Origin of the sequence: Streptomyces viridifaciens, from assembly GCF_001888885.2 — a bacterium.
GTDB lineage: Bacteria > Actinomycetota > Actinomycetes > Streptomycetales > Streptomycetaceae > Kitasatospora > Kitasatospora aureofaciens.
On the sequence record NZ_CP090841.1, the window covers coordinates 736384 to 793144 of the forward strand.

At 73.2% G+C, this 56761-nt stretch carries 53 protein-coding genes, 1 pseudogene and 1 riboswitch (2 of these 55 running past the window's edge); of the genes and pseudogenes, 31 read left to right on the plus strand and 23 right to left on the minus strand.

All coding sequences use genetic code 11. The features are described from left to right. Positions 1-1567: the 5' portion of an FAD-dependent oxidoreductase gene (locus BOQ63_RS10715; protein ID WP_030287681.1), read on the minus strand. 59 nt of this gene lie to the left of the window's left edge; only the first 1567 of its 1626 coding nucleotides appear in the window; the start codon lies at positions 1565-1567; its stop codon lies beyond the left edge, outside the window. Between the two features lie 306 nt (positions 1568-1873). On the opposite strand from BOQ63_RS10715, the gene BOQ63_RS10720 reads away from it, so the two are divergent. From BOQ63_RS10720 to BOQ63_RS10760, 9 genes are all read left to right on the plus strand, one after another. Beyond that, complete coding sequence (locus BOQ63_RS10720; RefSeq protein WP_030287683.1) at positions 1874-3040, plus strand: SchA/CurD-like domain-containing protein; 1167 nt, start codon at positions 1874-1876, stop codon at positions 3038-3040. A gap of 31 nt (positions 3041-3071) precedes the next feature. Continuing rightward, complete coding sequence (locus tag BOQ63_RS10725; RefSeq protein ID WP_030287686.1) at positions 3072-3497, plus strand: cupin domain-containing protein; 426 nt, start codon at positions 3072-3074, stop codon at positions 3495-3497. Next, the gene (locus tag BOQ63_RS10730) at positions 3494-4750 is read left to right on the plus strand and encodes a beta-ketoacyl-[acyl-carrier-protein] synthase family protein (protein WP_030287692.1); all 1257 of its coding nucleotides are present in this window, start codon (positions 3494-3496) and stop codon (positions 4748-4750) included. The genes BOQ63_RS10725 and BOQ63_RS10730 overlap by 4 nt, the downstream gene beginning before the upstream one ends. 5 nt (positions 4751-4755) lie before the next feature. Continuing rightward, the gene (locus BOQ63_RS10735; RefSeq protein ID WP_030287694.1) at positions 4756-5997 is read left to right on the plus strand and encodes a beta-ketoacyl synthase N-terminal-like domain-containing protein; all 1242 of its coding nucleotides are present in this window, start codon (positions 4756-4758) and stop codon (positions 5995-5997) included. A gap of 43 nt (positions 5998-6040) precedes the next feature. Beyond that, positions 6041-6301, plus strand: coding sequence for an acyl carrier protein (locus BOQ63_RS10740; protein ID WP_030287696.1), 261 nt, complete (start codon positions 6041-6043; stop codon positions 6299-6301). A 1-nt stretch (position 6302) separates the two neighbouring features. Next, complete coding sequence (locus BOQ63_RS10745) at positions 6303-6758, plus strand: SRPBCC family protein (RefSeq protein ID WP_030287699.1); 456 nt, start codon at positions 6303-6305, stop codon at positions 6756-6758. Then, a complete protein-coding gene (locus tag BOQ63_RS10750) occupies positions 6755-7084 on the plus strand; it encodes a TcmI family type II polyketide cyclase (RefSeq protein ID WP_223885896.1) in 330 nt (109 codons plus the stop codon). The genes BOQ63_RS10745 and BOQ63_RS10750 overlap by 4 nt, the downstream gene beginning before the upstream one ends. A 366-nt stretch (positions 7085-7450) precedes the next feature. After that, positions 7451-7933: a hypothetical protein gene (locus BOQ63_RS10755; RefSeq protein ID WP_150475806.1), complete on the plus strand. Its 483-nt coding sequence runs from the start codon at positions 7451-7453 to the stop codon at positions 7931-7933. Positions 7934-8043: 110 nt separating this feature from the next. After that, the gene (locus BOQ63_RS10760) at positions 8044-8757 is read left to right on the plus strand and encodes a class F sortase (protein WP_046386239.1); all 714 of its coding nucleotides are present in this window, start codon (positions 8044-8046) and stop codon (positions 8755-8757) included. Between the two features lie 94 nt (positions 8758-8851). On the opposite strand, the gene BOQ63_RS10765 is transcribed toward BOQ63_RS10760, so the two are convergent. Then, entirely contained in the window at positions 8852-9886 is a 1035-nt protein-coding gene (locus BOQ63_RS10765; RefSeq protein WP_030287708.1) for a methyltransferase, read from the minus strand. A gap of 25 nt (positions 9887-9911) precedes the next feature. After that, positions 9912-10985, minus strand: coding sequence for a right-handed parallel beta-helix repeat-containing protein (locus BOQ63_RS10770; protein ID WP_030287710.1), 1074 nt, complete (start codon positions 10983-10985; stop codon positions 9912-9914). Positions 10986-11275: 290 nt separating this feature from the next. Between BOQ63_RS10770 and BOQ63_RS10775 the strand changes: the two genes are divergently transcribed. Continuing rightward, positions 11276-12217: a deoxyribonuclease IV gene (locus BOQ63_RS10775; RefSeq protein ID WP_030287713.1), complete on the plus strand. Its 942-nt coding sequence runs from the start codon at positions 11276-11278 to the stop codon at positions 12215-12217. Positions 12218-12315: 98 nt separating this feature from the next. Here the strand turns inward: BOQ63_RS10775 and BOQ63_RS10780 are convergent, their stop codons facing one another. After that, positions 12316-12543, minus strand: coding sequence for a hypothetical protein (locus tag BOQ63_RS10780; protein ID WP_030287715.1), 228 nt, complete (start codon positions 12541-12543; stop codon positions 12316-12318). A 416-nt stretch (positions 12544-12959) separates the two neighbouring features. Here BOQ63_RS10780 and BOQ63_RS10785 point away from each other — a divergent pair, with 416 nt between their 5' ends. Then, positions 12960-14387, plus strand: a complete 1428-nt coding sequence (locus BOQ63_RS10785) for an amino acid permease (protein WP_072656209.1) — start codon at positions 12960-12962, stop codon at positions 14385-14387. Positions 14388-14907: 520 nt separating this feature from the next. On the opposite strand, the gene BOQ63_RS10790 is transcribed toward BOQ63_RS10785, so the two are convergent. The 3 genes from BOQ63_RS10790 to BOQ63_RS10800 form a co-directional block, all read right to left on the minus strand. After that, a complete protein-coding gene (locus BOQ63_RS10790) occupies positions 14908-15882 on the minus strand; it encodes a hypothetical protein (RefSeq protein WP_050366401.1) in 975 nt (324 codons plus the stop codon). A 14-nt stretch (positions 15883-15896) separates the two neighbouring features. Next, a complete protein-coding gene (locus BOQ63_RS10795) occupies positions 15897-16700 on the minus strand; it encodes a papain-like cysteine protease family protein (protein ID WP_050366402.1) in 804 nt (267 codons plus the stop codon). A gap of 842 nt (positions 16701-17542) precedes the next feature. Next, positions 17543-17974: an aggregation-promoting factor C-terminal-like domain-containing protein gene (locus BOQ63_RS10800; RefSeq protein ID WP_030287723.1), complete on the minus strand. Its 432-nt coding sequence runs from the start codon at positions 17972-17974 to the stop codon at positions 17543-17545. Between the two features lie 3 nt (positions 17975-17977). Beyond that, positions 17978-18140: riboswitch (cyclic di-AMP (ydaO/yuaA leader) on the minus strand. A 414-nt stretch (positions 18141-18554) separates the two neighbouring features. Here BOQ63_RS10800 and BOQ63_RS10805 point away from each other — a divergent pair. Next, a complete protein-coding gene (locus BOQ63_RS10805; protein WP_072654145.1) occupies positions 18555-19520 on the plus strand; it encodes a LysR family transcriptional regulator in 966 nt (321 codons plus the stop codon). Between the two features lie 85 nt (positions 19521-19605). Here BOQ63_RS10805 and BOQ63_RS10810 read toward each other — a convergent pair whose 3' ends face one another. From BOQ63_RS10810 to BOQ63_RS10850, 9 genes are all read right to left on the minus strand, one after another. After that, positions 19606-20199: a metallopeptidase domain-containing protein gene (locus tag BOQ63_RS10810; protein WP_051747111.1), complete on the minus strand. Its 594-nt coding sequence runs from the start codon at positions 20197-20199 to the stop codon at positions 19606-19608. 310 nt (positions 20200-20509) lie between these two features. Further along, entirely contained in the window at positions 20510-21685 is a 1176-nt protein-coding gene (locus BOQ63_RS10815; RefSeq protein ID WP_072654146.1) for a M6 family metalloprotease domain-containing protein, read from the minus strand. Positions 21686-21727: 42 nt separating this feature from the next. Next, entirely contained in the window at positions 21728-23014 is a 1287-nt protein-coding gene (locus BOQ63_RS10820) for an alpha/beta fold hydrolase (RefSeq protein WP_223885898.1), read from the minus strand. Then, a complete protein-coding gene (locus BOQ63_RS10825; RefSeq protein ID WP_063756646.1) occupies positions 23011-24018 on the minus strand; it encodes an ABC transporter ATP-binding protein in 1008 nt (335 codons plus the stop codon). Before BOQ63_RS10825 ends, BOQ63_RS10820 begins: the two co-directional genes overlap by 4 nt. 26 nt (positions 24019-24044) lie before the next feature. Further along, the gene (locus BOQ63_RS10830; protein WP_050366405.1) at positions 24045-24857 is read right to left on the minus strand and encodes an ABC transporter ATP-binding protein; all 813 of its coding nucleotides are present in this window, start codon (positions 24855-24857) and stop codon (positions 24045-24047) included. After that, positions 24854-25846 (minus strand): ABC transporter permease, encoded by a 993-nt coding sequence (locus BOQ63_RS10835; protein ID WP_030287736.1) that lies wholly within the window; start codon positions 25844-25846, stop codon positions 24854-24856. Before BOQ63_RS10835 ends, BOQ63_RS10830 begins: the two co-directional genes overlap by 4 nt. Beyond that, positions 25843-26724, minus strand: coding sequence for an ABC transporter permease (locus tag BOQ63_RS10840; protein WP_107488488.1), 882 nt, complete (start codon positions 26722-26724; stop codon positions 25843-25845). The genes BOQ63_RS10835 and BOQ63_RS10840 overlap by 4 nt, the downstream gene beginning before the upstream one ends. Continuing rightward, positions 26721-28403: an ABC transporter substrate-binding protein gene (locus BOQ63_RS10845; RefSeq protein WP_043480958.1), complete on the minus strand. Its 1683-nt coding sequence runs from the start codon at positions 28401-28403 to the stop codon at positions 26721-26723. The genes BOQ63_RS10840 and BOQ63_RS10845 overlap by 4 nt, the downstream gene beginning before the upstream one ends. 568 nt (positions 28404-28971) lie before the next feature. Then, entirely contained in the window at positions 28972-29628 is a 657-nt protein-coding gene (locus BOQ63_RS10850) for a hypothetical protein (RefSeq protein WP_141763679.1), read from the minus strand. Between the two features lie 262 nt (positions 29629-29890). Here BOQ63_RS10850 and BOQ63_RS10855 point away from each other — a divergent pair, with 262 nt between their 5' ends. The 9 genes from BOQ63_RS10855 to BOQ63_RS10895 all read left to right on the plus strand — a co-directional run bounded on the left by BOQ63_RS10855 (position 29891) and on the right by BOQ63_RS10895 (position 38910). After that, positions 29891-31279 carry a UDP-N-acetylmuramoyl-tripeptide--D-alanyl-D-alanine ligase gene (locus tag BOQ63_RS10855; RefSeq protein WP_072654148.1) on the plus strand — a complete coding sequence of 463 codons (1389 nt, stop codon included), beginning with the start codon at positions 29891-29893 and terminating at the stop codon, positions 31277-31279. 265 nt (positions 31280-31544) lie between these two features. Beyond that, positions 31545-32186, plus strand: a complete 642-nt coding sequence (locus tag BOQ63_RS10860) for an L-threonylcarbamoyladenylate synthase (protein WP_030287746.1) — start codon at positions 31545-31547, stop codon at positions 32184-32186. 137 nt (positions 32187-32323) lie between these two features. Next, positions 32324-33196 carry a nucleoside hydrolase gene (locus BOQ63_RS10865; protein WP_030287749.1) on the plus strand — a complete coding sequence of 291 codons (873 nt, stop codon included), beginning with the start codon at positions 32324-32326 and terminating at the stop codon, positions 33194-33196. A gap of 318 nt (positions 33197-33514) precedes the next feature. Beyond that, a complete protein-coding gene (locus BOQ63_RS10870) occupies positions 33515-33703 on the plus strand; it encodes a YegP family protein (protein WP_030287750.1) in 189 nt (62 codons plus the stop codon). A 112-nt stretch (positions 33704-33815) separates the two neighbouring features. Continuing rightward, complete coding sequence (locus BOQ63_RS10875; RefSeq protein WP_078867506.1) at positions 33816-35069, plus strand: glycosyltransferase family 4 protein; 1254 nt, start codon at positions 33816-33818, stop codon at positions 35067-35069. Then, a complete protein-coding gene (locus BOQ63_RS10880; RefSeq protein ID WP_078867507.1) occupies positions 35066-36289 on the plus strand; it encodes a glycosyltransferase in 1224 nt (407 codons plus the stop codon). The genes BOQ63_RS10875 and BOQ63_RS10880 overlap by 4 nt, the downstream gene beginning before the upstream one ends. After that, positions 36264-37178, plus strand: coding sequence for an SGNH/GDSL hydrolase family protein (locus BOQ63_RS10885; RefSeq protein ID WP_078867508.1), 915 nt, complete (start codon positions 36264-36266; stop codon positions 37176-37178). The genes BOQ63_RS10880 and BOQ63_RS10885 overlap by 26 nt, the downstream gene beginning before the upstream one ends. A 153-nt stretch (positions 37179-37331) precedes the next feature. Further along, complete coding sequence (locus BOQ63_RS10890; protein WP_150475807.1) at positions 37332-38528, plus strand: NUDIX hydrolase; 1197 nt, start codon at positions 37332-37334, stop codon at positions 38526-38528. Further along, positions 38509-38910: a DUF6188 family protein gene (locus BOQ63_RS10895; RefSeq protein ID WP_030287761.1), complete on the plus strand. Its 402-nt coding sequence runs from the start codon at positions 38509-38511 to the stop codon at positions 38908-38910. Before BOQ63_RS10890 ends, BOQ63_RS10895 begins: the two co-directional genes overlap by 20 nt. Before the next feature lie 87 nt (positions 38911-38997). On the opposite strand, the gene BOQ63_RS10900 is transcribed toward BOQ63_RS10895, so the two are convergent. The 7 genes from BOQ63_RS10900 to BOQ63_RS10930 all read right to left on the minus strand — a co-directional run bounded on the left by BOQ63_RS10900 (position 38998) and on the right by BOQ63_RS10930 (position 45156). Continuing rightward, positions 38998-39372, minus strand: coding sequence for a hypothetical protein (locus tag BOQ63_RS10900; protein WP_030287764.1), 375 nt, complete (start codon positions 39370-39372; stop codon positions 38998-39000). 79 nt (positions 39373-39451) lie between these two features. Beyond that, positions 39452-39847, minus strand: coding sequence for a roadblock/LC7 domain-containing protein (locus BOQ63_RS10905; RefSeq protein WP_305953101.1), 396 nt, complete (start codon positions 39845-39847; stop codon positions 39452-39454). Between the two features lie 82 nt (positions 39848-39929). Continuing rightward, positions 39930-40922 (minus strand): hypothetical protein, encoded by a 993-nt coding sequence (locus tag BOQ63_RS10910; RefSeq protein WP_051747114.1) that lies wholly within the window; start codon positions 40920-40922, stop codon positions 39930-39932. 106 nt (positions 40923-41028) lie between these two features. Continuing rightward, the gene (locus BOQ63_RS10915) at positions 41029-41412 is read right to left on the minus strand and encodes a hypothetical protein (RefSeq protein WP_030287771.1); all 384 of its coding nucleotides are present in this window, start codon (positions 41410-41412) and stop codon (positions 41029-41031) included. A 619-nt stretch (positions 41413-42031) separates the two neighbouring features. Then, on the minus strand, positions 42032-43060 hold the full coding sequence (locus BOQ63_RS10920) for an LLM class flavin-dependent oxidoreductase (protein WP_030287773.1): 1029 nt from the start codon (positions 43058-43060) through the stop codon (positions 42032-42034). 81 nt (positions 43061-43141) lie between these two features. Continuing rightward, positions 43142-43774, minus strand: coding sequence for a DUF2269 domain-containing protein (locus tag BOQ63_RS10925; protein WP_150475808.1), 633 nt, complete (start codon positions 43772-43774; stop codon positions 43142-43144). Between the two features lie 200 nt (positions 43775-43974). After that, complete coding sequence (locus BOQ63_RS10930) at positions 43975-45156, minus strand: peptidoglycan-binding protein (protein WP_030287777.1); 1182 nt, start codon at positions 45154-45156, stop codon at positions 43975-43977. Between the two features lie 746 nt (positions 45157-45902). On the opposite strand from BOQ63_RS10930, the gene BOQ63_RS10935 reads away from it, so the two are divergent. The 10 genes and pseudogenes from BOQ63_RS10935 to BOQ63_RS10980 form a co-directional block, all read left to right on the plus strand. Further along, positions 45903-47036 (plus strand): hypothetical protein, encoded by a 1134-nt coding sequence (locus BOQ63_RS10935; RefSeq protein ID WP_072654151.1) that lies wholly within the window; start codon positions 45903-45905, stop codon positions 47034-47036. A gap of 224 nt (positions 47037-47260) precedes the next feature. Then, positions 47261-48871, plus strand: a pseudogene (locus tag BOQ63_RS10940) (AMP-binding protein); the annotation flags it as partial. Then, a complete protein-coding gene (locus BOQ63_RS10945; protein ID WP_454131794.1) occupies positions 48872-49396 on the plus strand; it encodes an acyl-CoA thioesterase in 525 nt (174 codons plus the stop codon). Further along, entirely contained in the window at positions 49393-51771 is a 2379-nt protein-coding gene (locus tag BOQ63_RS10950; RefSeq protein ID WP_150475809.1) for an oxidoreductase, read from the plus strand. The genes BOQ63_RS10945 and BOQ63_RS10950 overlap by 4 nt, the downstream gene beginning before the upstream one ends. 2 nt (positions 51772-51773) lie before the next feature. Continuing rightward, a complete protein-coding gene (locus tag BOQ63_RS10955) occupies positions 51774-52745 on the plus strand; it encodes a carbon-nitrogen hydrolase family protein (RefSeq protein WP_051747116.1) in 972 nt (323 codons plus the stop codon). Continuing rightward, positions 52742-53866 (plus strand): cupin domain-containing protein, encoded by a 1125-nt coding sequence (locus BOQ63_RS10960; protein WP_072654154.1) that lies wholly within the window; start codon positions 52742-52744, stop codon positions 53864-53866. The genes BOQ63_RS10955 and BOQ63_RS10960 overlap by 4 nt, the downstream gene beginning before the upstream one ends. A gap of 16 nt (positions 53867-53882) precedes the next feature. Continuing rightward, entirely contained in the window at positions 53883-54776 is an 894-nt protein-coding gene (locus tag BOQ63_RS10965; RefSeq protein ID WP_030554544.1) for a fumarylacetoacetate hydrolase family protein, read from the plus strand. Between the two features lie 105 nt (positions 54777-54881). Continuing rightward, a complete protein-coding gene (locus BOQ63_RS10970) occupies positions 54882-55634 on the plus strand; it encodes a maleate cis-trans isomerase family protein (protein ID WP_030287791.1) in 753 nt (250 codons plus the stop codon). Between the two features lie 49 nt (positions 55635-55683). Beyond that, a complete protein-coding gene (locus tag BOQ63_RS10975; RefSeq protein WP_030287793.1) occupies positions 55684-56526 on the plus strand; it encodes a PaaX family transcriptional regulator in 843 nt (280 codons plus the stop codon). Beyond that, positions 56523-56761, plus strand: the 5' end (the start) of a protein-coding gene (locus tag BOQ63_RS10980) for an amidohydrolase (protein ID WP_030554548.1). The gene runs 1375 nt beyond the window's last position; only the first 239 of its 1614 coding nucleotides appear in the window; it begins with the start codon at positions 56523-56525; the stop codon falls past the right edge of the window. The genes BOQ63_RS10975 and BOQ63_RS10980 overlap by 4 nt, the downstream gene beginning before the upstream one ends.

Consider the following 56761-nt stretch of genomic DNA (forward strand, 5'->3'; position numbering starts at 1 on the left):
GTCCGGGCGAGCGCCAGGCGACGAAGCCGTCCGGGCGCACCAGCAGCGCGCCGCCCGGGCCGAGGCCGTGCAGCGCGGCGAAGTCCGTGCCGGGCTCCGGCGCCAGGTCGTCCTCGGCGCCGTCGCCGATCCGGTAGACGTCCAGCGGGACGGCCAGCCGGTCGGCCGCCCGCCGGGCGCCCTGCTGCCAGGCGGTGCCCCCGGGACCGGTGAGCAGCACCATCGCCTGCTCGTAGAGGTCCAGGGTGGACAGCCGTACGCCCGCGCGCAGCAGCCACTGGTGCGGGGCCCGGCTGCCCGGCTCGCCGTTGGACTCGAAGGTCTCCGGGACGACGGCGCCGGCCGGGTCGGTGCCGAGCACCGCGCCGCGCGGGTAGCGGTAGCCGAGCGCCACGGCCAGCACCCCGGCCTGGCGGCCGACGCCCGGGACCACCGCGTAGCCCGGGTGGCTGTGCTCTGCGGAGCGGGCCGAGGCGCGCTCGCTGGTGACCTCGGCGACCGGGCGACGCTCCTGCCCGTACGTCTCCAGCAGGCCGGGCCCGGCCCAGCCGCACAGCACGGCGGCCAGTTTCCAGGCGAGGTTGTGGGCGTCCTGGATGCCGGTGTTGGAGCCGAAGGCGCCGGTCGGGGACATCTCGTGGGCGGAGTCCCCGGCGAGGAAGACCCGGCCGACGCCGTACCGCTCGGCGACCCGTTCGGCCGCGTGCCAGGGCGCCCGTCCGGTGACCTCGACGTCCAGTTCGGGCAGGCCGACGGCGGTGCGGATGTGCCGCTCGCAGCGCTCGTCGGTGAAGGCCTCCAGCGGCTCGCCGTGCTCGGGGTGCCAGGGCGCGTGGAAGACCCACTCGGACTGGTTGTCCACCGGCAGCAGCGCGCCGTCCGCCTCCGGGTTGGTCAGGTAGCAGGCGATGAAGTGCCGGTCGCCGACCACCTCGGCCAGTCGCTTGGCACGGAAGGTGATGCTGACGTTGTGGAACAGCTCGCCCTTGCCGGTCTGGCCGATGCCGAGCCGCTCCCGGGCCGGGCTGCGCGGGCCGTCCGCGGCGATCAGGTACTCCGAGCGCACCACCCGCTCCTCGCCGGTCTCCCGGCTGCGCAGCAGGGAGGTGACGCCGTCGGCGTCCTGCTCGAAGGAGACCAGCTCGGTGCCGAACCGCACGTCGCCGCCGAGGTCGCGGGCCGCGCGCAGCAGTACCGGCTCCAGGTCGTTCTGGCTGCACAGGCACCAGCCGCTGGGGCTGAACCGGGCGAGCTTGCCGCCCGGGTCGATCTCCCGGAACAGCCACTCCTGCTCCTCGCCGGTCAGCGAGGGAGCCTGGAGGATGCCGTGGTTCGGGGCGAGCACGGAGGCCGCCTCGCGGATCGCCGGCTCGATCCCGGCCACCCGGTACAGCTCCATCGTGCGGACGTTGTTGCCTCGTCCGCGCGGGTGATGCGAGGTGTCGGCGTGCTTCTCGACCAGCAGGTGCCTGACACCCAGTCGGCCGAGGAACAGTGAGGCCGACAGCCCGACCAGGGAGCCGCCCACGATCAGGACCGGCACCCGGTCGTCAACCTTCGGATTCATCAATTGCTCCACCCTGTAAGGGGATTCCGCGGCCCGGCAGCTGGACTCGGCGCCGCGCTCGACGGGCCCGCTCAGCCGGGGGCCCCGCTCTTCCATCCCCAGCCGGAGGGGGACTGTGCCGCCCCTTCGCCCGGATGGCTCGCAAATCTCGCGCCGCGCCCGGTCGGCCGCTCACGATCGACCTCAGGCCCTGGGCCCCGGGCCCCGGGCCGACCGTCACCGCACCCCCTCCCCCCAGGCCGGGAGCACCCGCCGGACGCGGCCGGCAAGGGCCCGCCGCGAGCGGCCGAGAGCAGAAAGTGGATCATGACAACTCTGTCCGAACCGCAGCCGAAGCAGCACGAAGACTCCGACACCCGGCTGAGGGTGGTGCTGATGCTGGAGATCCAGGACGGCGCCCAGCAGCGTTTCCTCGACGTCTACGAGCAGCTGCGCCACCAGGTGGCCGCGGTGCCCGGCCACGTCAGCGACCAGCTGTGCCAGTCCATCAACGACCCCCGCCAGTGGCTCATCACCAGCGAGTGGGAGGACCAGGAGACCTTCCTGGAGTGGGTGGACAGCCCCGCCCACCGCGAGATGGTCAAGCCGATGCACGGGTGCGTCAGCGACAACTTCCGTTCGCTGCGCTACGCCGTCCTGCGCCAGACCTCGGCGGCCGGCTCCACCGGCAGCCGGGCCCCGATGGAGGTGCCGCCGGGCCTGCCGCGCAGCGAGCCCGCCGGACACGTCGGCCCGCCCAGGGCCGAGCCGGGCCCGGACGGCATCGTGCGCCACGCGCTGACCTTCACCGTCAAGCCCGGCAGCGAGGCCGAGGTCGCCCGCATCCTGTCCGCCTACGCCTCCCCCAAGGCCGAGGTCGACGAGCACACCCGGCTGCACCGCACCTCGCTGTTCATGCACGGCAACCGGGTGGTGCGGGCCGTCGAGGTGGTCGGCAACCTGGGCGACGCGCTGCGCCACGTCTCGATGCAGCCCGAGGTGCGGGCGGTCGAGGAGGAGCTCAACCCGTACCTGGAGGAGGCCCGGCAGTTCGGCGACCCGCAGTCCGCCCGCGCCTTCTTCGCCAAGGCGGCGCTGCCCGCCCGGCACCAGGCGATCGCCAGCTCCCCCACCTCGGGCCGGCTGCACCGGCACGCCGTGCTCTACCCGGTGCGCCCGGGCCGCGGGCAGGCCGTCGCCGAGCTGCTCTTCGACCACGACAACCTCGCCACCGCCGACCCGACCGGCCCGGTCGCGGCGGCCACCGTCTTCCAGCGCGACGACACCGTGGTGCGCCTGGTCGACCTGCGGGTGCCGGCCGAGGCCGACCCGGCCGCCGCGCTCGGCGTGGCGGGCGCACAGGAGGCGGCCGAACTGGCCCAGCTGCTGGACCTCGGCCCCGCCGGCGACCTGCGCACCGTCGCCGGCCTGAGCGCCTTCCTCGCCGCCCGCGCCATGAGCCCGGTCACCGACCGCAGCTCGCTGAGCGACTGACGCCCAGACGATCCACTGGAGGAACACCATCATGACCACGAAGTACCCGAGGATCATCAACGTCGACGAGGCCCCGGAGAACCGCCGCCACGGCGCCGAGCTGCGCACCATGCTCACCCCTCCCAGCTGCGGGGCGACCAGCGGCTTCATGGGCCTGGCCATCATCAAGCCCGGGGAGCGGATCAACGAGCACTACCACCCGTACTCCGAGGAGTTCGTGTTCGTCGTCTCCGGCGACCTGGAGGTCGACCTCGACGGGAAGGCGCACCCGCTCAAGCCGGACCAGGGCCTGATGATCCCGATCAACATGCGCCACCGCTTCCGCAACGTCGGCAAGACCGAGGCCCGGATGGTCTTCCACTGCGGCCCGCTCGCCCCCCGCCCCGACCTCGGCCACGTGAGCACCGAGGAGTCCGCCACCGCCGGCCCGCCGGAACACGCCAAGGTGGGCTCGTGACGCGGCGCGTCGCCGTCACGGGGATCGGTGTGGTCGCGCCCGGAGGGATCGGGATCCCGGCCTTCTGGGACCTCCTGACGGCCGGCCGCACCGCCACCCGGGGCATCACGCTCTTCGACCCGACCGGGTTCCGCTCCCGGATCGCGGCCGAGTGCGACTTCGACCCGCAGGCCCACGGGCTGAGCCCCGAGGACGTCCAACGGGCTGACCGCTACGTGCAGTTCGCGATGGTCGCGGCCGCCGAGGCGGTCGCCGACGCCGGGCTGGACCTGGCCACCGAGGACCCGTGGCGGATCGCCGTCTCGCTCGGCACCGCCGTCGGCGGCACCACCCGGCTGGAGCACGACTACGCCCTGGTCAGCGCCACCGGCGCACGCTGGGACGTGGACCACCGGCAGGCCGAGCCGCAGCTGCACCGGGCCTTCGCGCCCAGCACGCTGGCCTCCGCGGTGGCCGAGCGGGTCGGCGCGCAGGGCCCGGTGCAGACCGTCTCCACCGGCTGCACCTCCGGTCTGGACGCGATCGGCTACGGCTTCCAGGCGGTCGAGGAGGGGCGCGCCGACATCTGCGTCGCCGGCGCCTCCGACTCCCCGATCTCGCCGATCACCGTCGCCTGCTTCGACGCCATCAAGGCCACCAGCGAGCGCAACGACGACCCGGAGCACGCCTCCCGCCCCTTCGACGCCCACCGGGACGGCTTCGTCCTCGGCGAGGGCGGCGCCGTCCTGGTGCTGGAGGAGCTGGAGCACGCCCGCCGCCGCGGCGCCCGGATCTACGGCGAGATCGGCGGCTTCGCCACCTTCGGCAACGCCTACCACATGACCGGCCTCACCAAGGAGGGGCTGGAGATGTCCCGGGCGATCGACCATGCGCTCGACCACGCCCAGGTCAACCGCACCGACGTCGACTACGTCAACGCGCACGGCTCGGGCACCAAGCAGAACGACCGGCACGAGACCGCCGCGGTCAAGCGCTCGCTGGGCGACCACGCCTTCGACACGCCGATGAGCTCGATCAAGTCGATGGTCGGGCACTCGCTCGGCGCGATCGGCGCGATCGAGGTGGTCGCCTGCACCCTGGCGCTGGCCCACGGCGTGGTGCCGCCCACCGCCAACTACGAGACTCCGGACCCGGAGTGCGATCTCGACTACGTGCCGCGCACCGCGCGCGAGCTGCCGCTGCGCCACATCCTCTCGGTCGGCAGCGGATTCGGCGGATTCCAGTCCGCCGTCGTTCTCAACAGAACGGGGTGAATGTCATGACGTCACGTCAGCAGGGACGCCGGGCGGTGGTCACCGGCCTCGGCGTGGTGGCGCCGAACGGTGTCGGTGCCGACGCCTTCTGGAAGGCCACCAGGCAGGGCGTGAGCGTCCTCGACCGGATATCCCGCGAGGGCTGCACCGACATGCCGCTCAAGATCGCGGGCGAGGTGCGCGATTTCGATCCGCATTCGGTGATCGACAGCCGCTTCCTCGTACAGACCGACCGCTTCACCCACTACGCGATGGCGGCCGCCGACCTGGCGGTGGCGGACGCCGGGTTCCGGCCCGACCCGGAACAGCCCTACGCGGTCGGCGTGGTGACCGCGGCCGGCTCCGGCGGCGGCGAGTTCGGCCAGCGCGAGCTCCAGCAACTCTGGGGCCAGGGACCGCGGTTCGTCGGCCCGTACCAGTCCATCGCCTGGTTCTACGCGGCCAGCACCGGCCAGATCTCGATCCGCGGCGGCTACAAGGGCCCGTGCGGCGTGGTCGCCAGCGACGAGGCCGGCGGCCTGGACGCCCTCGCCCACGCCGCCCGGTCGGTCGAGCGCGGCACCGACGCCGTGGTGGTCGGCGCCGCCGAGGCTCCGCTGGCGCCGTACTCCATGGTCTGCCAGCTCGGCTACCCCGAGCTGAGCCTGTCCGACCGGCCGGAGACGGCCTACCTGCCGTTCACCGCGCAGGCCTGCGGCTTCGCCCCCGCCGAGGGCGGCGCGATGCTGCTGCTGGAGGACGAGCAGGCGGCCCGGCGGCGCGGCGCCGACGTCCGGGCGCACCTGGCCGGGCACGGCGCCACCTTCACCGGCGCCTCCCGCTGGAAGGAGTCCCGGGAGGGGCTGGCCGCCGCGATCCGGACGGCGCTGGACGAGGCCCGGATCGCGCCGGAGGAGATCGACGTGGTCTTCGCGGACGCCCTCGGCGTCCCCTCCGCCGACCGGGCCGAGGCCCTGGCGCTGGCCGACGCGCTCGGCCCGGTCGCCGAGCGCGTCCCGGTCACCGCACCCAAGTCCGGCACGGGCAGGGCCTACTGCGGCGCCCCGGTACTGGACGTGACGGCCGCCGTACTGGCCATGGAAGACGGCGTCCTGCCGCCCACCCCCAACGTCACCGAGGTCTGCCACGACCTCGCCCTGGTGACCGGCCGCGCCCGCCCGGCCGAGCTGCGCACCGCGCTGGTGCTCAGCCGCGGGCTGATGGGCTCCAACTCCGCGCTGGTGCTCCGGCGCGGGGAGCGGCCCTGAATCCCCCGAACCCCCGATCCGCTGTACCTCCGAAGGGAATCCCGTGAGCCACAACCTCAGTTATCCCGAGCTGGCCGCCCTGCTCCAGGCCCGGGCCGGCGTCACCGTCACCCCCGACGACCTCGAGAAGCCGGGCGCCCAGTTCGACGAGTTCGGCGTCGACTCGCTCGGGCTGCTCGGCGTCGTCGGCGAGTTGGAGAACCGCCACGGCCTCAAGGTCACCTCCGGCGCCGAGTCCGCCAAGACCCCGGCCGAGTTCCTGGAGCTGGTCAACGGCTCCCTTTCCGCGAAGGCAGGCGCCTGAGATGCCCGGACACACGGACAACGAGATCGTCATCAACGCTCCGCTCGACCTGGTCTGGGAGATGACCAACGACCTGGAGAACTGGCCCGAGCTGTTCAGCGAGTACGCCTCGGTCGAGGTGCTGGAGCGCGACGGCGACCGGGTGCGGTTCCGGCTCACCATGCACCCCGACGAGAACGGCAAGGTGTGGAGCTGGGTCTCCGAGCGCACCACCGACCGCTCCTCGCTCGCGGTCGAGGCCCGCCGGGTCGAGCCCGGCCCGTTCGAGTTCATGGAGATCCGCTGGGAGTACGCGGAGGTCCCGGCCGGCACCAGGATGCGCTGGATCCAGGACTTCGCGATGAAGCCGACCGCACCGGTGGACGACGACGGCATGGTCGAGCACATCAACAGGAACTCCCGGATCCAGATGCAGCTGATCCGCGAGAAGGTCGAGAAGCGGGCGGCCGAGCAGTGACCGGGACCCACCGCGCCCTGATCGTCGCCCGGATGAAGCCCGAGGCCGCCCCGGACATCGCCGAGGTGTTCGCCGACTCGGACCGGGGCGAACTGCCGCACCTGATCGGCGTCACCGGGCGCAGCCTCTTCCAGTTCGGCGACGTCTACCTGCACCTGATCGAGGCCGACCGCCCGCCGGGCCCGGCCGTCGCCAAGGTCCTCGGCCACCCGGAGTTCCGGACCGTCAGCGACCGCCTGACCGCCTTCGTCCAGGCCTACGACCCGGCCACCTGGAGGGAGCCGAAGGACGCGATGGCACGAGAGTTCTACCGCTGGGACCGCTGACCCCGGTCCCGTCTGGGCCCGCCCCCGGCCGTGCGCCGGGGGCGGGCCCATGTTCGCGCCCTGGTACCCGCACGCACCGCCTTGGCGCGCGGGCGCGTCACCCGTGCGCCAACACCTACCATCCGGTCGCCCTTGCGCCCGCACCTGTCGCCCGACACCAGCGCGTTTTCACCCGGATCGCCGAGGCACTCGGGTGAACACACGCAGGACTCCACCCGAAGGGGTCACTTTCCGTGCCAGTGCCGCCACTCTCAGGTGGCAGGCGGCCACGCCGTGGTTGACGGTGGATCAGACGCCACTTCCCGCGAGTCCCACGACCGGCATCCTGCCGGCGGTCGCGGTCAGCGCGTCGAAAGGATCGATCTCATGCGTTCTGCACGCACGCTAGTCGCCGGAGCGGCCGTCGCCGCCCTCCTCACCGTCGGCGCCCCCATGGCCTTCGCCGACGGCTCCTCCTCGGACCAGGCCAGGAACCTCAGCTGGCAGGAGAAGTCCGACAGGGGCGACGAGGGCCGCGGCAACGAAGGCCGCGGCGACGAGGGCCGCGGCCACGAAGGCCACGAGGGCCGGGGCAACGAGGGCCGGGGCAACGAAGGCCGCGGTGACGAGGGCCGCGGCCACGAAGGCCGCGGCAACGAAGGCCACGAGGGCCGGGGCAACGAGGGCCGCGGCAACGAGGGCCGGGGTGAGGGGCGCAGCCCGCACGGCGGCGTGCACACCGGCGGCGGCGGTACGGCGCTGTCCGGCGGTGGCCTCGCCTCCGGTGCCGTGCTGCTGATCGGCGGCCTCGGGGCCGGCGCGTACGCGCTGCGCCGCGGGCGTCGCGCGTCCGGCGCCGCTGCGGTCTGACGCCTACTACCGCCGCCTCTGGGCGCCTCCCCCGGCCGGGGCGGGGCGCACGGGGGCGGCGGGCCGTTGCGGAACAGGCACCTGACGAAGACGTCGAGCGGAGGACAGGAATGACTGGCGGTCCCGGCTCCGGAATGACCCGGCTGCTGCGCGGCGGGATGGCCACGGCGGCGGCCGGCCTGCTGCTGATCTACAACGCGGTGGACACCGGGCCGGGCCCCGGTTCGATCGCGGGGAAGGCCGCTCCCCCGACGGCCGTCGCACCCGCCGTGCCGGTCCCGTCGGCCACCGCCGCCAAGCCGGCGGCGCCCACCGCCAGGCCGGCGGCGCCCGCCGCGATCCCGGGCGCACCGGCACTCAAGCGCTCCAAACCGACCCGGCTGCGGATCCCGCAGATCGGCGTGGAGGCGCCCTTCACCGAGCTCACCCTCAACCCGGCCGGCCAGCTCAACCCCCCGCCGCCGGACAACAAGAACCTGGTCGGCTGGTACCGGGACGGCGTCACCCCCGGCGAGCGCGGCAGCGCGGTGGTCGCCGGGCACGTGGACACCACCAAGGGCCCGGCGGTGTTCCTGCTGCTGAGCCTGCTGGTTCCGGGCAACAAGGTCGAGGTGAGCCGCGAGGACGGCACCGTGGCGGTGTTCAACGTCGACTCGGTGCAGACCTTCGCCAAGGACGCCTTCCCCGACCAGAAGGTGTACGGCAAGACCCCTGACGCCCAGCTGCGGCTGATCACCTGCGGCGGCGCGTACGACAAGAAGCGGCGGGACTACCTGGACAACGTGGTGGTCTTCGCCCACCTGGAGTCCTCGCACAAGGCCTGACGCCGACGACGGACGACGGCCGCTGCTCCCCCGTGGTTCGGGGAGCAGCGGCCGTCGTGTGTTCTCGTAAGCCCCCGGTGGGCGCGGGCCGGGGTCAGCCCCGGACGGTGGCCTCGAAGGCGTGCAGGTAGGGGTTGACCGGGCGGACGGCGACGACGTCGAGGCCGGCCTCCTCCATCAGCTGGACCATGCTCTCCTCGGAGTGCTTGGCGCCGCCGACGTTGAGCATCAGCATCAGGTCCATGGCGGTGGTGAACCGCATCGACGGGCTGTTGTCGACCAGGTTCTCCACCACCACGACCCGGGCGCCGGGGCGGGCCACGGCGACCACGTTGGCGAGGGTGCGGCGGGTGCTGTCGTCGTCCCACTCCAGGATGTTCTTGATGATGTAGAGGTCGGCGCGGACCGGGATCTCGATGCGGCAGTCGCCCGGGACGAGGCGGGCGCGGGCGGAGAAGGCGCCGCCCTCCTGCAGCCGGGGGTCGGCGCCGGCGACGACCTTGGGGAGGTCGAGCAGGGTGCCGTGCAGGGCCGGGTGCTTCTCCAGCAGGCTGGCCAGCACGTGGCCCTGGCCGCCGCCGATGTCGGCCACCGAGTCGATGCCGGTGAGGTCCAGGTACTCGGCGAAGTCCTTGGCGGACTGGCGGCTGGAGGTGGTCATCGCCTTGTCGAAGACCTTCGCCGAGTCGCCGGCGTCGGTGTGCAGGTAGTCGAAGAACTCCTTGCCGAAGAGCTCGGGGAAGACGTTGCGCCCGGAGCGCACCGCCTCGTCCAGCTTCGGCCAGGCCTCCCAGGTCCACGGCTCGGTGCACCAGAGGGCGATGTGTCGCAGGGAGTTGGGGGCGTCCTCGCGCAGCAGGCGGGACATCTCGGTGTGCTCGAACTGGTCGTCGCCGGTCTCGGCGAAGAGCCCGTAGCAGGTGAGCGCGCGCAGCAGGCGGCGCAGCTGGCGGGGTTCGATGTCGAGCCTGGCGGCGAGGTCGGTGACGCTGACCGGGGTCTCGTCGAGGAGGTCGGCGACGCCGAGCCGGGCGGCCGCGCGGACGGCGGCGGCGCAGGCCGCGCCGAAGACGAGCTCGCGCAGCCGCATCGCGGCCTGGGCGGTGGGGTTGACGGGGGCGGTGGTCATGGGTGGTCCTTCCCGATCGGGGGCGTCAGCAACGGCCGGACGGCTCGGAGACCGCGCACGTGTTGCGGGTGAAGGTGTTGGCGGTGCCGGTGTCGCGGTCGGCGAGGTCGGCGGGGCTGTTGCCGCTCAGCTTGTTGTTCGTGACGGTCGCCCGGGTGTTGGGGATGCCGACGACGCTCTTGAACAGGACGATGCCGCCGGAGAAGTCCGTGCTGCCGACGTTGTCGTGGACCTCGTTCCCGGTGACCCGGGTGTCCTCGGTCCCGGTGAGCACGATGCCGGCGCCCTGGATGGCGCCGAGGCGGGGGTTGGCCGGGCAGAACTTGTTGTTGGCGACCACCCGGTTCTTCCGGACCTCGAGGTCCCCGGCGCGGGGCACTCCCTCGTCGCCGACCACGAAGACGCCAGCGCAGTTGCCGCTGATCTCGTTGCCCTGGACGGTCAGCGCGCGCAGCCGGCGCACGGTGACGCCGACCCGGTTCCCGCTGAGCTCGTTGCCCTCGACGACGGTGCCCCCGGTGTCGGGCGCGCCGCCCTCGCGGTAGGCGTAGTTGGCGAGGAAGACACCGGACTGGCCGTTGCCGGTGGCGCGGTTGCCGAGGATGGCGGCCTTGGTGGACATCTCCTGGCTGATGCCCTGCTGCCCGTTGTCGTGGACGTAGGTGGCGAGGACGGTCAGGCCGGTGGTGCCGCTGGCGTCGATGCCGTTCTTGGTGAAGCCGGTGACGGCGAGGGCCTCGACGGTGACGTCGGACAGCGGGGCCGCCTCGGTGCCGACCACGCAGACGCCGTGCCCGGCGGTGGCGCAGGCGTTCTCGGTGCCGGTCCCGGGGGTGATCACGCTGGCCGGTCCGGAGCCGCGCAGGGTGAGGCCGGGGGTGGTGATGCGGACGCTGCCGCGGTAGGTGCCCGGGAGCAGTTGGACGGTGTCGCCGGGCTTGGCGGCGTCGACGGCCTGCTGGACCGAATCTCCCGGCTGGACGAGGCGCAGGGTGCCGCCGGCGGCGTGGGCCGCGGGTGCGACGGCCAGGGTGGCGAGGGCGGTGGTCAGGGCGGTGGCGGCTGCGGTGGCCGCGGCGAGGTGATGGACCCGACACATGGACATGAGTGGTGACCTGTCTTTCGGCGCACGGTGGGGCTGGTGGGACTGGTGGGACGGTCGTCGAGTTGTTCGGGGAGCCCGTCCGACCCGCCGTGTGCGGGTGGTGACGGAAGGTGAGTACGGCCGAGTCGACGGTACGGGCGCCCCGGGGGGGCCGCCACCAGGGCTGGGCTACCGGACTGACGGGGCGTCGGCCGCCGGGAGGACGGACCGGCGTGGCGTGCCCGTCCGGCTGGACGACGGGCCCGCGCGCCGTCGCCGCCCCGGCCCGTGGCATCCTCGGGGGCATGAGCACCGCGCCCGTACCGCCCGCCACCGCCCGCCGCAACCCGATCGGGGCCCACGTCCCGGTGGCCGGCCGCGGCCTGGCCGGGACGGGCCTGGCGTACGCGGAGAAGGTCGGCGCCGAGACCGTACAGGTGTTCGTGGCCAATCCGCGCGGCTGGGCCACTCCGGCCGGCAGTCCGGCGCAGGACGAGGCGTTCCGCGCGGCCTGTGCCGAGCAGGGCATTCCGGCTTGGGTGCACGCGCCGTACCTGATCAACTTCGGCTCGGACAATCCGGCCACCCGGGAGCGCTCGGCCGACTCACTGCGGCACTCGCTGCACCGCGGCCACGCGATCGGCGCGCTCGGTGTCGTGCTGCACACCGGCTCGGCCGTCGGCACGGCCCCCGGCGGCGGCTCGCGCCGGGCCGAGGCGATGGCGCAGGTGCGCGCCGACGTCCGGCCGCTGCTGGACGAGCTGGACGCGCTCGGCGACGACGCGCCCTGGCTGCTGCTGGAACCGACCGCCGGCCAGGGCAGCTCACTCTGCTCGCGGCTGGAGCAGCTGGCCGAGTACCTGGAGGCGCTGGACGGGCACCCCAGGGTGGGCGTCTGCCTGGACACCTGCCACGCCTTCGCCGCCGGGCACGACCTGGCCGTGCCCGGCGGGGTGACGGCCGCGCTGGACGCCCTGGCCTCGGCGGCCGGCCCGGGCCGGCTGCGACTGATCCACGCGAACGACTCGGAGGACGTGGTCGGAGCCCGCAAGGATCGGCACGCCAACATCGGCGCCGGGATGATCGGCGCGGAGCCGTTCCGCGAGCTGTTCGAGCACCCCGAGACGGCCGGGGTGCCGCTGCTGGTGGAGACCCCGGACCGCAAGCACGGCGGGGACGGCACCGGGCACGCGATGGACATCGCGGTGCTGCGGGAGCTGCGCGAGCGGGCGGCCGTTCCGGCCTGAGACCGCTCCTGGCACCGCGGCGGCGGCCCCGGGGCGGGCGGGCAGCACCGAGCCCGGGGGCCGACGGGCGGCCTCCGGGCTCGGGGTGCGGGTGGGGATCAGCAGCCGCAGTCGCTCTCGCTGTCGCTGTGCTCGTGGAAGTTGAACCAGTTGGCGTGCGGGCCGAACAGGCCGACGCCCGCGGAGCCGGACTCCAGGCTCTGGCTGGACTCCTGCGACTGCATCGGCGTGTGGCCCCCCGCCATCGCCGAGGTCGGGACCGCCACGACGGCACCGGCCACGGCAACGATCACGGCGAGCTTGCGGATGTTCCCACGAAGCGACATCTGATGTCCTTTTGGTTCGTCTCTCTGGTCCTCAACCCGGGCCCCCGGACGGCCAGTTCGAGCCGAATCGACGGGCCGGGCGACGCCTCACCGGGAGGCGCCGCGCCAAGGCTGGCACACGAACGCGCAACCGCGGCGCGCGCCGCAACCGGGCTGGGGCATCCGGGTGACACATCTCCCCCGGCCGGAGGAACGCGCCGGACGAAAGCGGTCGTACGCCGTCGTTCCGGGTCGAACGGCCTCTCGGAGTGCGCCGGACGAGTGCCCGTCCGACCGGCGTGCGACCGCAAGTCTTGCGGTGATCCGCCGGGCTGGATGAACAAATCCCGCCGATTTGGCGCAAGGTACCGCCCGGTCCGAGCATGAACGGTCGCTCCACCGAGCACGAGCAGGACCACGAAAGGCGCACCACCCTCATGCAGACCAGCCCCGCCGCGACCCGGCAGGCGACCCGACCGAGCGGCCCGGCAGACCCGGACCCGGTCACCCCCGATCCCGGCCCGGCTCCCGGCCCCGCTCCCGCGAAGGGCCGCCGCTTCGGGCTGGCGACCGCCACCGCGCTGGTGATGGGCAACATCATCGGCGGCGGCATCTTCATGATCCCGGCCGCCGTGGCGCCGTTCGGGACGGTCAGCCTGCTCGCCTTCGTCGTCCTCACCGTGGGCGCGATCGCGCTGGCGCTGGTCTTCGGGCAGCTCGCCCGCCGCAACCCGCGCACCGGTGGGCCGTACGTCTACGCCCGCGAGGCCTTCGGGGACTTCGCCGGGTTCCTGTCGGCCTGGTCCTACTGGATCACCACCTGGGTCAGCAACGCCGCGCTCGCCGTGGCCGCCGTCGGCTACCTGGACGTGCTGGTGCCGATCGGCCACAACCGCGTGCTGGAGATCACCGCCGCGCTGGCTTTCCAGTGGCTGCCCGCGCTGGCCAACCTGGCCGGCACCCGGTTCGTCGGGGCGGTCCAACTCGTCTCCACCGTCCTGAAGTTCATCCCCCTGCTGCTGGTCTCGGTGGGCGGACTGTTCTTCTTCGACCCGAAGAACATCGGGCCCTTCGACGGCAACGGCCAGGGCTGGATGGGCGGCATGACGGCCGCCGCGGCGATCCTGCTGTTCAGCTACCTGGGCGTGGAGTCGGCCGCGATGAGCGCCGGGCAGGTCCGCGACCCCGAGCGCAACGTCGGCCGGGCCAGCGTGCTCGGCACCAGCGGCGCCGCGGTGGTCTACCTGCTGGGCACGCTCGCGGTGTTCGGAACCGTCGCGCACCAGCGGCTGGTCACCTCCAGCGCGCCGTTCTCGGACGCCATGAACGCCATGTTCGGCGGCACCTGGGGCGGCACGGTGATCGCCGTCGCCGCGCTGATCTCGATGACCGGCGCGCTCAACGGCTGGACCCTGCTGGCCGCCCAGGCGCCGTACGCGGCCGCCAGGGACGGGCTGTTCCCGGCCGCCTTCGGCAAGGAGAAGCGCGGCGTGCCGACCTTCGGCGTGGTCGTCAGCGTCGCCCTGGCCTCGGTGCTGACCGTCGCCAACTTCGCCAGCGGCGCCAAGGGTGCGTTCGACATGCTGGTGCTGGTCACCACCTTCACCGCCGTCGTTCCCTACCTGCTGTCCACCGCCGCCCAGTTGTACTGGCTGGTCCGCGGCGCCACCGACCGGGTCGACGGCGGCCACCTGGTGCGCGACGCCGTCCTCGGCCTCGGCGCCTTCGCCTTCTCCCTCTGGCTGCTCGCCGGCGCCGGGTACGCGGCCGTCTACCAGGGCGTGCTGTTCCTGTTCGCCGGGATCCTGGTGTACGTCTGGCAGGCCGGCCGCCGCCGGGCCCGGCCGGAGGGCGCCGCCCGCTGACGTCCTTGACGGAGGTGGCCCCGGTGCGCGGTGCACCGGGGCCACCTCCCTGGTGTCGGGGCTCGGTCGCCGCCAACGGCCGTTCGCGGAAGCGGTTGACGGCGGGCAGCCCGCGGCATCCGTGGCCCCTGGCCCCACCGTCCGATGCGCCCAACCAGCGAGCGGCGGACCTGGAGTCGACTCCCCCAGGCTCGACCGCGGACCGACACGCGGTGCCCGCGGAGGCCCGGAACGGTCGCTGCGGCACGATGACCGACCGCCGGATTGTCGCCACTGCGGCTCGGCCGACTCCTGCCACGCTCCCCATGACGCGCGACGACGATGACGACGTGCACCACGCCAACCTGCCGCCGGGAGTACGCCCCGACCGACGAGGACTTGGTCAGGTGCCACACCGAGCCGTACGACCGTGGCGGTTCGTGCCACCGGCAGGAGGGTTCGGCCGGGACGGCTGTCGAGGCACCGGGCGTCCGGGGCGTGCGTCCGCCGCCCGGTGCCTCGTGTGTCACCGTTCGGGGCGTCAGTCCGTCGCTGCGGCGCGGCGGCGACGGCGAAGGCCGAAGCCGGCGGCGCCGGCGGCCAGCACCGCGGCTCCGAGCGCCGGCAGCTGCCAGGACGGCGGGGGCGACTGCTCGGCCGAGGCGGAGTCCGACGAGGTCGTCGGTGTCTGCGTCCCGGCTCGCGCTTCGGGCTGGGCCTGGGGCGGCGTCCCGGCCGCGGATCCGGCCGTGGGCCCGGCCGCGGACCCCGTACCGTCGAACAGACCGAACCCTCCGGCGAGCCCGTTGCGGTCGTAGCCGGACCCGGGGAGCTTGTCCGCGTACCGGCCGGTCACCAGCTTCTGGTAGGCGGCCAGCGGGAGGCTCTGTTTGCCGCCGAGACCCGTGGTGGCCTCGGTGTTGAGCGGTTCGACGTCGGCGCTCGCGGTGAGGCGGTACCAGGCGTGGATCTGCGGCTCGGTGAAGGTGCGGGCACCGGCCGTGGCCCGTTCGGCGAGCGTGAGCTCGTTGTCGCCGTCCCGGATGCCGGCGAGCCGCCAGCCCCCGCCGTTGCCCGGCGGGGCGAGCAGGACGGCGGCCTGGTGGCCGTCGGCCGCGCTCACCCGCGAAGCGAGGTAGGACAGCCTGAGCGCGTTCTGCGGTGTCGGCTGGGCCTTGCCCGTCACGAAGTCCACCGACAGCTCGTACATCGGAACCGGGTCCTTGAGCTCGAACGACGGTGGCGCGGCCACCGCGTTCGGGGTGTTCGGCCGACCGCCCGCACTGCCGCCGTCGGCACCGGTCCCGGTGCCGGGACCGCCGCCGGGCGAGACCGCGGTCCTCGCGGCGCCGAGGAAGCGGGAGACGGTGTCGTGCGTCTGGCCGGAGCGCAGCACCTGCCGGGCGGCGCCGTAGTCGGGGACGTCGCTCCCGCTGTCGGCCCGGGCTGTCGTGGTGGCGGCGCCGACGCTCACGAGCGCGGCAGCGGTGAGGGCAACCGCCTTCAGTGTCCTCATGGTTGGTTGTCTCCTCACGCGTGGATGCCGACCCGCGAGTGGGTCCACTGGAACGAGCCGTTGCTGACGTAGGTGTTGAAGTTCCACCAGGTGTACGTCTGCGTGCTGGGCCACGGATCGCCCACGGCGATCATGTTGCTGGTGCTGTCGTAGCCGTAGATGACGTTCATGTGCCCGCCGCCCGAGGTCCAGCCGATGCGCACCGCGAACGGCCGCCCGTTGGCTATCTCGTTGGTGACCTCGCTGAACGAGGCGTTGCGGTTCAGGTCGTAGCCGCTGTTGCGGAAGCCCATGGCGGACAGGCCGTTGGCCATGTCGTCGAGCGTGGCGGGCCGGTCGTTGCAGTCCAGCCAACGGCCCTGCTGGGCGAGGCGGCAGAAGTCGTACTGGTTGTACTGGTTGTAACCCCAGTAGGTGGCGACCGTCAGGCCGGAGGCGTCCCAGCACCACTCGTCCTGGACCTGCTTCTGCATGGTGATGTCGAGCGCCGTCCAGCTGGTGGGCCGGGTGGAGCCGCAGAGCGGCAGGTTCCCGGTGTCCTCACTGATGAAGGCGTCGGCGATGTAGTAGCCGCCGGACCAGATCCAGCGGTTGTCGTTCTCGACGGTGTCCCCCGTCGTCCGGCAGATCATCGGGATGCGGTCGCCCGGCGCGGCCTGACCGGAGACCCTGGCCGAGAGCGAGGGAAGCACCCGCTCGTTGACGGTGCTGTAGTTCCCCTGCCCCCCGATGACGGTTCCCTTGACCAGGCCCGCCTGGGCCACGGCGCCGATACCCAGCGCGGCCGCACCGGCCAGCACGGCGGCGGTTGCCGCCATGGCCCATCGGCGTGATTTCCTGCGGTGTCTGCTCATGCGTCAGATCTCACTCCCCGTTAGGTGAAACCGAATGCGGGGGAGTCTGGCAGAGCCGCTTCAAAACCGGAACGGAGGAGTCCGGGACGCCTTGCGGCTACGCGCATAGAGGGCGAGGATTCATGAGCCAACAGGCGCCGCACGAGCGCGACTTGGTGAACATCGGGACAATTGGTCTAGTCCACCGTTATTCTATCGTTATCGATCTCGAGATGTCCTTCAGGCTGTGAAATTTCACAGCGTGAGTGCAATGTTACTCACGATGAGGGTTTCAGAAGCGGGGATTCGGAACTCCGAAGAAGCGCTTATGCGAAACGAGCGGCGGGGCGTACGGCGCCCGGCCGAGCCGCTACGGAAGGGGCCGCAGCGTCGACGGCGCCACGCACTCCATGGCCGTCCACCTGCGCAGCCAGGAGACGAGCCCACGCGACATCGCCGCCCGGCTCGTCATCACCACGGCAAGAAGAAATCCGATTCGCCCTGGATGACGAGCGCCGGGACCGGGACAGCGGCTCGGCCCGGTCCCGGTTGCCGTAGGCGCCCATGGCCGGCGACTGCACCAGGGGCCGCCGACCGCAGACAGCGTCGGGCCCGGCCGGAGCGGGGCCCGCCTTGCCAGGTGGCGGGGAAGGACGAGGGCGTCCGGGACCGGCCCCGCGGCATGAATGGTGGGGCCGGACCCGTGTTGTTCGGCCGACCGAGGACGGGGCGACCAGCCACCAGGCCGCCGCGTTACGCGTCAGGGGCGGAGGGGAGCCGCAGAAGGCCCCGCTGCGGCAGATGACACGACCCTGCGGCCACGAGGATCAGTACCAGTGGTGGTTCTGCCAGAAGACCCACGCCTGGTTCGGGCTGCCGTAGCGGCCGTTCATGTACTTCAGCGCCCAGCGCAGCTGGGTGCTGGGGTTGGTTCGCCAGTCGGATCCCGCCGACGCCATCTTGCTGGCGGGAAGGGCCTGCGGCAGACCGTAGGAGCCGGAGCTGGGGTTGGTGGCGTTGACCCTCCAGCCGCTCTCATGAGAGATGATCTGGTCGAACGAGGCCAGCTGGTTGGCCGGCACGATCTGCGCGGCCAGCTTCTGCAGGGCGGCGGGGCTGTTGGCGGTGGCGGCTTCCGCCGAGCCGGCGGAGACGACGGGGACGGCGATGGTGACGCCGGCCATGACGGCGGCGGCGACGGCGCCCTTGAACCGGCGGGCGATCGGGCTGGACAGGCCGAATCGGCTGTTCGCAGACATGCGGTGTTTCCTCTCCCACGCCTACGAGGTGAGCTGTCGGGTTCGGGCTGGAGTTGCCCGGCCGCGCCAAGCGCGACCTCACCCCTAGCGCTGCCCGGACCAGTCCGGGCAGCGCGACTTACCTGTGGTTCCCCCGCTCCTGCCGTGATGCTGGTGTTGCGCGTGCCCGCTCGGCCCGGCGACAGGATTCGGCGTTCCGGAGAGTGGGGTTCGTGTGGGGACGAACGAGAGGAAATGTAAACAAACCATCACACGTACGACAAGGAGATGTGACGCGTCTCACGCTCGGGTTGAACTCGGAGGCCGGCCCACCCGGCCGATGGCGGCGGCTCGCTGTTGGACCTGATGCTCCGCCACTTCGCCCGTCACCCCGGCTCGGTGGGCGTCCAACGGCGGCACGGTGCGCTGAGGCAGCCGTAGGACCGCTGCGCCGACGGCGGTGCCCGCGATGGCGGCCCGGGTCGCCGCCGGGCGGGCCCGTGCAACGGCCGACGCGAGCAGGCCGGCGCAGACCGGCGGTGGCTGGTCCGTTACCGCCAAGCATCTGTTGAAGTGGGCTTGATCTCCATACCATCTCGCCATGGAGCTCGAATTCCGGCACCTCCGGATCATCTGCAGCATCGCGGACTGCGGCAGTCTGACGCGGGCCGCCGCGTCGTTGCGGCTGACCCAGCCCGGCCTCAGTGCGCAGCTGGCGCGGATCGAGCGGGCGCTCGGAGGGGAGCTGTTCAGCCGCGCGCAGTCGGGCGTCATTCCGACCGCATTCGGGGAGGAGGTCCTCAGCCGGGCACGGGCGGTGCTGCCGACCGTCGACGAACTGCTGGAGGTCGCCACTCTCGCCCCGCAGGCGGGCTGGTCACAGCATCGTTTCCGGCTCGGCTCCGTCAACGCTCCGCTACTCGGCGGGTTGATCACCGCGATCAGGTCGCACCATCCGGAGGCCGAGATCAGTACGCGGGGGCAGGGGTGCCCCGTCCCGCTCGTCGAGGCCGTCGCGGGCGGCCGGCTCGAAGCGGCCGTGGTGGGCGACAGCCCCGGGTACGAGCTTGCGCTCCCCGCAGGGGTCGCCGGCGAACCGATAGCCACCGAACCGCTTTTCGTGGCGCTGCCCGCGGCTCATCCGCTTGCGGCGCTGGAGGAGGTTGCGCTGGAGGATCTCGAAGGCGAGGACTGGGCCGCTCCACGGCCGGACAACGACCGGATCCGTGAGTACTGGTCCAGGACCTTGCTCGTCCTGGGCCGTCGCCTTCGTGTCGTCCACGAGGTGGAAGGTCGGCTCGTCCTGGACCTCGTCCGCAGCGGCCACGCGGTGAGCTTCTGCCAGGCCACCTTCGAGGAGGTGCCGGGCCTCGCCGTACGGCCGATCGTCGGCAATCCGCTCTGGTACCGGCATGTGCTCGCCTGGCACGAGGAGGGACCGCTGGCGTCGCTGCGTCCTTCGCTCGTGCAGACCGTCACCGAGGCGTACTGGACGGCAGCCGCTCGCAGCGCGGTCTACCGGAGCTGGCTTGAGCGCCAGGGAGCCACGGCGCCGGCCCCGGCATGACCCGTGCGGCGCGGCACCGTGGTGGTGCGGTCGATGCGATGTCGTGTCGGCCGCACCGCTCATATACCGTTCCGGCGCTACGCGGTCACCACTTGTAGGTCCAGACGGTGTCGGTGGACGCGTCGGAGGCGTTGACGTGGATCCGGATGCGGGCCGTGTCGTCCTGGAACCACTGGCCGGGCTGCCAGGTCTGCATGTCCAGCGCGGTGCAGTTCCCGGTGGGTGCGGCGGCGTTGGGGTTGGTGACCACCTGGATCGGCCCGTTGCCAGTGGTGGTGGAGGTGTCGACTTCGTAGATGAGGACACCGGTGGCGCAGGCGTTGGAGTCGTTGTAGGCGACCTTGCGGGACTCGGCGACGTAGGCGGTGGTGGCGCCGGTCCTGATGACAGCCAGCCGGTGGCCGTTCCCGCCGTACTCCAGTCCGGTCAGGGTGGTGGCGTAGGTGTTCGCCGTGTCCAGACAGGACACCTGGCTGTCGGTGATCCAGCCGAACTTCCAGGCCTCCCAGCCGAAGTAGGACGGGGCGGGGCCGGAGATCCTCCCCATGAGGTCCCAGCCGCCGACGTACTGGTCCAGGTCGCCGTTGAAGGCGTAGAGGTCGGGCAGGCCGAAGGTGTGGCCGGTCTCGTGGTCGGCGACCTTGTAGCCCCAGGTCCACATGTCCTGGCCGAAGGTCACCGCCCAGTGGATCGTCACCCAGGTGCCGCAGGGCGAGCAGCGCGGCCAGGGCGAGGACGAGCGCTGCCGGGAGCAGGTGCCGGGGTCTGGCTGAGGGGTCCATGGTGGGGGCCTCCGAAGATGTCGGGCGGCACCAGCGCGGTGTTCGCGCCGCCCGGTTCGGCCGGTATCGGTGTTCCGCGCGCGTTCGCCGTGGCCACGACGGCTCGGCCCACGGCAGTGGAGCTGGTGAACCGTGTCACCGGCTGCCGGTGCGGGCGCGGTTGCCCGGCGGCTTCACGACCCGAGCTGATGGGTGGTCACGCCCGGTTCACTGCTTGGTGACCCGGATGGTGTCGGACACCGGTCCGCGGCGCAGGACGTCGATCCGCACCCCCGTGGCGGTGTCGGTGAAGGACTGGCCGGGCTGGTAGGCGGCCATGTCGAGGGCGGCGCAGCCGGCCGGCGCCGTGGCGTCCGGGTTCCCGTTGACCACCTGGACGGGTCCGTAGCCGGTCTGGGTCGAGGTGTCGACCTTGTAGATGAGCACGCCGGTGGAGCAGGCCGTGTCGTCCGCACCGACGGCCCGGCGGGACTCCGCCACGTACGCGGTCGTGCCGCCGGTCCTCACCACGGCGATCTTGGTGCCGCCGGGGCGTTCGACGGCCTTCAGGCGGACGGTCCGGCTGCCGGTGGCGGGCAGACAGGCGACCTGGCGGTCGTCGATCCAGCCGAACTTCCAGCGCTCCCAGCCGATGTGCTGCGGGGCCGGGCCGGCGATGTTGCCCATCAGGTCCCAGCCGCCGACGTAGCGGTGCACGTCGGTGCCGGTGAAGGCGTAGAGGTCGGGCAGGCCGAAGGTGTGGGAGGTCTCGTGGTCGGCGACCTTGTAGCCCCAGTGGTACATGTCCTGGCCGAAGGTGATCGCCCACTTGATCCGGGTGCCGTTGACGGTGATGCCGGCGGTGGTCGGGTCGTAGAGGTAGGTGGGTGAGAAGCTGATCGCGGAGGCGGACTTGGTGGGGACGATGTAGAGCATGTCGTACTTCGAGAAGTCCACGTACGGGGCGGCGGCCTGGGCGGCCTGCTTCACGTACAGCTCCTGTTGCTCGAAGGTGATGCCTCGTTGGAATCCGTAGGTGGCCGAGGCCTGCGGCATGGTGATCCACCGCTTCAGCGGATCGATGTCGAGCCGGACCCGGCCGTAGGAGTCCTGCTCCATCCACTCCTGCGCGGGGGCGAGTGCGCGGTAGTAGTCGTCCAGGGAGCCGGCGGCCGGCGCGTCCGGGAAGTCGACGAAGAGCATCAGCACGTGTTTGGTGCCGAACGGCTGCTGGAACTGTGTGTGGTCGGTGTTGTGGCCCTCGTCCGTCCAGCCGGTCTTCCCGGGCAGGGCGCAGTCGGAGGCCGGCGCGGTGGTGGTGGGCTGGGCGGTGTCCGCCAGGGCCGGGGTGGCGGCGACCAGGAGCGTCGCGGCCAGGGCGGCGGCGAGGGACCGGAGTCTCATCTCTTCGTTCCTTCCCTACGGCAGGTGTGGGGTGGCGGGTGATCAGGCGCGGTCGGCGGCGAGGTCCATCAGGCGGGCGAGGACGCGGTCGCCGGAGGCGGTGACCCCGTCGTGCTCCCACTCGTTGGTGACCCAGGTGCGCAGGGAGCCGACCGCGCGGGCGGTGCGGAGCGACAGGCCGGCGTCGACGTACATGTCGTCGTGGTAGACGGCTGCGGCGACCGGAACCCGGTTGGCGGCGAGCCGGACCGGGTCGTACAGGGCGGTCCAGTCGGTGCGTTCGGCGAGCAGGTGGACGGCCTCGGCGAACGGGCGCAGCCCGGCGATCTCCGCGAACATCCACGGGTAGAACATCTCGCCGGTGAACAGCAGCGGGTCGGCGTCCTCGGCGAACTCGGGGCGGTCGGCCATGGCCCGGGCGGCGGCCCAGCCGGTGGCTGCGCCCGGGTGGCCGTAGATGGTCTCCTGGAGGACCGCGAAGAGCGGGTTGTCCGTGAAGCCGGTCAGGTTCGCCACCTGGTGCAGGAAGGTGGCCGCGAGCTCGCCGTCCGATTCGAGGGCCTGGTCGAGGAGCCAGTGCAGGCGTTCGAAGCCGTCGCCCATGCCGAGCACCAGACCAAGGGTGCGCAGGCGCCGGACTGTTAGCCAATCGCCGTCGGGCAGTTGCGCGGCACGCTGAGCGAGCCGGTCGGCGATCCGGCGGACGAGCGGCCGGTCCTGCGGGTAGCGCGCGTAGTAGGTGTTCACCTTGTCGCGCACGCGGGGATAGGTGGCGGCGTAGACGTCATGGGCGGCGGCGTCGAGGCCGGGCAGGCCGCCGGTGACGTAGCAGGCGCGCAGGCCTTCGGGGGCGAAGGAGAGGTAGCTGAGGGTGACGAATCCGCCGTAGCTCTGCCCGAGGGTCTCCCAGCGTTCGCCCTCGCCGCACAGCTGGCGGCGAATCAGTTCGGCGTCGGCGACGATCGAGTCCGCGCGGAAGCGGGCGAGGTGGTGGGCCAGTTCACTACCGGAACCGAACCGCTCCGCCGCGCGAGCGGTGATCGGGGTGGAGCGGCCGGTGCCACGCTGGTCCAGCAGAAGCACCCGGTGAGTCCTGAGCGCATGGCCCAGCCAGCCGGCCGTGGCGTTCATCGGACGGGGCGACTTTCCGCCCGGGCCGCCCTGGAGGTAGAGCAGCCAGGGCAGCGGGTCGTGGGCCCGTGCCGGGTCGACGACCTCCCGCGCGAACACCTCGATCGTTCCCTGTCCGGGTTCGGCGTGGTCGAGCGGCACGGTGAAGACGTGGTCGGTCACGGCGAGGCCGGGCAGCCGGTACTGGGCGCGGATCACGGCGTCCTCTCGGGGTAGTGGCAGGCGACCTGCTGTCCGAGTGCGATCGTCCGCAGTTGCGGACGTTCGGCGGCGCAGAGTTCGTCGGCCTTGAGGCAACGGGTGCGGAAGCGGCAGCCGCTGGGCGGGTCCAGCGGACTGGGCAGGTCGCCGTGGAGCACGATCCGCCCCCGGGAGGCCTCCAGGTCCGGGTCGGGCAGGGGCACGGCGGACAGCAGCGCGTGGGTGTACGGGTGCGCGGGTTGGGCGAACAGGGTGTCGCGGTCGGCGGTTTCGACGACCGAGCCGAGGTACATCACGGCAATCCGGGTGCTGATCTGGCGCACGGCGCCGAGGTCGTGCGCGATGAACAGGTAGCTCAGCCCGTACTCGTCCTGGAGGTCCCTGAGCAGGTTGAGGATCTGCGCCTGGACCGACACGTCGAGTGCCGAGACCGGCTCATCGCACACCACCAGCTTCGGCCGCAGGGCCAACGCCCTTGCGATCCCGATGCGTTGAGCCTGGCCGCCGGAGAACTCGTGCGGGTGCCGGTCGGCGTGCCCGGCCTCCAACCCAACCCGGGCGAGCAGTTCCTCGGCCGGTTGGTCGGGCTCCAGACCCTGGTAGCGGTAGGCACCGGCGAGGATCTGCCGGACGGTGTGTCGGGGGTTGAGGGAGGAGAAGGGGTCCTGGAAGACCATCTGCAGGTCGCGCCGGAGCGGGCGCAGAGCCGTCTCGTTCAGCCCGGCGAGGTCGCGCCCGGCGAAGTGGATGCTGCCCGAAGTGGGGCGCTCCAGGCGGGTGATCAGCTTGGCGACGGTGGACTTGCCGCAGCCGGATTCGCCGACCAGACCGAGGGTCTCTCCGGGCCCGACGGTCAGGGAGACGCCGTCGACGGCCGCGACGTGACCGGCCAACCGCTGGGTCAGGCCGTGGCGTACCGGGAACCGCTTGACCAGGTTCCGCACCTCCAGCAGGGGGCTGCGGTCGGCTGCCCGCTCGTCACGCTGGTCGTCCTCGTCCACGGTGCCCCTCCTGATGGCTCGCTCCTTCATGTGATCGCCCCGAGGGTGGGCAGCCGGTCGGGCAGGGGCCCGTCGATGCGCGGAACACAGGCCAGCAGGCCTCGGGTGTACGGCTCCTGTGGGCGGTGGAAGACGTCCCGGACCGGGCCGCGCTCGACCGCGCGACCCTGGTGCATCACCACGACCTGGTCGGCCAGTCCGGCGACCACGCCCATGTCGTGGGTGATCAGCATGATCGCCGTGCCGGCCTCCTCCCGCAGTTCGCGCAGCAGTTGGAGGATCTGTGCCTGCACGGTGACGTCCAGCGCGGTGGTCGGTTCGTCGGCGATCAGCAGGTCCGGTTCCAGGCAGAGCGCCATCGCGATCATCACCCGCTGGCGCATGCCGCCGGAGAACTCGTGCGGGTAGCAGCGGGCGCGCCGTTCCGGTTCGGGGATGCCGACCCGGTCCAGCATGCGCACCGCGACCCGGTGCGCCTGTTTGCGTCCGGCACGGTGGTGGGCGCGGTACGCCTCGGCGATCTGGAACGCCACCGAGTAGTACGGGTTGAGGCAGGACAGCGGGTCCTGGAAGATCATGGCGATCCGGTTGCCGCGCAGTCGACGCAGCGCGCGCCGGTCGAGCGCGGTCAGCTCCTGCCCGTCGAAGCGGATCTCGCCGCTGACCTGGGCGTCGCGCAGCAGGCCGAGGACGGCGAGGCTGGTGACGGACTTGCCGCTGCCGGACTCGCCGACCACGCCGAGTACTCGGCCGGTGTCCAGGTCGAGGTCGAGGCCGTCCACGGCGCGGACGCCGGAGCGGAACTCCACAGCCAGGTCACGTACGGTCAGCAGGGTCATCCGACGGCCCTCACTCTCGGGTCGAGGACGGCGTAGACCAGGTCCACCAGCAGGTTGGCGAGCACCACGAAGGAGGCCGCGAACAGCGTCACGCCGAGGATCACGGGCTGGTCGGCGGAGGAGATGGCATCGGCCGCGAGCTTGCCGACACCCGGCAGGCCGAAGACGGACTCGGTGATCAGTGCGCCGCCGAGCAGCGCGCCCAGGTCCATGCCGAAGATCGTCACGATCGGCATCAGGGCGGGCCGCAGGGCGTGCCGCCGCACGACCGTGATCTCGGGCAGGCCCTTGGCGCGGGCGGTGCGGACGTAGTTCTGGCCGAGGCTCTCCAGCATCTCGCCCCGGGTGACCCTGGCGTAGATCCCGGCGTACAGCATGGCGAGGGTGATCCAGGGCATCACCATCGACTGCGCCCAGCCCACCGGATCGGTGGTGAGCGGCTCGACCTGCGGGTAGGGCAGCAGGTCGAGCTGCACCACCAGCAGGTACTGCAGCACCAGGGCGGTGAAGTAGATCGGCAGCGACACACCGCCGAGGGCGGCCGTCATCGCGGCCCGGTCCCACAGGCTTCCGCACCTCAGCGCGGACACCACGCCGGCCGCCACTCCGACGGCGAGCCACAGCACGGCGGCCCCGACGGCGATCGAGAAGCTGGCGGGCAGCCGGCTGGTGAGCATCTGCCACACCGGCTGGTTGGTCTGGAAGCTGAACCCCAGGCACGGGAAGGGGCAGTTGACGGCGTGCTCGCCAGTGCCGTAGGTGCGCCCCGAGACGATGCCGGTCAGGTAGTCGCCGAACTGGCTGAGCGGCGAGTGGTTCAGCCCGAGGGTGGTGCGGATCTCCGTGATCCGCTCCGGGCTGCACGCCTTGCCGCAGGCGCCCTGGGCGGGGTCGGCGGGCATCAGGTAGAAGATGGCGAAGGTGGCGGCGCAGATCACCAGCAGGATGGCCGCCGTGACGGCCAGTCTGCGCAGCAGGTAGAGGATCATCGTCGCTGGCTCCGGGGGTCGAGCGCGTCGCGGACGGCGTCGCCGAGCACGTTGAAGGCGAGCACGGTGACGAACAGGAAGACGCCGGGGATGAGGAAGTAGGCGGGGTCGGAGGCGTACCAGGGCACGGCGGTGGCGATCATCTGCCCCCAGGACGGGGTGGGGGCCTGGACACCCACGCCGAGGAAGGACAGGCCCGCCTCGGTCGCGATGTAGCCGGGGATCGACATGGTCGCCACCACCAGCACCGGCCCGGTCAGGTTCGGCAGCACCTCGCGCACCAGCAGCGCCCACCGGGAGGCCCCGAGCACCCGGGCCGCCGCCACGAACTCGCCCCGAGCGAGCACCATCGCCTGCCCGCGCACGATCCGCCCGACATACGGCCAGCCGAAGAAGCCGAGCACCACGACCAGCAGAAGCCGGCGGTCCGTGCCGGGCGCGGCGGAGATCAGCGCGATCATGAAGATCAGGCTGGGGAAGGACAGCAGCAGGTCCATGGTGCGCCCGATCACGGTGTCGACCCAGCCGCCGAAGAAGCCGGCGACCAGGCCCAGCGCCGTTCCCAGCAGTACCGACAGCACGGTGGCGAGCACCGCGATCAGCAGTGACACCTGTGCGCCGTACACCACCCGGGCCAGCACGTCCCGGCCGTTGACCGGCTCCACGCCCAGCCAGTGCCGGGCGCTGATTCCGCCGGCGGCACCGCGCGGCAGGCCACCGAGCCCCGGGTCCACGGCATCACCGTGGAAGGCGGTCGGCGAGCTTCCGGCGATCCAGGTGATCAGCGGCGCGGCCACCGCGAGCAGGACCAACCCGGCCACCACGGCGAGCGCCAGGGCCGCCGACCGCTGGGACACCAGCTTTCGGATCACGGTCACTTGCGCAGCCCCAGGGAGACCAGGTCGAGCCGGCCGACGTAGGCGACGTGCCCGTACGCGCCCGCGACGTTCCCGCCGACCAGGATCGGCGCCTTGTCCCACAGGAACGGCACCACCGGGGCGTCCTGCATGATCTGCTGGGCGAGCTGCCCGTACGCCGCCTGGGCCGCCGCCGGGTCGCCGATCGCGGCGATCTTGTCGATCTGAGCCTCCACGGCCGGGGAGTCGTACTGCGCGTAGTCGTTGTTGCCCTGGCTGGTGATCAGCCGACCGTCGAAGACGATCGGCAGGTAGGTCGATGCGCCCGGCCAGTCCGGGGACCAGCCGGCGATCACCAGGTCGTGTTCCTGGGAGGTGTTGCCGACCGTGCTGTAGAAGGCGGAGGAGCTGATCTCGTTGATCTTCACGCTGATGCCCGCCCGGCCGAGCGAGGCCTGCACCGCCTCGGCCTGCGCCTTGCCGGCCGCCGAGGCGGGCGCGTCGAGGGTCAGGGTGAGGTCGGAGGCGTGGCCCGCCTCGGCGAGCAGCGCCTTGGCCCTGTCCGGATCGCCCCTGCCGTCCTTGCTCGGGTACGGGTCCTCGGTCTGGTAGCCGAGGGACGGCGGCAGCAGGCTGGTCGCCAGGTCGCCGGCGATCGGCCCGCCACGGGTGGTGCGAAGGGCGTCCTTGTCCAGCGCGTAGGCGATGGCCTGGCGCACCCGGACGTCGTCCAGCGGCTTGTGCCTGGTGTTGATGCTCAGGTACCGGGTGTTGATCGAGTCGCCGGTGACCAGCCGGCTCTTCAGCTGCGGATCGGTCAGCACCCGCCCCACCGATGCCGGGCCGATGGGCTCCATCGCGACGGCGTTCGCGTCCTCCCCCTGTCCGGCGATCAGCCGCTGGTCGACCACCGCCGTGTCCAGGCCCAGGTCGATGACGACCTTGTCGGGCAGTCCCTTGCGGACGGTGTCGGTGGCCGGATCCCAGTTGGTGTTGCGGACCAGGGTGAGCCGCTTCTTGGGATCGAAGCTGTCGATCTTGTAGGGGCCGGAGGAGAACGGCCTGGAGTCGTAGGTGACGCCGGTGTCCTTGTCCTGCGGCACCGGAGCGAACATCGGCAGCGACACCGCCGAGCCGAAGTCGGCCACCGGGCGGTTGAGGTGGAAGACGACGGTGCTGTCGTCCGGGGCCTCGATCGAGGCCAGCCCGGCCGGATCCTTGTACGGCCCCTTGTAGCTCTCGCCACCCGCCAACCACATCCGGGCATACGGCGGCCCTTCAGGAAGCTCGGCGGCGAAGGTTCGCTCCACCCCGTACTTGACGTCCCTGCTGGTGATCGGGCGGCCGTCCTCGAACTTCGCTCCGGGCTTGAGGGTGAAGGTCCAGGTCTTCGCGCCGTCACTGGGGCGGCCGGTGTCGGTGGCCAGGTCCGGCACGACCTTCCCGCCCGCCTGTCCGGGCGCGGCGGCGAAGGTGGTCAGCGTCCGGTAGATCAGCCGGCTCACGTCCTCGGAGGACGTGACGTAGTTGCGCGCCGGGTCCAGGTGCTCCAGGTCAAGGGTGGACAGCACGTGCAGCGTGCCACCCTTCACCGCTACCGCGTTCGCCCCCGCGGCGCCGCCACCGCCGCCCGTACAGCCGGCAACCGACACCAGCCCCAGGGCCGCGCCGAGGGCCAGCCCGATCCTTGCGTGTCTCACTTCTCCTCCATGCATGATGTGACATTTCATGCGTGGGAGGAGATTGACCGACCGGACGGCCTCACAGAAGATCCCAGCTCACCATCACATCGTGTTATGGAGCGTCGGCACCACGCGTGACAGTGGAGGAAGGCCGCGGCCCCGACGCGCAGGGTCCTCGCTCCGGGGCGCGTGTGGGCGGTCGCGGCCGGGCAGGTCACCGAGGATGCGGGCCGGGCGAACAAGGCGGCCCTGGCCGCCGCCGTCGCGGACTTCCGGGCCGGCCGGCACGTCGGTCGACGAACACGCCCTCGCCCCGGCCGCGGTCGCGGCGCTGCACGAGTTCGCCCGCTCCTGGAGCGTCTGCGACAGCCATCCGACCGCAGCGCGGCGAGCACCACGCGCTGCTCCGGCTCGTACGGAACCACGCCCGCCGCCTGACCGGCGGCGCAGGTACGAAACAGCGTTCTCGGTCGTCGGCCGCTCGCGCTGCCCCTTGCGTCGCCGGCGGAGTAGGCCGGCCTCGGAAGGGTGCCCCGCCCGGCGCGGCGGCCGAGGGCGGACAGTAGCCTGCGACCATGAGGCACGGTCAGGGCTGCCTGCTCCGGGCGGCGGGGCTCGCGACGCCGGAGGCGGTTTCCGTGGGCAGGGCGGAGCGCTCCGCGGTGGGCGCGCCGCCTCCGGGGGCCAGGGACGGCGAGGCACCCGACGTCGTGCCCGCGGTGGGCGAGGGGGAGCCGGGAGTCTGCGATGCGACGCCTCCCCCGGGGGACGGCGAGGCCGCGCTGACAACGGAGGCGTTGACCGTGCCGCGCCCCGCACGGGCGAAGGTGAAGGTGACCAGCTCGTAAGTGCCGGGGCTGACGTTGCCCGAGACCTGCACCTCGGGTTGCCCCGGTGCTCCCACCAGGACCGGCTCCCCGGGCGGGAGGGTGATGCCCGCCCCACCTCCCCCCGCCGGTGCACTGCCGGCGCCCGCCAGGCTGACCGCCGTCAGGGTGTCGGGTTCCGCGCCCGGGTTGAGGATGTACGCCGCCAGCGTGGCGGACCCGCTACCGCCGGGGCCCGCGACCAGTCGTACGTCGCGCAGTTCGAGGTCACCGATGTCGGCGTTGGCGTTGTCCGGCGCGATCCGGTACGTCTCCGCATCGGGGCCGGCCGCGCAGGCCGCCGTCGAGGTCGTCAGCAGCAGCAGAACGGCGGAACGCACCACGGCGCTGCGACGCGGGACGGATTGGGCTCTCATTCGGGGATCCTCCAGGCATCCGGTTCCAAGACCGCCATGTTTTCCCCGCTCACCATCCGTGCACGCCGTCCCTCACCCGGCCGCCCGCACACTTCCAGTGGCGACCGACGCCGCGCACCTGATGCCGCTCGTGGGCCTCGGCGCGACCCTCGGCGACACGAACCGGTGACTCACGCACGCTGTGCGGGGCAGCCGTTAGCGTCGAACGCACCCCCTGGCCCGAAACGAGGGGCGGGGACGTGCCGACGGATCGGAGCCCAACGTGGTCCCCATGACCCTGCACGAGATCGCCCAGGCCGTCGGGGGCGCCCTGCACGACGCCGTCGATCCGGTCGCGGTGGTGGACCGGCCCGGGGTCATCGACTCGCGGCTGGTGGAGCCGGGAGCGCTGTTCATCGCGCTGCCGGGCGAGCACACGGACGGGCACCGGTTCGCCGAGGCCGCTGTCCGCGCCGGGGCGACGGGCGTGCTGGCGGCCCGGCCGGTCGGGGTGCCGGCGATCGTGGTGGCGGACGTCCAGGACGCGATGGGCGCGCTGGCCCGCGCGGTGCTCGACCGGCTGAAGGCACCGACCGTGATCGGGCTGACCGGCTCGGCCGGAAAGACCAGCACCAAGGATCTGCTGGCCCAAGTGCTGGAGACCATCGACACCACGGTGGCAACCCCGCTGTCGTACAACGGCGAGATCGGCCTGCCGCTGACCGTCTTCCGGGCGGACGAGGACACCCGCCTGCTGGTGCTGGAGATGGGAGCGCGCGGTGCCGGGCACATCAAGTACCTGACGGGGATCGTCCCGCCGAAGGTCGGCCTGGTGCTGAACGTCGGGACCGCGCACGTGGGCGAGTTCGGCGGCGGGAAGGAGTCGATCGCCGCCGCGAAGGGCGAACTCGTCGAGGCCCTGCCCGCCGACGGCCTGGCGGTGCTCAACGCCGACGACCCCTACGTCATGTCGATGGCCCCCCGCACCGTCGCGCCCGTCCTGACCTTCGGCATCAAGACCGGGGACGTCCGCGCCTGCGGCATCGAACTGGACGCCGCAGGCCGGCCGTCGTTCACCCTCACGTACCGCGGCCAGAGCGCCCCCGTGAAGCTGGGGCTGCACGGCGCCCACCACGTCTCCAACGCCACCGCAGCCGCCGCGGTGGCCGTCGGACTGGGCGCCGGCCTGCGGCAGACCGCCGACGCGCTGGCCGGCGCCCGGCAGCTGACGCCCGGCCGGATGGACATCACTGACCGCCCCGACGGCGTGACGGTCATCGACGACGCGTTCAACGCCAACCCGGAATCCATGGCCGCCGCCCTCGCGGCACTGACCGCCATCGCCGGTGGGCGAAGGACGGTCGCGGTGCTGGGCGAGATGCGCGAACTCGGCGCGCAGTCCGGGGACCACCACGCGCGGCTCGGCCGGCTCGTCGCCGACAGCGGCATCCACCACCTGATCGCGGTCGGCGACCAGGATGCCGCCCTGGTCCACGCCACGGCTGCCGAAGGCGGCGTCAACGCCACGCTGGTCCCCGACCGCGACGCCGCCCTCGACCTGCTGCTGGCGTACCTGAAGCCCGGCGACGTGGTGCTGGTGAAGGGTTCCCACAGCACCGGGCTGGAGGAGACCGCGCTGCGCCTGGCCGAACCCGACGCCACACGCGGCTGAGTGGCGAACTCCCGCGTCTGCCGAGTGCACACGCCCCCACGGCGCCCGGCCGCCGCCGCGGACCGCCGGGGACCAGGCCGAGCGGCCCGACACGCGTTCTGTGGATGCCGGTCTGTAGTGAACAGGCCCGGCGCCGCGCGCAGGTCGTGCGCCGCATCGCGTCCGGGCCATCGCCGGGGACCAGGCCGAGCGGCGCAACGATAACCTTCTGGCGACGCCCGTCCGGCAAGGGCCGCGGGATCGGGTCGGCCAGGATGGAGGATGGATGTCTGCTTTCAACTGCTCGAAGCCAGCGGAGCGTGCCGCGGGTCTGCGCGAGGCGGTGGCGGCGGTACGGCGCGGTGAACTGGTCGTCCTGCCCACCGACACCGTGTACGGCATCGGAGCCGACGCCTTCGCACCGGCGGCCGTCGCCCGGCTGCTGGAGGCCAAGGGACGCGGACGGAACATGCCCTCTCCGGTGCTGGTCGGCTCCTTGGCCGATCTGGACGCCCTGGTGGACGACCTGCCGCAGGTCGCGCGGGAGTTGGTGGCCGCGTTCTGGCCGGGCGGGCTGACCGTGGTCGCCCGCCACAAGCCGTCGCTCGCCTGGGACCTCGGCGACACCTCGGGAACGGTCGCCGTGCGCATGCCCGACCACGCGGTCGCCCTCGACCTGCTCAGGGCGACCGGCCCGCTGGCTGTCTCCAGCGCGAACCTGACCGGTAAGCCGTCCCCGCAGGACTGCGGCTCCGCCCAGGGCATGCTCGGCGACGCTGTCGCCGTCTACCTGGACGGCGGGCCCACCGAAGCCGCGGTGCCGTCCTCGATCGTCGACGTCACCGGCGAGGTGCCGGTCCTGGTGCGCGCGGGCGCGATCAGCGCGATGCGGCTGCGCGAGGTCGCCCCGGGCCTGCGGGAGCGCTGAACGTCACGTGGCCGTGCCGGCCGGCACGGCCACGCCACGGGCGGTGACCAGACGCGCGGCGTACCGGAGCTGCCGGGCTGGTTCGATGCGCCGATATTCCGTTGGTGACGCACCGTCGGATCGGTACGGTCGCGGGCATGGCAATCCCGATCGTGTTCGATATGGAGACCGGAGACCCCGACGACGTCTTCACCCTGTGCGCCCTCGCGACCCATCCGTGGGCACGCCTGGTGGCCGTGACGGTCATGCCCGGATCGGATGAGCAGGTCGGCATCGTCAAGCACCTGCTCGGGCGCCTCGGGGTGAGCGCGCCGGTCGGCGCGCACCGGCCCGGCGCCGACGTGAAGCCGGTGTCGGGCTTCCACCGCCGATGGCTTGGCAAGGTTCCGGCTCGCGAACCCGATGCCGAGGCCTGGCAGCTGCTGCGGGACGCCTTCTCCAGCGGGGACGCGACGCTGCTCACGGGGGCGCCGCCGAAGAATCCCGGCGTGCTCCTGGAGCGGGAACCGGACGTGCGCATCGCCCGCTGGGTCGCGCAGGGCGGCTTCGCCGGCGACTCCGTCGTCCCGCCCGAACACCGTCTCCCCAAATTCGAGGGACGCGAGACCTGCCCGACGTTCAACTTCAACGGCGCTCCGGCCGCCGCGTTGAAGCTGCTGGAATCGCCCCACGTCGGTGAGCGGGTGCTCGTCTCGAAGAACGTCTGCCACGGCGTCGTCTACGACGGCGCGATGCACGCCGCCCTGTCGGCGCGGCGACTCACACCCGGGATGGCGCTCGTGCGGGAGGGCATGGGGGTCTACCTGGCCAAGCGCCGCGCCGGCAAGGCCTTTCACGACCCGCTCGCGGCGGCCGTGGCCCTCGACGAATCCGTCTGCGCGTTCCGCGAGGTCGAGGTGTACCGCGAGCGCGGCGCCTGGGGTGCACGTCCGGCGGCCGGCACCCGGACGCGGATCTCGGTCTCGGTCGACCACGCCCGATTCCTGGACGTCCTCACGGCTACCGGCTGACGGCCCGCGATTGCGGCACGCAGGAAGAAGGCCTGAGCCTCACCGTTCGCGGTGAGGCCCAGGCCTTCTTCGTGCACCGTGTCGCCCGGTCGCTCGACAAGGCCCGGGAGGCGACCGGGCGGCGTTACCACACAACGGGGTGGACTGCCCCCGGCCGGATGTGCACCGGATGTGCGCCGGGTTCGCGAGCACCTGACCCGAACGGCTCAGGTGGTCAGGGGCCCGCTGACTCGGATGCCTCACCCGGCGGGCGGCGCAACGAGGTTGGACCTACCGTGCGGTGCGAGGGGGTTACCCGAGCGAGAGGTGTCGACTGGCATGGCTGGAAAATTCGAGCTGTACAAGGACGAGAGCGGGATGCACCGGTTCCGGCTCAAGGCGAGCAACGGGTCCATCGTGGTGACCGGCGACCCGCAGGAGAGCAAGGACGACTGCCTGAAGAGCATCGAGTCGATCCGCAAGCTCGCGCCGTACGCGGAGCTCAAGGAGACGGCCGGATCGTCCTGAGGTTCGGACAGCGCTCGATGCGCGGGTCGGTGGTGCAAATCGCCGACCCGCGTTCGCTTGTACGACAGATCCCTTTGGCCGGGTGCACGCCGGGCGCGGACACAACACGGGCATGCGCGTCGCCATCGTCACCGAATCCTTCCCGCCCGAGGTCAACGGAGTCGCCCACAGCGTGCTGCGGACGGCCGAGCACCTGGTCCGCCGGGGCCACCGGCCCCTCGTCGTCACCCCCGCCCCGGCCCGTGGCGCCCAGTGCCCGTCCCGGAGCTTCGGCTCCGGGGCCGAGGCGGAGCGGATCCCCGTGGTACACATCCCCTCGATGCCGCTTCCGGGCTACCCGCAGGTGCGGATCGCGCTGCCGAGCCGGCAGCTGACGGCCGCGCTCGCCGGGCACCGGCCGGACATCGTCCACCTGGCCAGCCCGTTCGTGCTCGGGGCACGCGGGATGCAGGTCGCCGCCCGGCTCAAGGTGCCCGCCGTCGCCGTGTACCAGACCGACCTCGCCGGGTACGCCCACGCCTACCGCGCCGGGCGGGGCCTCGGGGAGGCCGCGGCCTGGCGGCGGATCCGGGCCGTGCACCGGGCCGCCGCCCGCACCCTGGCGCCGTCCACCCCGGCCGCACAGGACCTGACCGCGCACGGGGTGCCCCGGGTGCAGTTGTGGCCGCGCGGGGTCGACTCCGTGCGTTTCCACCCGCGCCACCGCGACGAGGCGCTGCACCGGGCGCTCGCCCCGGGCGGGGAGGTGCTGGTCGGGTACGTCGGACGGCTGGCCCCCGAGAAGCGCGTCGACCTGCTGGCGGCCGCCTCCGCCCTGCCCGGGGTGCGGGTGGTGGTGGTCGGGGACGGGCCGTCGGCGCCCGGGCTGAGGGCGTCCATGCCCGGCGCGGTGTTCCTCGGCCGCCGCACCGGGGAGGAACTGGCCCGCTGTTTCGCCACCCTGGACGTGTTCGTGCACACCGGCCCGCTGGAGACCTTCTGCCAGACCATCCAGGAGGCGATGGCCAGCGGCGTGCCGGTGATCGGTCCGGCGGCCGGCGGCCCGCTCGACCTGGTCGCCCACCACCGCACCGGACTGCTGGTGCCGCCCCGGGACGGCGCGGCGGTCGCCCGGGCGGTGGCCGCGCTGGCCGCCGAACCGGCCCGGCGCGCCGCGTACGGGCAGGCGGGGCGCTCCGAGGTGACCGCCCGGACCTGGGAGGCGGTCGGGGACCTCCTGCTGCGGCACTACGCCGAGGTGCTGGCCGAGCACGGTGGCCTGCCCGCCTCCCTTCCTCCGGTGGTGGGGGCGGCTCCGGCCGAGCCCGTGGTCCCGGTCCTGCCGTCGGAGCTGCCCGAGGAGCTGCCGGAGGAGTTGTCGGCATGACATCCCAGTCCCCCCGTACCGGACCTTTGACGATCGTGCGGCTCGCCAACTTCGTCACCCCGGTCTCCGGCGGCCTGCGCACCGCTCTGCGCCACCTGGGCGCCGGGTACCGGGCCGCCGGGCACCGGCCGGTGCTGATCGTGCCCGGCGAGCGGCGTTCCACGGAGGAGACCGAACAGGGCCTGGTGATCACCCTGCCCGGCCCGGAACTGCCGGCCGGCGGCGGCTACCGGCTGCTCACCGACCGGCGCGCGGTGGCCGCCGAACTCACCCGGCTCAGCCCCGACCGGCTCGAGGTGTCCGACCGCACGACCCTGCGCTGGACGGGAAGTTGGGCCCGGCGGCACGGCGTGCGCTCGGTGATGGTCTCGCACGAGAGCGCCACCGGGGTGCTGCGCACCTGGGGTGTGCCCGGCCCGCTCGCCGTCGCGGCCGCCGACCGGCTCAACGCCGCCACCGCCCGCGCCTACGACTCGGTGCTCTGCACCACCGACTGGGCGGCCGCGGAGTTCCGCCGGATCGGCGTGCCCAACCTGGTCCGGGCCCCGCTCGGGGTGGACCTGACCGCGATGCGGCCGCTGCCCGCCGTCGCCCGCGCGGCGCAGCGGGCCCGCTACGCGGCGCCAAAGGACGTACTGCTCGTCCTCTGCTCACGGCTGTCCCCGGAGAAACGGCCCGAGCGCGCGATCGAGGCGCTGGCCCGGCTGCGGGCGCGCGGGCTGCCCGCCGTCCTGGTGGTGGCCGGGACCGGTCCACTGCGGCCGCGGCTGGCCTCCCGGGCCGCGCGGCTGCGGCAGCCGGTGCGCTTCCTCGGCCACCTCGACGGGCGTGCGGAGCTGGCCGGGCTGCTGGGCAGTGCGGACGTGGTGCTGGCGCCCGGGCCGGTGGAGACCTTCGGGCTGGCCGCGATGGAGGCGCTGGCCTGCGGAACACCGGTCGCGGTCAGCCGCTCCTCCGCGCTGCCCGGACTGATCGGACCCGCCGGGGTGGCCGCCGCCGACACCGGGGCCGGATTCGCCCGCGCCGTAGGGCAGTTGCTGGCCCGGCCGGAGGAGGCACGGCGGGCCGCCGCCCGGGCTCAGGCCGAGCGGTACGGCTGGCCGACGGCGGTGGAGGCCTTCCTGGCGGCGCACGGGGTGCGGAGCTGCGGCGCGGCGAAGGTGTCCGATCCTGCTGCGGCGGAAGGGGTTCGGAATGAGCGTGCTGGACGCCTGGCCTGACCGGACGGCGGAGGAACGGCCCGCTGAGGAGGGGCCGGCGGAGGAACGGCCGGCGGCCCGCGAGCTGCTGCGCTTCGTCGCGCTCGGGGACTCGCTGACGGAAGGGGTCGGGGACCAGGTCGACGCCCGGTGGCGCGGCTGGGCCGCGCTCCTCGCCCGATCGCTGGCGCCCGAGGGCCGGACGGTCGAGTTCACCAACCTGGCGTGCAGCGGGGCGCTGACCGCCGACCTGTCGGAACGCCAGCTCCCGGCGGCACTGGCCCGCCGGCCCCAGTTGGCGGCGGTCCTGGTCGGCGGCAACGACACCCTGCGGACCGGCTTCGACATCCGGCGCACCACCATGGAACTGGACGCCACTCTGGGCGAACTCTCCGGCGCGGGCGCGGTGTTGCTGACCGCCTGCCTGCCCGACCCCGGCATGCTGCTCCGGCTCCCCTCACCGCTCGCCCGGCCGCTGGCCCGACGGATGCGGGCGGTCAACACCGTGGTGCACGCCCTCACCGCGCGGCACCGGGCGATCCACCTCCACATCGCCGACCTGCCCTGGTGCGCCCGACGGGGACTGCTGAGCGTCGACCGCCTCCACCCCAGCGCCGAGGGCCACCACCTGATCGCCCGGCGCTTCCACGCACTGCTCACCACGGCCGGCCACCCCCTCGGCCCGCCACCCGCCGCCGAACCCGCCGAAGCCCCACCGGGCCTGGGCGCCGACCTGTGGTGGATGGCCACCCAGGGCACCCGCTGGGTCGCCGCCCGCAGCACCGACCTGCTCCCGGGCCTGCTCGCCCTGGCCGCCGCCGAGGGCGCCGCCCGGCTGCGCGGCTCCAGCGGACGGCACGACGACCAGATGGCCCGGGCAACGGCCCGGGCCCTCGCGGAGCTGGGGTGACGGCATGCGGCCGGGTGCCGCGGTCGCAGCGGCTGGGCATGTACACCGTGTGACGGCACGTCACCCGGTGGTGATCGGCACAGGGTCGGCGCGGGAACCATCGGGTCTGCGGGGGTGTCGTCCCCGGGGAGCGATGTGGTGGAAGGAGCCGGGGTGGAGACGTCGGACAGGGCGGGACGGGGGATTCTGGCGGCGGCCGGGGTGCTGTTCCCGGACGGGCAGGGGCGGGTGATGGTGGTGCGGCAGCCGTACGACCGGAAGCACCCGGTGGCGGTCCCGGGCGGCGGGTGGGAGCCCGCCGACCGCTCTCCGCGGGAGACGGCGGCGCGGGAGATCGCCGAGGAGCTGGGGTTCACGCCGCAGCTGGGGCCCTTGGCGTGTGTCGACTGGGCGCTCTCCCCGAGCCGCCCGCCGATCGTGGCGTACCTGTACTGGGGTGAGCCGCTGACGGCGGAGCAGGTGGCGGCGATCCGGCCGGACGCGGCGGAGGTCGGCGGGTGGGTGTGGCTGACTGCGGAGGAGGCGGCGCACGCCCTGCCGCCCCGGCTGTCCCGCCGCGTGACGGCCTGTCTGCGGGCGCCGCGCACGGCCGGGCCGCTGGAGCTGGAGGACAGCCGGCCGGTCGGGCACACCCTGTACGAGCTGGCCGCCGACGGACCGGTGCCCGAGTACACCGGGCTGGCCGCCGCGCCGGGCCTGGGGGCGGCGACCGGGACGGGCCCGACCGGCGCGCAGCCGCCGGAGCCACCGGAGCCGCTGGAGCCACTGGAGCCGCCGATGGACCGGGACACCTACTACGCGACCCGGCCGCGGATCCGGGCGAAGGCGCGGGCCCTGTTCACGGACGCCGGCGGGAGGGTGCTGCTGGTACGGCTGCGGCCGTGGTCCGATCCGGACGAGCAGTACTGGACGCTGCCGGGCGGCGGGGTCGAGGCGGACCGGGAGACGCCCCGGACGGCGGCGCGCCGGGAGATCCGCGAGGAGCTTGGCTGGGAGGTCGAGCCCGGACGGCTGCTGGCGCTGGACTGGCAGCCCGGGGCGGCGGCCGGTCCCGGCGCGAATCCGGCCACCGGCCGGGACACCGCCGTCCTGGTGTACCTGTACGACGGCGGCACGGTGTCGGAGGAACTGCTCGGCTCGATCGCGCTGCAGGAGCATGAGCTGGTGGAGTGGCGGCTCTGCGCGCCGACCGAGGCGCGGGCGCTGCTGCGGGGGCCGTCCTGGGACCGGGTGGCGGCCGCGCTGGCCGCCCGGGAGCGGTCGGCCGGGCCGGCCGAGCTGGTGGGCGGGCAGGCGGTTGGGGACCGTCCGGCGGGTGAAGACTGGGGGCATGCAGAACGCGATCACTGAGGTGCTGACCGGTCGGCGGGTCGAGGCGGTCAACGGCGGAGGCGGGCTCGCCCTGCGGCTCGACGGGCCGGTGACCGTACGGGTGGCACACGAATTCCGCTTCGCGGCGCCGTCCTTCGCCGCGCCGTCGGAGGTCGAGCACTTCTTCCCGGCGCTGACCGTCCGGCCGACCCCCTCCCTGCTGGCGCTGGTCGGACGGACAGTCGGCGCCGCCCGGGTCACCCCGGCCGGCGGCCTGGAGCTGGGCTTCGCGGAGGGCGGTGCGCTGTCCGTACCGCCGCACGCGCTGGTCGCACCGTGGAGCGTGCTGACCCCGGAGGGGGCGGTGTGTGCGGGGCTGCCGGGCGGGGAGGTGCGGTGGACGGAGCCCGGCGGGGCGTGAGCCGCCGCCGGGGCTTCTTCCGGGGCTTCTTCCGAGGGCCTCGTCCGGGGGGCCTCGTCCGCAAAGTCCTTCGCGGGCCGGTGCCGGTCAGACCTCCAGGTCGGCCTCGACCCTGGTGAGCTGGTGGCGGGCCATGGCCAGGTTGGCGCGGCTCTTGTCCAGCGCGAGGTAGAGGAACAGGCCCTTGCCGGTGCGGCCGCCGAGCGGACGGATCAGGTGGTACTGGCTGGTCAGCGTGATCAGGATGTCCTCGATGCCGTCCTGCAGGCCGAGCATGTCCATGGTCCGCATCTTGGCGCGCACCACGTCGGTGTTCCCGGCCGCCGCCACGTTGAGGTCCAGGCCGCCGGGGCCGTCGAGGGTGGCGAGCGCCATGCCGCTGTTGTAGTCCACCAGGGCCGCGCCGATGGCGCCCTCGATGGAGGTCATGGCCTGCTTGAGTGCGCCTGCTGCGTCGGTCATTCTGTTCAGCTCCTGTTGGGTGGTTCTGGTTGGCGGTGGGTCGATCAGGGGTGTTCGGTCGGCGGTGTCGGGCGGCTGGTCAGCCCGGGTCGCGCGGGTCCTTGGGCGTCAGGGCGTCGTTGAGCAGCTCGGCGATGCGCCGGGCGCAGCGGCGGGCCTCCAGGTGGAGCCGGCCGACGTTGACGTCCGGGTGCGCCAGCAGGGTCAGCACGCAGCTGCCGCCGGCCGCGTAGGTGGCGACGTAGCCGTGCTCGCCGCGCACCACCGACTCGCGGAACTCGCCCTGGCCGGTGGTGTCGGCGAGCCGCTGGGCGAGCGAGAGCGAGGCCGCCGTCATCGCGGCCAGGCCGGAGGGCTCGGCCCCGTGGGTGTCGTGCGCGACCAGCAGGCCGTCCACGCTGGCCACCAGGCCGCCCGCGAGGTGCGGGACGCGGCGTTTGACGGCGCGGAGTTCGGCGAGCAGCTCGGTCTCCAAGGCGATCAGTTGTCTCCTTCCGACACGCTGCTTGAGCGCCCGCCTCATGGCCGGTACGACGGGGTCGCGGGCGGAGAGTGGCTCAAAGTCGGGCCTCCAGAAGGTCTCGGACCCGGGTCAGCAGCGCGATGTCCGGGTCGGGGACGGTCAGCGGGTGGGCCGCTGCCGTGGTGGGCGGTCGATCGGAGCGGGTGGGGGCGGTGGGGGCGGCGGCGCCCGCAGCGGCTGGGTCCGGGGTGCCGGGGGCCGAGAAGCCGGGGGCCGGGGTGCTGCGGAGGGTGGCGCCGGGGACCCTGCGGTGCAGGCCGCCGCCCGGTCGTCCGGGCGCCGTGGCCGGGGGTACGGCGGTCGGCGCCGCGTGCCGCGGGGCGTCGAGCAGACCGGCGGCGGCCAGGCGGCGCACGTCCGCCGTCACGCCGAAGCCGGAGCGGCCGAGCAGCCGGGCCAGGTCCGCCGGGGTTCTTCGGCCGTCGGCGTGGTCGAGCAGTTCGCGCCGGCGTCGGCCGGGCGGGCGGTGCGAGGGGCGGCGGCTGTGCTCGACCGGACGGACGGGGGCGGTGTCGAGCTGCGGCCAGGGCCAGATCCCGTCGAGGAGTCGGCGTCGGCGCTCGACCTCGCGGCCCAACCGCGCCGGGTCGACCAGCGCCACCGTGCCGAGCCAGTGCCGGGCGTCGGACTCGAACCGCCAGGTGCCGCCGGCCGGGTCGGCGAGGACGAAGTAGGCGGCGTCGAACAGCGTGCCCAGGTGGCCGAGTTCGAGTTCGCCCCGGGTGAGCAGCTGCCGTTCGACCAGCACCTCGGCGAGCCGCCCCTGGGGGCCGTGGCGGTGCAGGAGCTCGGCCCACGCCTCGGGGGCGATCCGCCCGCAACCGGTGAGCAGGTCGGCCAGGCCGGGCGCGCGGGAGGACTCGGCGGCGGCCACCTGGCCGTCGACCAGGTGCAGGACGCCCAGCGGGCCGTGCAGGGCACCGGTGGCCCGGCGGGCGGCGAGCAGGGCGACGGCCTCGCCGGGGGTCCGCGGTGCGGCGGGCTCGGCCCGGCCGACCGGTTGCGCCAGGGGCGGGGCGGCGGTCATGCGGGCCACCGCCGGCGGGTCCGGCGCGGGGTCGCCCGGCGGGCCGTTCGCGAGTGGTCCGCGCGGGCGGGTGGCCGGAATGCGGCGGTCGGTGCGGGCCCGGTGCTCACCCGAGCACCAGGTCCTCGGCGAGGGCCTGGAGCCGGAAGCGGGCGACGGCGAGGTTGCCCGACTGGCGGTCGAGCCAGAGGTGCAGGACGAGCCGGCTGTCGAAGGCGGTGTCGATGAAGCGGATCAGGTGGTAGCTGCGGCCGGCGGTGACGATGATGTCCTCCAGCGGGGAGTGCCGGTCCTCGGCCACGGTGAAGGTCTGGCTCTCAACGGCTGCGCGCACCAGGTCGGTTGTCTCGGCGGCCGCGGTCTCGTGCTCACCTACCGGACTGTCGCCTAGGCTGCCGAGGGCGAGTCCGCTGCTCCAGTCGACCAGGCTCGCCGAGCGGGCTCCGGCGATCGCCATCGCTCCGGAGAGGCATTCGTCGATACCCGGCACACCGGCTCCTTCGAGGGGGTCTGGGTGGCCGGGCGCAGCGCGGCTCCGGCCGGGTCGCCACCAGCAGTGGCAGGTTCGACACGGAAGGCTACTGCCGGATTCCGTATGACGAACATTCCAATGGCATATTCACACCATCTTCAGCGAGTTCCGGCCAAGGTATGACAGGGCGTCAAGCCTGCCGGTGGGGCAAAGCCGCTGGCAGGCCCGCCGCTACGGAGCGTCGTGCACCCGCTACCTGCTGCGGGACCTTGGCCGATACCGACGGGAGGCCCAGGGTTTCGAGGCCGAAAATGCGATAAGAGGCACGGGCCCGTCGACAACTCAGCGGACGACCGTGACGGGGCGGGGAAGCGCGGGCAGGCACGGGAAGGTGCGGGGAGGTGCGGGAAGCTGCGGGAAGCTGCGACGGGCAGGAATCCGCGGGCAGGCATGACGAAGGGGCCCGTTCCGCTGGACGGAACGGGCCCCTTCGGGTGGAGCGCCAGGCCCGGGTCGCACGGACTCTTCCCACTGAAAGTGGGACGTGCTCTGGTAGCACCGCTGACGCATGTTCGAAGGATCCGATCCCCGCTTCGGAAGATCATTTCCTCTCGACGTGATGAACAGTAGCAGGTCATCACGCCTGCTCAGAAATCGGCCAAGCCTGGCCGACGGCCTCGGCGAGCAGCCGGTAGGAGTCGAGCAGCGCGGTGCGGTCGTAGGTGCTGGTCGCGACCAGGAACTCGTCCGCGCCGCTGCGCTCCACCAGGGCGGCCAGCTCGGCGGCGGCCTGCTCGGGGGTGCCCGCGATGTGGCCCTTGAGCGACTGCTCGAACGCGGCCCGCTCGCGTGCGGTCATCGCCCGTGCCCGGATCTCGGCGGCCGGAGCCAGCGGCGGAAACTCCCCGTGGGTGCGGGAGTACGCGCCGGCCCAGGCCTCCGGGACGAGCAGTTCGCGCGCCCGCTCCTCGGTCTCGGCCACCGCGACCGTGCCCGAAACCACCACGTACGGCTCGGCGGCCTGTGCCGAGGGGCGGAAGCGGCTGCGGTAGTCGTCGATCGCGGCGAGCATCCGCTCCTCCCCGCGCGCGGCGGCGATGACCAGCGGCAGCCCGGCCTCCGCAGCGAGGTCGGCGCCGGCGCCGGTGGCCAGGACGAAGGCCGGCACGTGCAGGCCCTCGGCCGGGCGGGCGTGGACGTCGCGGTGGACCTGCTGCGAGCCGTCGAAGTAGCCGAGCAGCTCCGTCAACTGGCCGCCGAAGTCGTCCGCGGCGTCCTTCTCCCGCCCCAGCGCCCGCCGGACGCCGTCCGTGAAGCCCACCGAGCGGCCGAGGCCCATGTCGATCCGGCCCGGGAACAGCGCCGCCAGCACCCCGAACTGCTCTGCCACCACCATGGGACGGTGGTTGGGCAGCATCACCCCGCCGGTGCCGACCCGGATCCGGGAGGTGGCCGCCGCGACCGCCGCGGCGAGCACCGTCGGTGCCGATCCGGCCACCCCGGGCACACCATGGTGCTCCGAGACCCAGAAGCGGTGATAGCCCAGCCGCTCTGCCTCCCGGGCGAAGGCCACCGTGTTCCGCAGCGCCTGCGCCGGCTCCTCGCCCCGCCTGGTCCGGGAGCGGTCGAGGACGGAGAGCCTGGTCCTGGGCGTAGCGGTGGTCACGTGGGTGGACAACACCCGCCTGCCACACGGGCATTCCCGGCGCCCGCGCCGCCGACCGCACCCGGAGCGCCCGGAGCGCCGTCACCGCCCCGCCGAGGGTATTCGGACCGCGCGCCGCTCCGCGGCCTTGCGGCGGCCCCAGGGCTTGTACACCGACAGGATGACGTTGAACAGGTAGAGCGAGAGCGCTACGGCCGGGACGATCACCGTGTTGTACCGGACGAACCCGAGGTCCGCGACCGGGATCGGCCCGGTCGGGTGCGTGTCCGCCACCCGGACCGCGTCGTGCAAGCGGGCGGTGAGGGCGAAGACCGAGGCCGCCATCGCCCCGAGCGTCAGCCAGAACTTGGTGCTCACCCAGTAGTACCGGAACAGGCCCCAGGATGTGCCGAGCCCCAGCGCCACCCCGCTCAGGAAGGTGAGCAGGCTCAGCGGCAGGACCAGCGCGTCTCCCAGCATGCCCATCGCCCGGTAGGCCGTTCTCAGCCGGTCGCCGTCGTCGGTGGTCAGGGCCGTCACCGCCAGGGTGAGCAGGCAGAGCATCAGCGCCAGCCAGCTCACCGAGACGACGACGTGCAGGGCCACCAGGCGCTTGCGCGCCCCCGGCGACAGGCGGCGGCCGGCGGACCGCCGCCCCGCGCCGGGGGCCGCCCCGGGCGCCGTGACGGCCCCGGTGGACGAGCTGGACGGGCTGGACGGGCTGGACGAGCGCACGGGTACCTCCTTCAAGCCGGGGTCACGACGACGCGCCCAGACTCTCCCGTCCGCCCCTCACCGGTCATCTGCCAGGGGAAGTAACCTCGCATACTCCCGGGCGAGTACGCGCCCGCGCGTCGCCGCGCCCGACGAACTCCCCCGGAAGTACCCCGGCCTCCTCCCCAACTCCCCTGCCCCGGCACCGTCCGCCCCCCGGTTCAGTCCGTCACATCGAACCCCTGCGCCGCGCCCAGCCGGTGCAGCGAGTCCCGCCCCGGTATCCCGTCCGCGGCCCCCGCCGTGTACCCGCACCGCCGCTGCCAGCCCGCGTACGCCGTGACCGTGAGGCTGCCGTACGAGCCGTCCACCCAGCGCTGTTCGAGCAACCCCTCGTCCGCCAGCGCCTGTTCGACGATGGCCACCTCGGCCCCGTACGTCCGGTGCCCCTGCTCGGCCCCCGGGTCGCTGCGCGCCGCCGCGACGACGTGGGCAAGCGAGACCGTGCGCGGCCCGGGCAGGTAGCCGAGCAGTCGGCGCAGCGAGTCCTCGCCCGGCACCCCGTCCGCGGCCTGTCCGGAGTAACCCAGGCTCGCCTGGTAGTCCGCGTAGTTCTCGGTGTCCGCGTCGGTCCAGGTCGGCCCGGGCCCGGACCGGTAGTGGGAGCCGAAGCCGCCCGCGACCAGCGCTCGGCCGACGGTGGTGACCTGGTAGCCCTGGGCGCCGTAGCCGTACGCCAGGCCGTTGAGGGTGACCTGGTACCGGGCCGGGACGGACTCCCCGGGCGGCGGCGGGGAGGACGGGGAGCCGGAGCCGCCGAGGAAGGCGGGCCAGGACCCGGGGTCGGTGTGGTCGTTGAACGGCACGTGGGCGTGCGCGTACCAGCCGCCGCTCGTCTCCCACACGTGCTCGTCACGGTGCGAGGAGAAGTCGGTCGGCCGCCCCATCGGCCACGCGTCGGGCACGCCCCAGGAGGAGACCCAGGCGTGGATCCGGTCCCAGCCCGCACACGGGGTGTCGACCAACTGCGCGTAGACGGTGCCCTGGTGGCGGCAGTACGGGAAGAAGACCGCTTCGATCTGGATCACCACCCGCCCGGCCCGGTTGGTGCGGGTCGGGCTCTGGGAGGGGCTGAGCAGGCTCTTCGAGCGGGAGTCGGCGGGGAACAGCTGGGCGGCGCGTCCGCTGAACGGGTCCCAGACCAGGTGCGGGGCGTCGCCGGCACCGGCGCCGGTGAAGTACCCGACCAGGTCCTCGAAGGAGCACCAGTCCTGCGGTGCGTCAGCGGTGGCGTTGCGGTCCCAGGTGATGTGGGCGATGGCCTTCGGCGGGTACTGGTGGTCGGTCGGCGCGTGGTCGCCGAGGTCGTGGACCTCGGCACCGGGCAGCCACAGTTCGGGCATGATGGCTCCTCCGAACGGCGTCATGACATCATCTCCCTTTTCGGCAGGTCCACGTCGGGAATTGACCCCGACGGCGGAATCGGCGGCATTGAACCGCCCGCTACCGTACGGCCGTTCGGATCATCGAGGGGAGTTCGTCCTGGCGTGCGGGCCCGGGTCCGTGGTGCGCACCACCACCCTCCCACCTCGAGCTGCCCGAAGACGGCTCCCGGGAAGGCTCGGAGACCGCCGGGCGGCGGCGCATTCCACCTCGCCGCGGCCACCCTGTCAATCGTTGATGTCGAAAATGGTCTAGTCCATGGTGGTGCGCTCGTAGCACTCATCTCTCCTCGAATGCGTTCGGGTCCGTGGTGACCCCCGCCGTGGCCGCGACCCGCACGCCCCCGGCTCGGTGCTCGACCGGATCGTCGCGACGCCGCCCACCCCCGTCAAGGCCCTGCGCGCCGTCGCCGCCCACCCCAACGCCTCCCCACGGTCCTGGCCACCTGCCTGGCCTCCGTGGACCCCCGCACCACCGCGGCGGCGGCCGCCAACCCGGCCCTGCCGGTGGCGGTGATGGCGGAACCGGTCTCCCAGTGCACGGCCGGCCCGTGACGGGTGGGGCCGGTGCGTCTCCTGGTGACCGCCGGACTCTGTCACGTCCGCACCCGGTTGCAGTTGCGTCTCCGTTCGGTTCGGCGGGGGTGTGCGGTGGCCGCCGGTCCGGGAGCCTGGTGTCAAGGACTCATGCGGCGGGGGGAGTTGCCATGGGGGACGGCCGGGAGCGGGCACCACGCGTGGTGGGGGCGCTGGTACGGCTGACTCGGGGCACGGCCGGGCCGGACCGGGCGGTGGCCGAGGTGGTACGGGCCCGGCTGCAGCTGATGCCGGAGGGGGCGCGAGCCCTTGCGGCGATCGAGGCGGGCCCGGCCGATCCGCGGGCACGGGGCGAACTGACCGCAGCCGTCGCCCAACTGCTGGCCACCGACCCGGGGTTCGCGCAGTACCTGACCACCACCGAGCTCGGCGGACCGGCCGACCCGACCACCGTCCAGCTCCGGACGGACCCAGAACCCGACCCGACCACCGTTCACCTGCGGGTCGGTCCCGAAGACCGGTCCACCGTCCAACTCCGGGTCGGCCCCGAAGAGCAGTCCACCGTCCAGCTCCGGGCCGAGCCCAGGAATCCGTCCACCGTCCAGCTCCGGGTCGACCCGGCCGCCGCCGGTGCCCGGGCCCTGGCCGCCCGGCGCAGCAACACCGCCCTCGTCGTCGCCCTGGCCCTGGTGCTGATCGCCGCGCTGGTCGCACTCGGGATCCACCTCGGCTCGCGCCCGCTGCTGCAACCCACCGGGCCCGATTTCGCCCACGCCGCGCGGACCGTCCGAGACCCCGCGCAGGCGCAGGGCGTACTGCCGGATCTGACGGCGATGCCGAGCGGCTGGCAGGTGGCGAGCGGGCCGCGCTCCGGGGCCAGCAGCGGGCCGGACGTGCCCTGCCTGCTCCCGGGCGCCTGCGACCAGCAACTTGCCTACGCCACCGTGACGTTCAGCACCACTCCGCTCCCGTCGGTGCAGTTCACCGTGGTCACCTTCACCTCCGCCGAAGCGGCCGGACGGGCCTTCGACACCAGGCTCGACCTGCTCGACGCCCGGGGCGACGCCACCGTGGCGACGGTGCCGTCGATAAGCGACCGGAGCGCCGCCCGCACCCGGGGCGGGTCGACGGCGGAGACACTGGTGCGGGTCGACTCGGTCTTGCTGTACGTGCACTACTCCGGCCCGGGGGCGACGGTCGCACTGCCCGGCCTCACCCCGTTCGCCCGACTGCTCGCCGAGCGCGCCCAGCAGGCCGAACAGGGCCGCACCCCGGACGCCGTCTTCCACGCCACCGCGCCCTGAGCACCCCGACCGCCCCGAGTACCAGAACCGCCAGAACGGCAGGAACCGCCAGAACCGCCAGGAATACCCCTCCCGCCCCGCAGGCCGCACCGGCCCGCGGGGTGTTCCGTTTGCCCTGGCGCACCGCACGCCCCGTCGCCCGAATGCATGTATCGCTCCCTTGACTGGCGTCACCAGCACGCCATACTGGCTTCACTCCCGCTCGCACGATGAGGTGCCCGCCCATGGAGCTCTCCCCCTCAGCGCATGTGGACACGTTCTGCCGCGACCATCTCCCGCCCTTCGAGCAGTGGCCCGAACTCCTCTTCGAACTTCCGGAGTTGGCCTACCCTGACCGTCTGAACTGCGCGGCCGCACTGCTCGACGACACCATCGCCCGCCTCGGACCCGAACGCCGCTGCCTGCTCACTCCCACCGACCGGTGGAGCTACGGCGAACTGCGCGACCACGCCGACCGGATCGCCCGCCTGCTCACCGAGGAACTGGAGCTGGTCCCCGGCAACCGCGTCCTGCTGCGCGGACCCAACACCCCCTGGCTGGCCGCCTGTTGGCTCGGCGTGCTGAAGGCCGGCGGGGTGGCGGTCACCACCATGCCGCTGCTGCGCGCGGCCGAGCTGACCGAACTGGTCCGGATCGCCCGCCCCACCCTCGCCCTGTGCGACCACCGCTTCCTCGCCGAGCTCGACCGGGCACACGCCCCCGACCTGCGGATACTCCCCTTCGGCGGCCCCGGCCCCGAGGACCTCACCACCCGCTCCGCGAACCAGTGCCCCGGCTTCACCGCCGTACCGACCGCCGCCGACGACGTCGCGCTGATCGCCTTCACCTCCGGCACCACCGGCCGCCCCAAGGCCACCCTGCACTTCCACCGGGACGTCCTGGCCAACGCCGACACCTTCTCCCGCCACGTGCTCCGCCCCACCCCCGACGACCTCTTCGCCGGCACCCCGCCGCTCGGCTTCACCTTCGGCCTCGGCGGCCTGCTGGTCTTCCCCCTGCGGGCCGGCGCCGCCAGCCTGCTGCTGGAGCAGGCCACGCCCGAGCAGCTCGCCGAGCAGGCCCGGAGCCACGGCGTGAGCGTGCTGTTCACCGCGCCGACGGCCTACCGGGCGATCCTGGCCACCGGGCTGGCCGACCGGCTGGAAGGCGTCCGGCGCTGCGTGTCGGCCGGCGAGCCGCTGCCCGCCACCGTCTGGAAGGACTTCCACACCGCCACCGGCCGGCGCCTGATCGACGGCATCGGCGCCACCGAGCTGCTGCACGTGTTCATCTCGGCCGCCGACGCCGACATCCGCCCGGGCTCCACCGGCCGTCCCGTCCCCGGCTACCGGGCGGCGATACTGGACGCGCAGGGCAACCCGGTGCCGGACGGCGAGCCCGGACTGCTCGCCGTGAAGGGCCCGACCGGCTGCCGCTACCTGGACGACGAGCGCCAGCGCGACTACGTCCGCAACGGCTGGAACCTCACCGGCGACACCTACCTGCGCGACCGCGACGGCTACTTCTGGTACCAGGCCCGCAACGACGACATGATCGTCTCCGCCGGCTACAACATCGCCGGCCCCGAGGTGGAACAGGCGCTCGCCGCCCACCCCGCCGTCGCCGACTGCGCCGTGGTGGCCGCCCCGGACGAGCGGCGCGGCACGGTGGTCAAGGCGTACGTGGTGCTGCGCGAGGGCGCTTCGGCCGGCGCGGAGACGGTCAAGGAGCTCCAGGAGCACGTCAAGCGCACCATCGCGCCGTACAAGTACCCGCGTGCCGTCGAGTTCGTCCCCGAGCTGCCGCGCACCGCGACCGGCAAGCTGCTCCGCGCCGAGCTGCGCAGAAGGGCCGCCGTGACCAAGGACCTGACCCGGGACGTGACCAAGGACGTGACCAAGGACCTGCCCCGCACCGCGTCGCAGAACGCGACCCGGAACACGCCGCAGGACGCGCAACAGGCTCCGCTCCCCGCCGCCATCACCGTCGAGCGCCGGGTCGAGTGGTCGGACACCGACGCCGCCGGGCACTACCACTTCTCCGCCGTGCAGCGCTGGGCCGAGGCCGCCGAGGCGGCGCTGCTGCGCCGGCTCGGGCTGGCCGAGCTGTTCGGGCGGATCCCCCGGGTGCACTTCGAGGCCGACTACCGCGAGCGGCTCTGGTTCGGGGACGTGGTCCGCACCGAGCTGCGAGTGGTCCGGGTCGGCGGCTCCTCGCTGCACTACGCCTTCGAGGTGCACGGCCCGACGGGTCTGGCCGCCATCGGCCGGATGTCGGTGGTGCACGCCGCGCCGCAGGCCAAGGGGGCCGAGCCCTGGCCCGCACCGGTCCGCCGGGCACTCGCGGAGGCCGGCCCCCAGCAGCCGGAGGTGGTCGCATGACGGCGCCACCCCGCGCATTCCCCGGACCGCAGCGGATCGCGGTGATCGGCGCCGGTCCGGGCGGGCTCTACTTCGCCGCCCTGGCCAAGCAGTTGGCCACCGAGCGGGAGATCACCGTCTACGAACGCGACGCCCGGGAGCACGAGTTCGGATTCGGCGTGGTGTTCTCCGACGAGACCCTGGACGGCATCGCCCGGGCCGACCCGAAGGTCTTCGCCGCGATCAGCGCCGAGTTCGCCCGCTGGAGCGACATCGACATCCGCTACGCCGGCCAGGTCCGCACCAGCGGCGGGCACGGTTTCGCCGCCCTCGACCGCAACCGGCTGCGCGCCGTCCTGCAACAGCGCTGCGCCGAACTGGCGGTGGACGTGCGCTACCGCACGCCCGCCCCGCCGGTCGACCGGCTCACCGCCGAGTACGACCTGGTGGTGGCCGCCGACGGCATCCACTCCGGCACCCGGACAGCTCACCCGGACGCCTTCCGCACCGAGCTGGACGAGCGGAACTGCCGCTACATCTGGCTCGCCACCGACCGGGTCTTCGAGGCCTTCACCTTCATCGTCGAGGAGTTCGACTTCGGCACCCTCCAGGTGCACGCCTACCCGTACAGCGCCACCCGCTCGACCTTCATCGTCGAGATCGCCGAGGGCGCCTGGCGCCGCGCGGGCTTCGAGGCCCTCGCCGCACGCGAGTTGGCACGTGGCGAGAGCGACACCGCGAGCGTGCGGCGCTGCGCGGAGCTGCTCGCCGGGCACCTGGACGGCCACCGGCTGATCCCCAACGCCTCCCGGTGGATCCGCTTCACCACGGTGCGCAACGCCAGTTGGCGCCACCGCAACCTCGTCCTGCTCGGCGACGCCGCGCACTCCGCACACTTCTCGATCGGTTCGGGCACCAAGCTGGCCCTGGAGGACGCCCTCGCCCTGGCCGCCGGACTGAGTGAACAGCCCGCCCTGGACGCCGCCTTGGCGGCCTACGAGGCCGAGCGGCGGCCGGTGGTGGAGTCCACCCAGCGGGCCGCCCAGGCCAGCCTGGAGTGGTTCGAGACGGTCGGCCGCCGTACCGGCCTGGGCGTCGACCAGTTCGCCTTCAACCTCCTCACCCGCAGCCGTCGGGTCACCTACGGTGGTCTGCGCGCCCGCGACCCGGAGTTCACGGCCGCCGTGGAGACCGCCGTCGGCGGCTCGTCCGGGGCGCCTCCGATGTTCCGCCCGCTGAAGCTGGGCGCCCTGGAGCTGCGCAACCGGATCGTCGTCCCGCCGCTCGCCACCTTCACCTCGCCCGACGCACTGCCCAGTGCCTTCGACCGGGCCCAGCTGACCGCCCACGCGCTCGGCGGCGCCGGGCTGGTGATCGCCGGGATGACGGCCGTCAGCCCCGAGGGCCGGGCCACCGACCGCTGCCCCGGGCTGTGGACCGACGGCCAGGAGGCCGCCTGGACCGACCTCCTGGACTCGGTGCGAGCGGTGAGCGACACCCCGGTCGGCATCCAGCTCACCCACGCCGGCCGCCGGGGCGCCACCGCCGCGCCCGGACCGGACGGCATCGGCCACCCGCTCGCCGAGGGCTGGCCGCTGCTCGCCCCCTCGCCCCTGCCCTGGGGCCCCGGTAGCCCGACCCCGCACGAGGCCAACCAAGTCCAACTGGCCGCCGTGGCCGCCGACTTCGCCGCCTCCGCGGAGCGCGCCGCCCGGGCCGGTTTCGACGTGCTGGAGCTGCAGTTCGGCCACGGGCACCTGCTCTCCTCCTTCCTCTCCCCGCTCACCAACCGCCGCACCGACCACTACGGCGGCCCGCTCGCCCACCGACTGCTGTTCCCGCTGGAGGTACTGGCCGCCGTGCGCGCAGTCTGGCCCGCCGGGCGGCCGCTGCTGGTGCGGATCTCGGCCGCCGACTGGGCGCCCGGCGGCACCACCGAGACCGCGGCGGTGGCGATCTGCCAGGCCCTCGCCGAGGCCGGGGCGGACGCGGTGGACGTCTCCACCGGCGAGGTGGTGGCGCACCAGCGGCCGCCGTACGGGCGCGGCTACCAGACGCCCTTCGCCGAGCTGATCCGCACCTCCACCGGCCTGCCGACCGTCGCGGTCGGCGCGATCTCCGGCCACGACGACGCCAACTCCGTCCTGCTGGCCGGCCGTGCCGATCTGGTCGCGATCGGCCGGGCCCAGCTGCACGACCCGTTCTGGACCCTGCACGCCGCGGCCGACCAGGACTACACCGGCCCCGGCGCCCACTGGCCCGAACCCTGGCTGGCCGGCCGCCGCAGACCGCCGGGCCCCGGCGCCGACCGGGTCGCCCCCCGGCTGCACCTGCTGAGCGAACCCGCCCCGCCCGTCCACCGCCGCTGGCTGCCGACCGCCCCGCCGAAGGAGTGACCATGCTGGACCTGCCCCGCTTCACCGCCGCAGCCGTGCAGGCCGCCCCGGTCTACCTCGACCCGGCCGCGACCGTGGACAAGGCCGTCGCCCTGATCCAGGAGGCGGCCCGGCACGGCGCCGGACTGGTGGTCTTCCCCGAGGTCTTCGTGCCCGGCTACCCGTACTGGAACTGGACGATGACCCCGGTGCAGGGCTCGCCCTGGTACGAGCGGCTGTACCGCGCCGCCGTGGACGTCCCCGGGCCGTACGTCGACACCCTGCGCGCCGCCGCCCGGCAGGCCGGCGTGGTGCTGGTGATCGGCGTCAACGAGCGAGGCCGGCACAGCCTCGGGGTGCTGTACAACACCCTGCTGGTCATCGGATCGGACGGCGAACTGCTCGGCGTGCACCGCAAGTTGGTGCCGACCTGGGCCGAGAAGCTGACCTGGACGCCGGGCGACGGCAGCTCGCTGCGGGTGCACCGCACGGCCGTCGGCCCGCTCGGCGCGCTCGCCTGCGGGGAGAACACCAACACCCTGGCCCGCTTCACCCTCCTCGCGCAGGGCGAACTCGTCCACGCCGCCAGCTACATCGCCCTGCCGGTGGCCCCCGAGGACTACGACATGGCCGAGGCGATCGCACTGCGCGCCGCCGCCCACTGCTTCGAGGGCAAGCTGTTCACCGTGGTCTCCTGCTCGACGATCTCGCCGGAGATGGTCGACCTGATCGCCGGGGAGGACCAGCAGGTCCGCAAGCAGCTCGGCCGCCCGCGCAACGCGCTCTCCGGGATCTTCGGCCCGGACGGCCGGGCGGTCACCGAGTCGCTGGTCGACGAGGAGGGCATCGTCTACGCCGAGATCGACCTCGGCCGGTGCGTCCAGCCCAAGCAGATGCACGACATCGTCGGCCACTACAACCGCTTCGACGTGTTCCAACTGCACGTGAACGACCGCCCACTGCGGCCCCTGGTGCTCCCCGAGGAGGAGGCATGACCAGCGAGAACAGCTACGACGACGAACGGATCGGCCGGGCCCGCGTCAACGACAGCCCCGAACTTCTCGCCTACTACGAGGAGTTGGCCAAGCACGAGGCCGGCGCCCTGTGGACGGTGGCGAACGAGATCGAACCCTGGTACCCGCAGCCGAAGTCCGTCCCCGTGCTGTGGCGCTACGCCGACCTGCGTCCGCTGGTCCGCAAGGCGCTCCCGCTGGTGAAGGCCGACGACGCGGGCCGCCGGGTGGTCATGCTGGTCAATCCCGGCCGACGCGAACTCAGCGCCGCCGTCGGCCTGTTGTACACCGGCCTGCAGATCATGGGCCCCGGCGAGGCGATGACCGCCCACCGTCACCAGGCCTCCGCGCTGCGCTTCGTCCACGAGGGCGCCGGCGCCTGGACGGTCGTGGACGGGCAGAAGCTCAAGGTCGGTCCGCGCGACTTCGCGATCACCCCCAACAACACCTGGCACGAGCACGGCAACGAGGCCGAGGACCACCCGGTGATCTGGCAGGACGGCCTGGACATCCCGCTGGTCAACACCCTCGACGCCAACTTCTACGAGGTCCACCCCGAGCTCTACCAGCGTCCCGGCCCGGTGACGAACTCCTCGCTGCTCAGCTACGGCGGCAACCTGCTCCCGTACGGCACCGAGAAGTGGACCCGCCCGTACTCCCCGCTGCTCGGCTGGCCCTGGGAACCCAGCTACCACGCGCTGTGCCAACTCGCCCGCGCCACCGAGGGATCCCCGTACGACGGCGTGATCATGGAGTACACCAACCCGGTCACCGGCGGCCCGGTGATGCCCACCATGGCCGCCCACCTGCAGCTGCTGCGCCCCGGCCAGGCCACCCGGGCCCACCGGCACACCGGTTCGGTCGTCTACACGGCGGCCAAGGGGCGCGGCGTCTCGGTGATCGCCGGGCAGCGCTTCGAGTGGCAGCAGGGCGACATCTTCGTGGTGCCGTCCTGGGCCTGGCACGAGCACGCGAACCTCGACCAGGGCGAGGACGCCTGCCTGTTCTCCTTCAACGACTTCCCGGTGATGCACTCGCTCGGCCTCTACCGCGAGGAGCCCTATCCGGACCACGACGGGCACCAGCCCACCACCAACCCGTAACAGGAGCCCTGGAACCATGCACCTGCTCACCTACTGCATCGACGGCGACGAAACCCCCCGCCTGGGCGCCCGGATCGGTGCCGACCGGGTCGCCGATCTGACCGCCCTCGCCTCTGCCGCCGGAGTGCAACTCCCCGGAAGCGTGCTGGAGTTGATCCGGGCCGGCAAACCCGCTCTGAGCACCGCCCGGCAGCTGCTCGGCGACGCGCCGGACACCCGGCCGCTCGCCGAGGTGTCGCTGCGCGCCCCGCTGCGCCCGGGAAAGATCGTCGGCGTCGGCCTCAACTACGTGGAGCACGTGGACGAGTCGCACCGCAGTCTGGACACCGACCGCGAACTCCCCGACCGTCCGGTGCTGTTCGGCAAGCCCGCCACCGCCGTCACCGGCCACGGCCAGCCGATCCTGCACAACGCCGACCTCACCAAGCAGCTCGACTGGGAGTGCGAACTCGCCGTCGTCATCGGCGAACCCGCCCGCCGGGTGAGCGAACAGGACGCCTGGCGACACGTGTTCGGCTACAGCATCGTCAACGACGTCAGCGCCCGCGACCAGCGCCGCTCCGGCCAGTGGTTCTTCTCCAAGGGCCAGGACAGCTACGCGCCGTTCGGCCCGGTCGTGGTCACCGCCGACGAGATCCCCGACCCGCAGCGGCTCGACCTCTCGCTGCGGGTCAACGGCGAGCTGCGGCAGAACTCCAACACCCGCCACATGCTGTTCGGCATCGCCCGGCTGATCGCCGACATCTCCGCCGGCATGACCCTGGAGCCCGGGGACGTGATCGCCACCGGCTCCCCCTCGGGGGTGGGCGCCGGGATGGTCCCGCCGCAGTTCCTGCAGCCTGGCGACCTGGTGGAGGCCACCATCGAACGGATCGGCACCCTCGCCAACCCCGTGATCGACGCCCGCTGAAGCAAGGCCCGCCGCATCGACACCCGCGAATCGACACACGCCGAATCGACACCCGTCGGACCAACGCCCGCCGCATCGACACCCGCCGAGAGGAGTCCGGTGCAGATGACCACCTACCGGATCGGCCAGATCGTCCCGAGCTCCAACGTCACCATGGAGACCGAGGTCCCCGCCCTGCTGCGGGCCCGCGAGGCGGTCGCCCCCGAACGGTTCACCTTCCACTCCAGCCGGATGCGGATGACCAGGGTCACCCCCGAGCAACTGCGCGCCATGGACGCCGAGTCCGACCGCTGCGCCGCCGAGCTCTCGGACGCCCGGGTCGACGTGATCGGCTACGCGTGCCTGGTCGCGGTGATGGCCACCGGCCCCGGCTACCACCGCGAGGCCGAACAGCGGCTGCACCGCCGTACGGTCGAGAACGGCGCGCCCGCACCCGTGGTCACCAGCGCCGGGGCCCTGGTGGCCGGCCTGCGGACGCTCGGCGCGAAGAAGGTCGCGATGGTCACCCCCTACCTGCGGCCGCTGGCCCGGACGGTGGTCGACTACCTCGCCCAGGAGGGCATCGAGGTGCTCGACCACGCCGCCCTGGAGATCGCCGACAACCTGGACGTGGCGGCCCACGACCCGGCCCGGCTGCCCGCGATCGCCAAGGGCCTCTCGCACGGCGGGGCCGACGCCGTGGTGCTCTCCGCCTGCGTGCAGATGCCCTCGCTGTCCGCCGTCGAGGAGACCGAGCAGCAACTCGGCAAGCCGGTGGTCTCGGCCGCGATCTGCACCACCCACCAGCTGCTGCGGGCGCTCGGCCTGCCCGCCGTCGCTCCGGGCGCCGGGCACCTGCTCTCCGGCGCCTACGCGTAGAGCCGCCCCGCTATGATCACCACCAGCCGTCGGGGAGGAGGGTCCGCACATGCCGGAGAGCACGGCCCGGCCCAGCTCCCTGATCCACACCGTCTACGGCGAGTTCGTCCGCCGCCTCGGCGGCTGGATATCGATCGCCGACCTGATCGCGCTGATGGCCGAGCTGGACGTCGACGCCCCGGCCGTCCGCTCGGCCACCTCCCGGCTGAAGAAGGCCGGCACCCTGCTCCAGGAGCGCCGCGCCGGCACCGGCTACCGGCTCTCCCCCGCGATGGCCCCGGTCTTCGACGAGGGCGACCGCCGGATCTTCCACAGTCTGGAGCCCGCCGAGCTCGCCGACGGCTGGGTGATGGCGGTCTTCTCGGTGCCCGAGTCCGAACGCGCCCACCGCCACCAGCTGCGCTCCCGGCTCAGCTGGCTCGGCTTCGGCAACGCCGCCCCCGGGGTCTGGCTGGCCCCCGCCCGGCTGCTGCCGGACGCCCGGCTGCTGCTGGAACGCCTGGGCCTGAGCGCCTACGTGCACCTCTTCCTCTCCGCCGAGTACGCCGGCTTCGCCGAACTCCGCACGGCGGTGGCGAGTTGGTGGGACCTCCCGGCGATCGAGGCGCAGTACGCGGCCTTCACCGACGCCTGGCGCCCGCTCGCCGAGGAGTTGCGCGGGCGGGCGCGGATCGACCCGGCCGAGGCCTTCCGGGACTACGTACCGATGCTCACCCAGTGGCGCCGGCTGCCGTACCTCGACCCCGGGCTGCCCGAACCGCTGCTGCCCGCTAACTGGAACGCCGTCCCGGCCCGCGCCGTGTTCACGGAGGTGCACGGGCTGCTCGCCGGACCGAGCCTGCGGTTCGTCGAGAAGGTCACCGGACTGTCGCACCCCCAGGAGCTGCCATGACCACCCCAGCCGACCTGCTGATCCGCGCCGCCGCCGTGCACACCCTCGCCCCGGGCGAGCCGCCGCAGCGGGCGGTCGCCGTGACCGACGGCCGGATCACCGCCCTCGCCGCCGAGCCCGACGGCCTGGACGCGCTGATCGGGCCGGGCACGGAGGTGGTGGACGCCCCGTCGGCGACCGTGCTGCCCGCCTTCGACGACACCCACACCCATCTGATCCTGGCCGGACACAGCGT

Coding starts and splice junctions, on each gene's coding strand:
- BOQ63_RS10765 (WP_030287708.1), bottom strand. CDS start 9,886: ATGACCACCGCCCCCGTCAACCCCACCGCCCAGGCCGCGATGCGGCTG.
- BOQ63_RS10850 (WP_141763679.1), bottom strand. CDS start 29,628: ATGAGAGCCCAATCCGTCCCGCGTCGCAGCGCCGTGGTGCGTTCCGCC.
- BOQ63_RS10935 (WP_072654151.1), top strand. CDS start 45,903: ATGGGGGACGGCCGGGAGCGGGCACCACGCGTGGTGGGGGCGCTGGTA.
- BOQ63_RS10950 (WP_150475809.1), top strand. CDS start 49,393: ATGACGGCGCCACCCCGCGCATTCCCCGGACCGCAGCGGATCGCGGTG.
- BOQ63_RS10755 (WP_150475806.1), top strand. CDS start 7,451: ATGCGTTCTGCACGCACGCTAGTCGCCGGAGCGGCCGTCGCCGCCCTC.
- BOQ63_RS10835 (WP_030287736.1), bottom strand. CDS start 25,846: ATGATCCTCTACCTGCTGCGCAGACTGGCCGTCACGGCGGCCATCCTG.
- BOQ63_RS10785 (WP_072656209.1), top strand. CDS start 12,960: ATGCAGACCAGCCCCGCCGCGACCCGGCAGGCGACCCGACCGAGCGGC.
- BOQ63_RS10960 (WP_072654154.1), top strand. CDS start 52,742: ATGACCAGCGAGAACAGCTACGACGACGAACGGATCGGCCGGGCCCGC.
- BOQ63_RS10965 (WP_030554544.1), top strand. CDS start 53,883: ATGCACCTGCTCACCTACTGCATCGACGGCGACGAAACCCCCCGCCTG.
- BOQ63_RS10885 (WP_078867508.1), top strand. CDS start 36,264: ATGAGCGTGCTGGACGCCTGGCCTGACCGGACGGCGGAGGAACGGCCC.
- BOQ63_RS10880 (WP_078867507.1), top strand. CDS start 35,066: ATGACATCCCAGTCCCCCCGTACCGGACCTTTGACGATCGTGCGGCTC.
- BOQ63_RS10900 (WP_030287764.1), bottom strand. CDS start 39,372: ATGACCGACGCAGCAGGCGCACTCAAGCAGGCCATGACCTCCATCGAG.
- BOQ63_RS10930 (WP_030287777.1), bottom strand. CDS start 45,156: ATGCCCGAACTGTGGCTGCCCGGTGCCGAGGTCCACGACCTCGGCGAC.
- BOQ63_RS10970 (WP_030287791.1), top strand. CDS start 54,882: ATGACCACCTACCGGATCGGCCAGATCGTCCCGAGCTCCAACGTCACC.
- BOQ63_RS10975 (WP_030287793.1), top strand. CDS start 55,684: ATGCCGGAGAGCACGGCCCGGCCCAGCTCCCTGATCCACACCGTCTAC.
- BOQ63_RS10815 (WP_072654146.1), bottom strand. CDS start 21,685: ATGAGACTCCGGTCCCTCGCCGCCGCCCTGGCCGCGACGCTCCTGGTC.
- BOQ63_RS10910 (WP_051747114.1), bottom strand. CDS start 40,922: ATGACCGCCGCCCCGCCCCTGGCGCAACCGGTCGGCCGGGCCGAGCCC.
- BOQ63_RS10870 (WP_030287750.1), top strand. CDS start 33,515: ATGGCTGGAAAATTCGAGCTGTACAAGGACGAGAGCGGGATGCACCGG.
- BOQ63_RS10720 (WP_030287683.1), top strand. CDS start 1,874: ATGACAACTCTGTCCGAACCGCAGCCGAAGCAGCACGAAGACTCCGAC.
- BOQ63_RS10745 (WP_030287699.1), top strand. CDS start 6,303: ATGCCCGGACACACGGACAACGAGATCGTCATCAACGCTCCGCTCGAC.
- BOQ63_RS10795 (WP_050366402.1), bottom strand. CDS start 16,700: ATGGCGGCAACCGCCGCCGTGCTGGCCGGTGCGGCCGCGCTGGGTATC.
- BOQ63_RS10770 (WP_030287710.1), bottom strand. CDS start 10,985: ATGTGTCGGGTCCATCACCTCGCCGCGGCCACCGCAGCCGCCACCGCC.
- BOQ63_RS10895 (WP_030287761.1), top strand. CDS start 38,509: ATGCAGAACGCGATCACTGAGGTGCTGACCGGTCGGCGGGTCGAGGCG.
- BOQ63_RS10725 (WP_030287686.1), top strand. CDS start 3,072: ATGACCACGAAGTACCCGAGGATCATCAACGTCGACGAGGCCCCGGAG.
- BOQ63_RS10790 (WP_050366401.1), bottom strand. CDS start 15,882: ATGAGGACACTGAAGGCGGTTGCCCTCACCGCTGCCGCGCTCGTGAGC.
- BOQ63_RS10780 (WP_030287715.1), bottom strand. CDS start 12,543: ATGTCGCTTCGTGGGAACATCCGCAAGCTCGCCGTGATCGTTGCCGTG.
- BOQ63_RS10860 (WP_030287746.1), top strand. CDS start 31,545: ATGTCTGCTTTCAACTGCTCGAAGCCAGCGGAGCGTGCCGCGGGTCTG.
- BOQ63_RS10830 (WP_050366405.1), bottom strand. CDS start 24,857: ATGACCCTGCTGACCGTACGTGACCTGGCTGTGGAGTTCCGCTCCGGC.
- BOQ63_RS10775 (WP_030287713.1), top strand. CDS start 11,276: ATGAGCACCGCGCCCGTACCGCCCGCCACCGCCCGCCGCAACCCGATC.
- BOQ63_RS10800 (WP_030287723.1), bottom strand. CDS start 17,974: ATGTCTGCGAACAGCCGATTCGGCCTGTCCAGCCCGATCGCCCGCCGG.
- BOQ63_RS10955 (WP_051747116.1), top strand. CDS start 51,774: ATGCTGGACCTGCCCCGCTTCACCGCCGCAGCCGTGCAGGCCGCCCCG.
- BOQ63_RS10865 (WP_030287749.1), top strand. CDS start 32,324: ATGGCAATCCCGATCGTGTTCGATATGGAGACCGGAGACCCCGACGAC.
- BOQ63_RS10760 (WP_046386239.1), top strand. CDS start 8,044: ATGACTGGCGGTCCCGGCTCCGGAATGACCCGGCTGCTGCGCGGCGGG.
- BOQ63_RS10875 (WP_078867506.1), top strand. CDS start 33,816: ATGCGCGTCGCCATCGTCACCGAATCCTTCCCGCCCGAGGTCAACGGA.
- BOQ63_RS10805 (WP_072654145.1), top strand. CDS start 18,555: ATGGAGCTCGAATTCCGGCACCTCCGGATCATCTGCAGCATCGCGGAC.
- BOQ63_RS10735 (WP_030287694.1), top strand. CDS start 4,756: ATGACGTCACGTCAGCAGGGACGCCGGGCGGTGGTCACCGGCCTCGGC.